This window comes from Streptomyces sp. NPDC031265 (genome assembly GCF_055570295.1).
Genome location: NZ_JBVIHM010000024.1, coordinates 1 through 55091, shown reverse-complemented (window position 1 = coordinate 55091; position 55091 = coordinate 1). Strand labels below are relative to the sequence as shown.

Here is a 55091-nt window from a genome sequence, read left to right as displayed (position 1 = left end):
AGTGGCTGGACCAGGGTGAGCGGGCCGTAGTGGAGCGCGGCGACGTGCATCAGCGCGCCTCCCGCGTTGAGCCCGACGGCCCACCACCACTGGGGCCGGGCGAGCAGGGCGGCGAGTCCGCCGCCCCCGTTCGCGGAGGCCAGCCGGGACTGTGCGACGGCGGCGAGGGCGTACCCGGCGGCCGAGGCGAGAGAGAGCAGGATGGCGAGAACCGCGGACTCGTTCATCGCAGCGCCTCCGCGAGCCGCGGAGCGTCGGCGCAGTCGTAGGCGCCCGTGCGCCCGGAGGTCAGGGCAGATTCCGGGGCACGGGCGGGTTCGGGGGCCACGGCGGGCTCGGCCGGCCGGGGCGTGGGGGTCCGGCGCACATGTACGGCGACGGTGCGACCGCCGCGTACCTGCTTCGGACGCGGCACGAGGTACAGGGCGGCGCCGAGCAGCGCGGTCGCGACGAGCGCGTCCAGCCAGTAGTGGTTGGCGGTGCCGATGATCACCAGCAGGGTGAGGGCCGGGTGCAGCAGCCACAGCCGGCGCCAGCGACCGCGGGTCGCCGCGATCAGGCCGATCGCCACCATCAGCGCCCACCCGAAGTGCAGCGAAGGCATCGCCGCGAACTGGTTGGCCATGGTGTCCGTGTCCGGCGTCGCCGCGTACACCGACGGCCCGTACACCTGCGCGGTGTCCACGAGCCCGGCCGACGCCAGCATCCGGGGCGGCGCCAGCGGCAGCAGGATGTGCAGGGCGAGCGCGGCCGTGGTCACCAGTGCCAGGACACGCCGGGACCAGAGGTAGTGGGCGGGCCTGCGGACGTACAGCCAGACCAGGAAGGCGATCGTGGCGGGGAAGTGCGCGGTCGCGTAGAAGGTGTTGGCGACGTGGATCACTGTCTCGTTGTGGAGCAGGAGCCGCTGCACCGCGCCCTCGCCGGGCAGCTGGAGCGCGCGCTCCCAGTCCCAGACGCGGTCGGCGTTGTGGAGGGCGCGCGTCTCGTGGCCGTTCGCCAGCTGCCTGCCGAACTTGTACACGACGAAGAGCGCGGTCACGAGCAGCAGCTCGCGCACCAGGGGCGGCCGGGAGGTACCGGTCGTCTCCGGTCCGGTGGGACGCCGGGTCCCTGGACGTATACCGGCAGCCATTCTCCGGCCCCTCTGAGCAAGAAATCGAGCAGAAATCGACAAGCGAACGAAGGAAGGCTAGATCGGATTTCATCGAGACGCAAACGTCTCGATACGTTTGCGTCTCGGTTGAGCGGCGCCTACTCTCGTATGTGCAGGAGCACTGCCCCACGCACCGGAGGAACGCGATGTCGACGCAGGCCGCGACGGCCGCCGCACGCCGCAGCAAGATCAGCCCCGAGCGGGAGCTGGAGCTGTACGAGGCGGTGCTCGACCTGCTGCGCGAGGGCGGCTATGACGCCGTGACCATGGAGGGCGTCGCCGCGCGCACCAAGTGCGGCAAGGCCACGCTCTACCGCCAGTGGAAGTCCAAGCCGGTCCTGGTCACGGCGGCGCTCGGCGCGAGCCGCTGCTCGTTCTTCACCGGGATCGACACGGGCACGCTCGCGGGCGACCTGCGCGAGGCGGCGCTGGCCGCGTCCCGCAACAAGGGGCGCGACACCGAGCTGATGGAGGCCGTCGGCCAGGCCTATGTGATGCACCCCGACCTGCGCGAGGCGCTGCGCGAGACCGTCCTGAACCCGGAGATCGCCGCGCTCGACGCGATGGTGCGGCGCGGGGTCGAGCGCGGTGAGGTGGATCCCGGCAACCGTGCGATCGACTTCGTCGCCCCGGCCTTCATGGGTGTCCTGCGCGTCGAGCGGCTCTTCGAGGACCGGTTCGCGGAGGCGGACGCCCTGCCGGAGTTCGTGGAAGCAATGATCCTTCCGGCGCTGGGCGTCGGCTGACGTTCAGTCAGTCGCCGCATCCCGTACGGGAGTTCATACCGCCAGCACCGTCACGCCCGCGTCGGTGAACCGGGCGACGGTCTCCTCGGGCACCGCCGTGTCCGTCACCAGCGTGCCGACCTGATCGGTCGCGCAGATCCGTGCGAACGTCCGCTTGCCCAGCTTGGTGGAGTCGGCGGCGACGATCACCCGCTCGGCCCGCTCGCACAGCAGCCGGTTGATCCCGGCCTCGTCCTCGTCGTGCGCCGAGGCGCCGTGCGTGACGTCGAAGGCGCCGACGCCGAGCACCGCGACGTCCATGGTGATCTGGTTGAGCACGCCCCCGGCCAGTGGCCCGGTGAGCTCGTACGACTGGGGCCGGGCGACCCCGCCGGTCACCACGATCTTGAACTGGGGCCGTACCGCCAGCTCGTTGGCAATGTTCAGCGCATTGGTCACGATCGTCAACGCCGGTGACCCGGAGGCGAGTTCGGGCCGTACGGCGAGGGACCGTGCCACTTCCGTGGTCGTGGTGCCGCCGGTGAGTCCCACCGCCTCGCCGGGCGCGATCAGATCCGCCACGGCCTTCGCGATGCGCTGCTTCTCCGAGGCCTGCCGGGCCGTCTTGTAGCGCAGCGGCAGCTCGTACGACACCCCGTGCACGACCGCGCCGCCCCGGGTGCGGACCAGCATCTGCTGCTCGGCGAGCTGGTCGAAGTCGCGGCGGATGGTCGCGGCGGACACGCCGAGCGCGGTCGCCGCCTCCTCGACGTCGAGGCGGCCCTGCTCCACGAGCAGTTCGAGAAGCGCCTGCCAGCGGGCGTCGCGCGACATCCGGATCCTCTTCTCTCCCGTGCTCTCTGGCGCATTTCGCCGCCGTCACCGTCGGTGATGACTTTAACCCACCCCGAGTTGCTTGATTGTGCTCGAAAGCTAGCTATATTTTGCAGAAACACGCATCCGGACACGGATCCGGGCCACGGATCCAGAGTGAGTGGGAGCCCGGCATGAGCCATGTCGAGAACGAACTCAGCAGCCAGCCCGAGTGCTGGAAGCGCGCCGCCGAGCTGGCGGTGCACCACAAGGACGCCCTTCCCGCGCCGGGCGAGCGGGTCGCCGTCGTCGGCTGCGGCACCTCGCTGTTCATGGCCCAGGCCGCCGCCGCCCTGCGCGAGAGCGCGGGCCAGGGCGAGACCGACGCCTTCGCCGCGTCCGAGTACCCGGCCGGCCGCTCCTACGACCGGGTGGTCGCCCTCACCCGCTCCGGCACCACCACCGAGGTCCTCGAACTCCTCGCCCAGGTGCGCGGCGGCGCCCGCACCACCGCGATCACCGCCGACCCGGAGACCCCGGTGATGCGGGCCGCCGACGACGTCGTGGTCCTGGAGTTCGCGGACGAGGAATCGGTGGTCCAGACCCGCTTCGCCACCACCGCGCTCACCCTGCTCCGCGCCCACCTCGGCCTGCACACCGAGCAGGCGGTCGCCGACGCGCGCACCGCGCTGGCCGAGCCGCTGCCCGAAGGGCTCGTCGGGCGCAGCCAGTTCACGTTCCTGGGCCGCGGCTGGACGGCGGGGCTCGCCCAGGAGGCCGCGTTGAAGATGCGCGAGGCATCGCTGTCCTGGACGGAGGCGTACCCGGCCATGGAGTACCGCCACGGCCCGATCAGCATCTCCACCGACACCACCGCGACCTGGATGTTCGGCGAGGCCCCGGACGGGCTCGCCGAGCAGGTGCGCGCCACCGGGGCCCAGTGGGTGGCCGGGGACCTCGACCCGCTGGCCGAGCTCGTACGGGCGCAGCGCCTCGCGGTCGCCGTCGCGGCCGCCCGGGGCCTCGACCCGGACCGCCCGCGCCACCTCACCCGCTCGGTGATCCTCGACGGCTCCTGAAGCACCCGACCCGCACAGAGGACAACCCGCACAGAGGACAGGGGAAGCACGATGCCACTCGCCCAGACCGGGGCCCTGGTCACCGAGGCCGCCGCCAAGCGCCGTGCCGTGGCCGCCTTCAACATCATCACGCTGGAACACGCCGAGGCCGTCATCGCCGGCGCCGAGGCCGCGCACTCGCCGGTCGTCCTGCAGATCAGCGAGAACGCGGTGAAGTTCCGCTACGGCCGGGTGCTGCCGCTCGCCCGGGCCGCCGTCGCCGCGGCCGAGGCCGCCGCCGTGCCGGTGGCGCTCCACCTCGACCACGTCAAGCGCGACGACCTGCTGCGGCAGGCCGCCGACGCCGGATTCAGCTCGGTGATGTACGACGGCGGCCATCTGCCGTACGACCAGAACCTCGCCGCGACGCGTGCCGCCGCTGATTGGGCGCACACCCAAGGCCTGTGGATCGAGGCCGAGCTGGGCGAGGTCGGCGGCAAGAACGGCGAGCCGCCGCTGGACGCGCACGCGCCCGGCGCCCGGACCGACCCCGAGGAGGCGCGCGCCTTCGTCGCCGAGTCGGGCGTCGACGCGCTCGCCGTCGCCATCGGCAACACCCACGCCATGACCACCCGCACGGCCGCGCTCGACCACGGTCTGCTCGCCCGCCTCGACGCCGCGCTGCACGTCCCGCTGGTGCTGCACGGCTCGTCCGGCGTCCCCGACGACGAGCTGGCGGCGGCCGTCGCCGGCGGCATGGCCAAGATCAATATCGGTACGGCGCTGAACATCGCCATGACCGACGCGATCCGCGCGTATCTCGCCGCCAACCCGGAGGCGGTGGACGCCCGCAGCTATCTGACGGTCGGGCGACAGGCGATGGTGCAGGCGGTCACCCGTCTCATCGGGGTGCTGGCCACCGAAGCCTGACGCGCGCGGCGCGGCCGCCGGGCCCCCTTCCCCGGGCCCGGCGACCGCCTCGCCCATGGTGAGTCCCGGACCAGGGCACTTCCGGCCCTACGGGTGCTCTTCCGCCATCGAGCCGCTTCGTACACGATGAGCCTGTGGACAGGCATGAGCACGCACGGCTCGACGCGCTCCAGCGCGACCCCTATCCGCACTACGCGCGCGCCCGCCGCGCCGAGGGCCTGACCTTCGTCCCCGAGCTGGACGCCTGGCTGGTCGCGCGCGACGCCGACGTACGGGAAGTGCTGCGCCGCCCCGAGGCGTTCTCATCGGCCAACGCACTGCGCCCGGACGTCATCCCCGGCCCCGCCGTCCTCGCCGAGCTCGGCTCGGGCTTCGGCGGCCGCCCGGTCGTGGTCACCTCCGACGGCCCCCGGCACCAACGGCTGCGCGCCCCCATCGTCCACGGCCTCTCGGCCGCCCGGGTCGCCGCCGTACTCCCGTACGCCACCGAGCGCGCGACCGCCCTGGTGGAGTCCTTCGCGGCGCGGGGGCGGGTGGAGCTGATGGGGGAGTACGCGATGCTGCTCCCCGGGGACGTCATCGGGCGGCTGATCGGCCTGGACCCGGTGGACGTGCCGGTGGCGGTACGCGGCGGCCACCGGGCGGAGGAACTGCTGTTCCGGCCGCTGGAGGAGCCGGAGCAGATCGCCGCGGCGCGGGACGTGGTGACGATGCAGCAGCTGCTCGACACGTATCTGCGGGTGAGACGGGCCCGGCCGCGCGACGACCTGTGCACGGGCCTGCTGACGGCGCTGGCGCCGGGCACCGGCGAGCTGACCCTGGAGGAGCGCCACGAGCTGGTGGCCCACCTCCAGAACTTCCTCCTTGCGGGCCATCTGACGACGACGGCGCAGATCGGCACGACTGTCCTTCACCTGCTGCGTCACCGCGCACAGTGGGAACTGCTCTGCGAGAAGCCGGAGTTGATTCCGGCGGCGATCGAGGAGGCGGCGCGTTACGACACGGCGCTGCAGGGTTTCCGCCGCATCACGACGCGCCCCGTGCTGCTGTCCGGGACCGAACTCCCCACGGGGGCTGCCGTCTTCGTGGCATTCGGCTCGGCCAACCGCGATGCCCGCCGCCACGAACGCCCCGACGTCTTCGACATCACTCGCCCCCCGTCCCGCCACCTGGCCTTCGGCCACGGCGCCCACAGCTGCCCCGGAGCCCAACTGGCAAGAGAACAACTCCGCCTGACGATCCACCTCCTGACCACGCGTTTCCCGACCCTGCGCCTGGCTGCGCCGGACGCGCCGGTGGCGATGCGGCCGACGTTGATCCATCGGTCGCCGGAGGTGGTGGAGGTGGTGTGGTGAGGGTGCGGGGCGGTGGGGGGTGCGGTGCGGTTCGTCTGCGGGTTCGGTGAGGGCTGGTCGCGCAGTTCCCCGCGCCCCTTCTCGGCCCGGTGTTCGTCTGCGGGTCGGCTGTGGTTGCTCGCGCAGTTCCCCGCGCCCCTCAAGGCACCTCCAGCCCCTCCGGCGTTCGAGGAGCGGGGTCCGGGGCGGAGCCCCGAAAGCGGGGGGCAGGGAGCGGAGCTCCCGCCCTTCGGGGGCGCGGGGAACTGCGCGACCGGCCACAGCGGACCCGCAGGCAGGGGGCCGGGGCGGAGCCCCGAAGCGGGGTGCAGGGGCCGCGCGGCCACGCCCGGGGGGCCGGGAGCGCAGCCCCCGGGAGACCACCTCGCCCCCACCCGCCCGGAGGCCACGCGGCCGAGCCGCACATGGCACAGCGGGAACGGGCGGGGCGGGGGAACTATCCTCGGCCACATGCCCGCCCCCCACGCCCTGATCCTCGGCGGCACCGCCGAAGCCCGCGCGCTGGCCACCGCCCTCACAGCCTCCGGCATGCGCGTCACCACCTCCCTCGCCGGCCGCGTGGCCGCACCCAGGGCGCTCCCGGGCGAGCTCAGGACCGGCGGGTTCGGCGGAGCCGAGGGGCTGGCGCGCTGGATGCGGGAGCACCACGTCACCGCACTCCTCGACGCCACCCACCCCTTCGCCCACCGCATCAGCGAGAACGCGGCAGAGGCGGCCCGCCGCACCGGCACCGAGCTCATCGCGCTGCGCCGCCCGGGCTGGACCCCCGCCCCCGGCGACCGCTGGCACAGCGTGCACACCCTCGACGAGGCCGCCGCCCTGCTGCCCGCCCTCGGCCGCCGGGTCTTCCTCACCACCGGCCGCCTCGGCCTCCACGCCTTCGTCCCGCAGGACGGCGCCGACCCCCTCCACGGCCTCTGGTTCCTCGTACGGTCGGTCGAAGCCCCGGACCCCCCGACCCCCCGCCACTCCCAAGTCCTCCTCGACCGAGGCCCCTTCACCCTCGACGGCGAGCGCGAGCTCCTCCGGGAGCACCGCATCGACGTGCTCGTCACCAAGGACAGCGGCGGCCCCGCCACCGCCGCCAAGCTCACCGCCGCCCGTGAACTCGGGCTGCCGGTCGTGGTGGTGCGGCGGCCCGACCCGCCGGCGGGGGTGCGTACCGCCCCGGACGTGCACACCGTGCTCGCGCTGCTCAGCCCCGCCGCAGCAGATACGTATCCATGATCCAACCCTTGCGCGCCCGCGCCCGCGCCCGCAGCTCCTCGATGCGGTCGGAGACGTCCGAGAGGCGCCCCTGGACCAGGATCTCGTCCGGCGTGCCGACGTACGCACCCCAGTAGATGTACAGGTCCTGGTCGAGGTGGCGGGTGAAGGCCTGGCGCGCGTCCAGCATCACCACCACGTCGTCGACGCCCTCCGGCCAGCCCTCCGCGAGCCGCCGCCCGGTGGTGATCTGCACGGGCCTGGCCACCCGGTTCAGACCCGTCCGGTGCTTGGCGAGGAGCGCCGAGACGCTGCTGATGCCCGGCACCACCTCGTAGGTGAACTCCACCGCGCCCCGCTCCAGGATCTCCTCCAGGATGCCGAGGGTGGAGTCGTACAGCGCGGGATCGCCCCACACCAGGAACGCCCCGCACTCGTCCTCGGCCAGATCGTCCACGATGAAGCGCTCGTAGAGGTCGGCACGTCGGCGCCGCCAGTCGTCGACGGCGGGGGAGTAGTCCGATGTCTTGCGGTCCCGCTCCGGATCCCGCGCCTCGACGAGCCGGTAAGGCCGACCGGTCACATGCGCGTCGAGAATGTCCCTGCGCAGCCGGGTCAGATCGGACTTCGCCTCGCCCTTCTCCATGATGAAGAAGGCATCAGCCTTGTTCAGCGCCTTGACGGCCTGGAGCGTCAGATGGTCGGGGTCGCCCGCCCCGATGCCGATCACATAGATCTCTCTCACGGCCCCGAGTCTGCCGCATCCGTACGAGAGCGCGAGCAGCGAGGCCTACCGGGGCCGGGGCCCACCGCCTATCCTCCGACCATGCGTGTCGCACTCTTCGTCACCTGCGTCAATGACGCGGTGTACCCGGCCACGGGCATCGCGACGGTGAGACTCCTCGAACGCCTCGGCGTCGAGGTCGACTTCCCGCCCGGCCAGACGTGCTGCGGACAGGCCCAGTTCAACACCGGCTACCGCCGTGAGACCGAGCCGCTGGTGCGCCGGATGGGTGCGGTCTTCGAGGGGTACGACCACGTGGTCACCCCGTCCGGCTCCTGCGCGGCGATGGTCCGCGACAACTACCCCCGCATCGCCCGCAAGGCGGCCGCCGAGGGCCGGGGCACGGAGCTCGGTGAGATCGCGGGATCGCTCGTTCCGCGCGTGTACGAGCTGTCCGAGTTCCTCGTCGACGTCCTCGGCGTCACGGACGTCGGCGCGTACTTCCCGCACACCGTCACCTATCACCCCTCCTGTCACGGTCTGCGCACGCTGGGTCTTGGGGAGCGGCCGCGCCGGCTCCTGGAAGCCGTCAAGGGACTGGAGCTGCGCGAACTGCCCGGCGCGGAGGAGTGCTGCGGTTTCGGCGGCACGTTCGCCCTCAAGAACCCGGACGTGTCGGCGGCGATGGGCACCGACAAGGTGAACAGCGCGCTCACCACCGGCGCCGAGGTGCTCTGCGGTGCCGACAGCTCCTGTCTGATGCACCTCGGCGGCCTCCTCCGGCGCCGGGGCGGTGACCTGCGGCCCCTGCACCTCGCCGAGATCCTGGCCAGCACGGAAGCGGAGCCGTACGTATGACAGATGCCGTATGCAGGACAGAAGCGGAGCCCCACCCATGAGTGGCACCTTCGTCGGTATGCCCGCCTTCCCCGAGGCGGCCAGGGGCGCGGTCGGCAACAGCACCCTGCGCGCCAACCTCCGGCACGCCACCCACACCATCCGCGACAAACGCGCCAAAGCGGTCGCCGAACTCGCCGACTGGCAGCAGCTGCGCGAAGCGGGCAAACAGATCAAGAACCATACCCTCCGCCATCTGGAGCGCCATCTGGTGCAGTTGGAGGAGTCCGTCGTACGGGCCGGGGGCACCGTCCACTGGGCCGCCGACGCCGACGAGGCCAACCGCATCGTCGCGGACCTGGTCAAGGCCACGGGGGAGCGCGAGGTCGTCAAGGTCAAGTCGATGGCCACACAGGAGATCGGCCTCAACGAGGCACTCGCCGCCGAGGGCATCTCCGCGTACGAGACGGACCTCGCCGAACTGATCGTGCAGCTCGGACACGACCGCCCGTCCCACATCCTGGTCCCCGCGATCCACCGCAACCGGGGCGAGATCCGGGACATCTTCCGCGAGGAGATGGGGAAGTGGGGCCGTTCGGCCCCGGACGGGCTGACCGACAGTCCCGCCGAACTGGCCGAGGCGGCCCGGCTGCATCTGCGCGAGAAGTTCCTGCGCGCCAAGGTCGGCGTCTCCGGCGCGAACTTCATGGTCGCCGAGACCGGCACCCTCGTCGTCTTCGAGTCCGAGGGCAACGGCCGGATGTGCCTGACCCTCCCCGAGACGCTGATCTCCGTGGTCGGCATCGAGAAGGTGATCCCCACCTGGCAGGATCTGGAGGTCTTCCTCCAGACACTGCCGCGCTCGTCCACGGCCGAGCGGATGAACCCGTACACCAGCATGTGGACGGGCACCACGGACGGCGACGGCCCCTCCGTCTTCCACCTGGTCCTGCTGGACAACGGCCGCACCGACACCCTCGCCGACGAGGTGGGCCGCCAGGCGCTGCGCTGCATCCGCTGCTCGGCCTGCCTCAACGTCTGCCCGGTGTACGAACGGGCCGGCGGCCATGCGTACGGCTCGGTCTACCCTGGCCCCATCGGCGCCATCCTCAGCCCCCAACTCCGGGGCACCGCAAGCGAGATCGACGCCTCGCTGCCGTACGCCTCGTCGCTCTGCGGGGCGTGTTACGAGGTGTGCCCGGTCGCGATCGACATCCCCGAGGTGCTGGTCCATCTGCGCGAGCGCGTGGCGGACCGGGGCGGCAAGGGACACCGGCTCGAGAAGGCGGCGATGAAGGCGGCGAGTTGGGCGATGGACCGGCCGGGAGTGATGGCGGCGGCCGAACGCGCGGCGACCCGGACCCGCCGACTGCACCCGAAGAAGCTGCCGGGCGCCGGGGCCTGGACGGACAGCCGCGCGCTGCCGGAGCTGCCGGAGAAGTCGTTCCGCGACTGGTGGAAGGGGGAGGGGCGATGAGGCGCGGGGACGGCGAGACGGGCGCCGCTTCGAGTACCGGCACGGGGCGCAGCTCCCGCGACCGCATCCTGGCCCGCGTCCGCACGGCCGTGGCCGACGCCCGCGAGGCCCCCGAGGTCACCCGCGACTACCTGACCGCCCACACCCCGGACGACCCCGCCGCCGTACTCGACCTGCTGCACGAGAACCTGGCGGAGTACCGGGCGCTCGTGCACCGCACGGACGCCGAGGGGCTGCCCGCGCTCCTGACGCGGCTGCTCGCCGAGCGCGGCTCATCGACGGTCCTGGTCCCGGCCGGGCTGCCCCCCGAGTGGCTCGGCGCGACCGACGCCGTACGCGTCCAGGACCGGCCCGAGTCCACCGCGGCCGAACTGGACGCCGTGGACAGCGTCGTCACGGGGTGCGCCCTCGCCATCGCCGAGACGGGCACGATCGTCCTGGACGGCGGCCCCGACCAGGGCCGACGCCGCATCACACTCGTCCCCGACCACCACATCTGCGTGGTACGGGCGCCCGAACAGGTCGTGGCGTCGGTACCCCAGGCGATGGCGCGGCTCGACCCCACCCGCCCACTGACCTGGATCTCGGGCCCGTCCGCGACGAGCGACATCGAGCTGGACCGGGTGGAGGGGGTGCACGGACCGCGCACGCTGGAAGTGGTGTTGGTCAGACGCTGAGCCGGGGCGGTCCGGAGCGGGGCCGCTCAGCCGGTGAGCCTCGGCGCCTCGGCCCGCGCGTCCACCGGCCCCGGCAGCCGCTCCGCCAGCTCCCGCGCCCACGCCATGAGCCCGGCCAGGTCGATCCCGTACAGCGGTGTCCCCACGTACCGCCCCAACGAGTCACCGCCCCGCGCGAGCAGTGCGGCGCCGCCCTTCGCGTTGCCGCGCGCGGCGTGGGTGAGCCCGACGGCGAGCTGCGCGAGCCCCCGCCACAGCTCGCGCTCGCTCTCCGGCCCCGCCTTCCAGGCGTCCTCGAACACCTCGTGCGCGTGGAACGGCATCCCCGCGTCCAGCAGCCGCTGCGCCTCCCGCACGGTCTCGTCCGGGGTACGCGCCAGACCCTCCGGCTGCCGCTCCACTCCGGACGCTCCGTACGGCAGCGGCCGCCCCAGCCCGTCCCTGGGCCGCGCGTTGCGCGCCCGCCCCTCGGCGTCCCGGTCCCGGCGAGAAGAAGTCTCCATGCGCCCATTGTCCCCCGCCGTCGCTCCCCGTACCGGAACACGGCCATGAGTGAGGTATGGTTCTCGTGCACGACCGGCCGGGGGAAACCCCAGGTCAGACGGGCACCGGGACGTGGCGCAGCTTGGTAGCGCACTTGACTGGGGGTCAAGGGGTCGCAGGTTCAAATCCTGTCGTCCCGACTCTGCTTCACGCAGGTCGGAGGCCGTTCTCTCGCTAATGAGAGGGCGGCCTTTTGTGTGTCCGGGGCCATGGTGGTCGCAGTGTGGTCGCACGTCCGGTCTGTGGCTGGTCGGCCGTGGTGCTGAAGCCGGTGGCGCGGGGGAGCGGAGTCGGCGGAGGGCTTCGCGGAGCCGGTGGATGTGGTCGCGTGGTGGTCGCAGCCACGCCCAATGGTCCGTTTCGTGGCCGGCACTTTGGGCTCCGGTGAGGGTGTGGTCGATGGTGTCGACGGTTTCGCGGGCTGGTGCGGCCGCGGCCGGCGGTCCGCGCCTACGAGAAGACCGTGCCGCCCCGCTCCACGGAAATGGCCCAGCTCCTCGGCGGTGCCGCCGAACATCTGTTGTCCACCGAGCTGCCCGACTTCGCCACCGGCGACAACCACTGACCGAGGTTACGCGTCTTCGCGTACCGGGCCCGCCCGGCGGACGGGCACGGGCCCCGGGCTGGCGGGGGAGCTCTTCGTCGGCGGGGGACCGGCGGTGGCCGCGGCGCGTCGTGCGGTGGCGGCTGCCAGGGCCACGACGGCCAGTCCGCATCCGGTGATGGCCCACCAGGCCGCCGACCGCGCCCCGGAGGCTGCGGCGGCTCCGATCAGCGCGATACCAAGAGCCGCGCCGACCTGCCGGCTGGTCGCGGCGATCGAGGCGGCCACCCCGGCCTGGGAGCTCGGCAAGCCGGCTACCGCCGTGTCGGTGACGGGCGCGTTGACGAAGCCGAAGCCCAGCCCGAACAGCGCGTACGTCAGGGACAGCAGGAGCGGAGAGGGGTGGGCCGAGCGGGTGACCAGCGTGGCCAGCACGCCGCTGGAGGCGATACCCGCCCCCGCGATCAGCAGCGGAACGCGCGGGCCGCGACTGCCGACGATCCGCCCGGACAGCGGCGGGCACAGCAGCGACAGCGCCGCCATCGGCAGCAGCCGCAGCCCGGCTTCCAGCGGACTCAGTCCGAGATCTCCTTGCAGGTAGACGGTGTTGGCGAACAGGAAGCCGCTGAGCGCGGCGAACGCGAAGACCGCGGTCGCCGTGGCTCCGCTGAAAGGCGCGCTGCGGAACAGCCTCGGGTCGATCAGGGGTTCGTCGCGCCGGCTCTCGTACGGTACGAGCCAGGCCAGCGCGCCCGCTGCGGCGATCAGACCAGCCATGACCGGGGGCGAGGTCCAGCCCGCGCCGGGCCCCTCGATGAGGGCGTACGTCAGCGTACCGAGCAGGACCGTCACCAGGATCTGTCCCACCGGGTCCGGCCGACGGGGGTGTGGCGCCCGGGACTCGGGGATGTGGAGCGTGGTGAGCAGGAGGGCGGCGAGACCGATCGGCACGTTCACCCAGAACACCGATCGCCACCCCGCCCACGGTACGAGGAGGCCGCCGAGGACCGGTCCGGCAGCCATGCTCAGTCCGACGACCGCGCCCCAGGCGCCGATCGCCCGCGCCCGCTCACGCGGATGCGGGTAGGCGTGCGTGAGGAGGGCCATGGCGACCGGGGTGAGCATGGAACCGCCCGCCGCCTGCACCGTGCGGAAGGCCACGAGCCAGGCTGTCGTCGGTGCAAGGCTGCACAGGGTCGACCCGGCGGTGAACAGCATCAGCCCCAGCCGGAAGACGCGCTTGCGACCGAGGCGGTCGGCGGCGGAACCGGTCGACGTCAGCAGTGCGGCCAGAACGATGGTGTAGGCGTCCAGGGTCCATTGGAGGCCGGTCACGGAGGAGTCCAGGTCCTGCCGGATCGCGGGAAGGGCGACGTTGAGGATGGTGGTGTCGAGGCTGACCAGCAGCACGCCCAGGCAGCAGACGGCCAGCACGAGCGGTGGCCGGCCGCGGCCTGGCGCGGGGGCGCGGGTGCTTCCCACTCAGCGCCGGGCCTCGGCGAAGTCCGCAACGACGGACAGGAGTTGGCCGGGGGTCTCGATCTGGGGCATGTGCCCCGTATCGGGAAGGAGGCGGAATTCGGAGTCGGGGAAGGCCGCGGCGTAGGCGCGGCCGTAGTCGACGTCGACGACCTGGTCGCTGGCGCCCCACACGACGAGGGCCGGCGCCGCGACAGCGGCCAGCCGTCCGCGCAGGCCCGGGTCGGCCATCACGTGCGGGCCCGAGTAGACCTCCAGGGCGGAGCGGTTGGCGGCCATGACGGCGCGGGCGGCCTCCGGGAGGGTGGCGGGGTCGACGGCGAACGCGGCGGGGTCGTGGAACGCGAGCTTGGACAGTTCGGCGGGCGTGAGGGAGAAGGTGTCGGCGATCGGGTGGCCGGGGACGTGGATGCCGGCCGCGTTGACGAGTACGACGGCACTGATCCGGTCGCTGCCGGCCAGGGCCAGTTCGGCGGCGATCCAGCCGCCGATGGAGTTGCCGACGACCGTGACCTCGGTGAGGCCGAGCTCGTCCAGCAGCAGGGCGTAGCTCTCGGCCAGGGTGGTGACGTCGGTCAGCCAGTCGGGGCGGTGGGTGCCGCCGAAGCCGGGGTGGAAGGGGGTGATGACCCTGGCGTGGCGCTGCTCGGCGAGGAGCCGCGCGAAGGGGGCGACGGTCTGGGGGCCGCCGCCCCCGTGCAGCAGCAGGTACGTGCGCCCCTGGCCCTGGTCGTCGACGGTGAGGTCGAGCGTGCCGGAGGGGTGGGCGAGGGTGTGGACGGTGCTGGTCATGGGGATTCCTCCTGGACGGTACGGGGGCGTCATGCGAAGTCGGTGGCGGGGACGGTGGCGTAGCGGCTCATGGCCTCGACGGTCGCCTGCGGGGTCAGCTCCCCGGCGCCGGCGATCATGTCCCGCAGATCGCGGAAGTACTGCACGTAGAGATCGGGCGTGAAGGTGTTGATCATCACCGCCGGCTCGTCGCCGAGGTTGGCGAAGGTGTGCGGGGCGCCGGGTGGGATCATCGCGAGTGTGCCGGGCGGGGCGACGTGGACCGTCTCCCCGATGGTGAAGTGCACGGTGCCGGAGACGACGTAGAAGCCCTCGTCGTGCTGGGCGTGCCGGTGTTGCGGGGGTCCTTCGGTGTGGGGGGCGAGAGTGATCTCGCCGATTCCGAGCCGGTGGCCGGTGGTGGTCCCGTCCTCGAGGATGCGCATCTGGGTCCGCCCCAGGCGGATCGTCTCGCCGCTGTTCGGGCCGACCACGGAAACCTCTGACATACCTGACCCCTTCGTGAGAGTTCGCTCTCACGAGATTAAGGGGGTTGGCTAGCGTCATGCAAGTGAACTCTCATAACGAGAGGGCGCTGATAGGGTTGGCAGGCATGGACGCGCGGGAATGGGGACGAAGTGATGACGACAGGGACCGGGGCGGGCCGCAGCAATCAGAAGCAGCGCACACGTACCGCGATTGTCGAGGCCGCTCGCGCGCTCATCGGTACGGGCGCGGAGGTGACCATGCCTGCGATCGCCCGCGCGGCGCTGGTCTCCGAGGCCACTGCCTACCGGTACTTCCCCGACCTCCCCTCGCTCATCGGCGAGTCCCTGGCCGGAGTCTGGCCCACACCCGCCGATGCGCTGCGGCCGGTCGCCCGCTCCGCCGATCCCGTCGAACGGGTGGCCTTCGCCTGTGAGTTCCTGCTCCGCGGCGTCCTCGTCCGCCAGGGTGCGGTGCGCGCCATGATCGCGGCCACCGTCACCCGGCCCGAGACGGCCACCGCCCGGCCCGGCATTCGCTTCGGCCTGATCGACCAGGCGCTGATTCCGCTGCGGGACACGCTGGGGGCGACGGAGCCGGAAGCGTTCGCGCAGCTCGAGCGGGACCTCGCCGTGACCGTCAGTGCGGAGGCCCTCTTCTGCCTCATGGACCTGTGCGGGCTCGCCCCCGACGAGGCCGTGGCCAGCGCCGTGCACACCGCGAGCACCCTCACCGAGGCAGCCGTACGCCGGGCCGCCCGCCGCTGACGACCGGCTGATGGGCGTCGGCGGCGAACCGGCCCGCGCTTTCGGCGGGCTGCGGCGACGGTCAGGCGGTCGAGGTGATCGCTCGGGTGACGACCACGAGCGCCGGGGTGGGGTGGCCAGGGAGGCGTGTCACGAGGACCCGGCGGATCTCGGGAGGTGCGCCCTCGACCCGCAGTGGGCTCACTCCGGGCGGCAGCACCCGCGGGAGCCGCGATGGCACTGTCGTCACGCCGAAGCCTCCGGCGACCGGCTGGAGCTTCGTCGGCCGGTCGCGCGCGCAGTGCAGGACGCGCGGCCGCCCGGGCAGGCCGGGCCAGACGCCGACTGGATGCCCGCAGGTGACGCCCCGTCAAGGGCGTTGGCGTGAGGTCGTCGGCGATCTGCGACGCCGAGCCGAGGAGATGCGGCGTCACAACGCCTCCTGAGCCGTTTCCCCCTATTGCCCGTGCGTGAGAAGGTGCGCAGGTCGAGACGGCAACGGCGGTGCTTCTGGGGACCAGTTGGGGACCAGCTCCCACGTCGGTGGGTGCACGGCGGGTACGTCCGTGCGCGCTATGCGCCCTCAAATTGTGGCTTATGTCGCGATTTTTCCTCCGCCCCATCGATCTGGGGGTCAAGGGGTCGCAGGTTCAAATCCTGTCGTCCCGACTTTACGAAGTCGCAGTTCGGGGGCCGTTTCAGAGGAGATCTGAAACGGCCCCTTGATCATTCTTGGGGACCGGTTCGCCCCGCGCAGACCGTCGGCACCGCGGGCCGCCGCGGCGGCCCTGAGCGGCGAGATCGCGTTCCTGGGCGCATCCAGCGTCGTGATCGACCGCACAGACTCAGGCCTGACCCGTCACGGTCCTGGCTTCGAGGTGAAGGCGGGCGCTTTCCTGCCGCCTTCTGGTGTACCTCTGCGGTGTCGCAGCGCCCACAACGCGACGGGAGCTCCCGCCCCGACCAGCGCTGACGCCAAACACAGACCGGCCTGGTAGCCGGAGAGAAAGGCATTCGAGTCATCGGCCCCGGCTGCGGCATGTCCCACGAACGACACGACGGCGCCCACCAGACCGATCCCGACGACTCCGGACGCCTCGCGGACGGCGCTGAACAATCCGGCCGCGATTCCGGAAAGGTGATGGGGTGAGGATTCCAGAGCGCGGGTGGTCAGCGGAATGGCCAGCGCAGAGCCGAAGCCGATGGCCGAAAGTCCGGGCAGAATATGGACAAGACTCCCTCCGGAGCTGCCCAGCGCGACCATCAGCAACCCCAGTCCGACCAGGAGCAGGCCCGCAGCGGAGAGCCGGCCGTCTCCCCAGCGGCGCGCCATACGCGCGATGAAAGGGGTGGTGACGATCAGGGAAAAGGCCACGGGAATGAATGCCAGCCCGGCTGACGTCGGGGCGAGGCCGAGGCCGTTCTGTAGAAACTGGGATGTGAAGAAGTAGACTCCGCTCACGCTCAGCCCCCACAGCAGTTGAGTAATGATTCCGCCGACGAAAGGACGTTGCCGGAAGAGGAGTCGCAGCACGGTGTTCCGGCGCGACGTCAGTTCGTAGGAAAGGGCGACGGCCGATGCGGCGACGATGCCCCCTGACGTGGCGAAGGGAATGCCGCCGTAACCCTGTTCAGGCCCTTCGATCAGGCAGTAGGCGAGGGCCGCCAGCGAGCAACAGGCCAACGCGACGACGCGGAGAGAGAGTGTGGCCGAGGGCGTGGGCGCGGCACGGGGCGAGGGTCCGGGCCGGGGGACGAGGAAGCCGACGAGGAGGCTCGCGCAGCCCAGTGGCGTGTTCATGGCGAACACGGACTCCCAGCCCAGGTGCTGTGTCATGACACCGGAGACCACCGGGCCGCAGGCCAGCGCGCAAGCCAACGCGGCGGTGGTGGCGCTGAATGCCGCATTGCGCGCGCGAGGCGGCAGATCGTGCGACAGGACCGCCAGCGAGGCCGGCAGGATCAGCGCCGCGCCCGCTCCCTGCAGCCCTCGGCAGGCGATCAGCGCCATCCCCGAGGGTGCCGCACTGCACCCGACCGATGCGACGGTGAAGAGGGCGACACCGAGCGACAGCGTCGCACGCCGCCCGACGGTGTCGGCCAGATGTCCGCCCAGCAGCAGAAGGCTGGCGAGGGTGAGAGGATAAATGGCCGCAACCCATTTGAGGTCGGCCTCGCTCAATGCGAGTTGGGCCTGGATCTGAGGCAGGGCCACATTGACGATGGTGTTGTCCAGGGCCGTCATGAAGGAAGGCAGTAGTACAGCCACGAGGATTGCGAGGACACGCAGTCGGCTCACGATACCTGCCTTGGCCGGCGCGGACGGTGGTAAGGGACCGCCACGTTCTGCGCACCCTTTCTGTGTACTCTGCCCCGTGGGCATGGCAGGCGCGACTTCCGGACACCCTGATTACGGTATCCGGTGTGCTGCCGGAAAACGCCGCTCGGTTTCCGTACGCCGACCGGGCGGGGCTCTCGGTGTGGCGCTGCGTTCTTGGTACGCCGCCGTGTTTGGCTGATCGCTCACCACTGCCACTATCCATTGGGAATCGATGAGGCGGCGACGGCTGTCATCAATTCACCTGACAGACTGACGGCTGAGGAGTTCCGTTGCCTGTCGAGAACGAAGGTTCGGTGACTTAGTGCTGAAAACCATGAAGGACACGATCAGTCATCATCTCGCCCGGGCCGCGGCGCAGACCCCCGATGAAAAAGCGTTCACTTTCGTGGACTTCAGCACCGATCGCGACGGAGTCTCCAGCTGTCTGACGTGGCGCCAACTGGAGCAGCGGGTACGTACCCTCGCGGCGGTCCTGCGTCACGGCGGCGCGGCCGGCGAGCGGGTGGCCGTCGTGGGTCCGCAGAACCTGGACTACGTCGTCGGCTTCCTCGCGGCCACGTGCGCCGGTGCGATCGCCGTTCCCCTTTTCCCCCCGGCTCTGCCGGGCCATGCTGAGAAACTGGCCACCGCACTCGCCGACGCCGACCCGGTGTTCGCCCTCACCAGCCCCGACTCGCTTCAGGCCGCGGAGAAGTTCTGCGCCAACCAGGACGGCCTCCGCGTGCGCGTGGTCACCGAGGAGGACCTGCTTTCGGGTTGGGCGGCAAGGGCCGAACCGACGGGCGGTGAGCCCTCTCATCCGCGCCCCGAGGACTGTGCCTACCTGCAGTACACCTCGGGCTCCACCCGCATGCCGTCCGGCGTGGAGATCACCCACGCCAACGTCTGCGCCAACGCACGTCAGGCGCTGAAGGCGTACGACATCCGAGCCGGGCGCAACTGCACCGTCGGCTGGCTTCCGCTGTACCACGACATGGGGCTCGTGCTGGCGATCGCGGTTCCTGTCGTCGGCAACGTCCACTCCGTGCTCATGGATCCGCTGGCCTTCGTGCAACAGCCCGTCCGATGGCTGCGGCTGCTCAGCGAACACCCGGGAGCGCTCACCGCCGCCCCCAACTTCGCGTACGACTACTGTGTGCGCCGCGTCACCGAAGAGGAGCGCGCGAAGCTGTCGCTGGGATCGGTCGCCGCCATGGTCAACGGCAGTGAACCCATCGCCGAGCAGACGCTCCAGCGGTTCCAGCAGGCCTTCGCCCCGGTCGGCGCGGTCCCCACGGCGATGCGCCCGTCCTACGGGCTGGCCGAGGCGACTGTGTTCGTTTCCGCCTCACCGGCCGGTGTGGAACCGACCGTCACCGCCTTCGACCGTGACGCGCTGGCGGCCGGCACCGCCCGGCCGGCCGAGGGCACCGAGGGACAGGCTGTGACCCGCCTGGTCGGCTGCGGACGGCCCACCGACCAGGAGGCCGCCATCGTCGACCCGGTCGGCCTCGTCCGGCTGGAGGACGGGCGCGTGGGCGAGATCTGGCTGCGTGGCCCCAACGTCGGACGCGGCTACTGGGGACGCCCGGAACAGAGCGAGGCCACCTTCCGCGCCACCCTCCACGGCGACAACCCGGGCGAGGGGACGCATCACTGGTTGCGCACAGGAGACCTTGGTCTGTGGCACGACAAGCACCTCTACATCACCGGTCGCATCAAGGATCTCGTGATCGTCGACGGGACGAATCACTATCCGCAGGACATCGAGCACACCGTCGAGAACGCCCACCCGGCGATCCGCCGCCATCACACCGCGGCGTTCTCCCTCCCCGGTGATGACGGAGAACGCCTGGTAGTCGTCGCCGAGCACGCCCGTGACCTCGCGGAACCCCACAGGGTCCGGGACGAGGCGACACGCGCCGTACACGTGGCGGTGTCCGCCGGTCACGCCATCGCGATGCACGACTTCGTCCTCGCCCAGCCCGGCACCGTGCCCCACACCACCAGCGGGAAGGTCGCCCGCGGTGCCTGCCGTGAGCACTACCTCCGGGGTGCCTGGACCTCCGGCACCCACGTGCAGAGGGAGACCGGCAACGTATGAACCAGCCAGGCGGACACCAGGAGCCGGTCGAGGACAACGCCCAGGCCACCACCTCCACCACGGAGGGCCGCTCCGGATCGGGCGTTGCCGAACTGCGGAACGCACTGGTGCAGTTGGTCTCGGACATCAGCGGCATCTCGCCGGAACAGCTCGACGACGGCCGGCCTCTGGCGGAGTACGGCCTCACCTCCCGCGACGCCGTCGGGCTGGCCGGCGAACTGGAGAAGATGCTCGACCGACCACTGTCCGCCACGCTGCTGTGGGAGCACCCCACCATCGGACAACTCGTCGCCGCCCTGACGAAGGCCGACCAGGCCGATGCCGCGCAGTCGGACCGGCAGCCCCGTGCGCCGGACGAGGCGGCCACCACCGCCCGCACTGACGACGGTGCCATCGCCGTCGTCGGCATCGGCTGCCGTCTGCCCGGCAACGTACACGGGCCGGACGCGTTCTGGGAACAGCTCACGGCGGGATCGGACGCGGTCGGCCAGGTGCCCGAAGAACGCTGGCCGAACTTCGCCGGCACAGCGCCCGATGTCACCGCCCTGATGGAATCCACCACACAGTGGGGCGGCTTTCTCGACGACATCGAGGGATTCGACGCCAAGTTCTTCGGCATCACGCCCCACGAGGCCGAAGTCATGGATCCCCAGCAACGGCTGCTGCTCGAAGTCGTCTGCGAGGCGCTGGACCATGCGGGCGTACCCGCCCACGCCCTGCAGTCCACCCCCACCGGCGTCTTCGTCGGCCTGAGCGCCCTCGAGTACGGGCATCTGACCACCTCGGATCCCGCGCGACTGACCCCGTGGACCAGCACCGGTGCCGCCGGCAGCATCGTCGCCAACCGCGTGTCCTATCTGCTCGATCTCCGCGGCCCCAGCATCACCATCGACACGGCCTGTTCGTCGTCCCTCGTGGCCGTGCACCTGGCCTGCCGCAGCCTGCGCAGCGGGGAGTGCGACACGGCACTGGCCGCGGGAGTCAACCTCCTCCTGTCCCCGGCGGTCACCGCCTCGCTCGGACAGGCCGGCGCACTGGCCGCGGACGGCAGATGCAAACCCTTCGACGCCGCGGCGGACGGCATCACCCGCGGTGAGGGCTGCGGCGTCGTCGTGCTCAAGCGGCTCGCCGACGCCCTGCGCGACGGCGACAGGGTGCTCGCCGTCATCAGGGGCACCGCCGTGAACCAGGACGGCCGGTCGGCGGGCCTCATGGCACCCAACCCGGCGGCGCAGGAAGCGCTGCTGCGCGACGCCCTGCGCGACGCACGCATCGACGCGGCCGACGTCGACTATGTCGAGGCGCACGGAACGGGCACCCTGCTGGGGGACCCCATCGAGGCGACCGCCCTCGGAGCGGTCGTCGGACGTGGCAGGCAGCCCGACCGGCCACTGCTGATCGGATCGGTCAAAAGCAATCTGGGCCACCTCGAAGGCGCGGCCGGCATCATCGGCCTGATCAAGACCGCGCTGGCCCTGCATCACGGCCGTATCCCGGTCAGCCTGCACTTCCACAGCCCCAACCCCCACATCGACTTCACCGGGCTGGGCCTGCGCGTGGTCACCGAACCGACCGCATGGCCCACCTCCGGGGACCGCCCGGGGCGCGCCGGTGTGTCCGCCTTCGGCTTCGGCGGTACGAACGCCCACGCCGTACTCGAGCAGGCGCCGCCGACCGCTGCGAATCCCGCGCAGCCTACGCGGGTCGAGGACGAAGAGGCCGACCACCCGCACATCCTGGTGGTGTCCGCCCGTTCCTCGGACCGGCTCGCCGACGCGGCCGCGAGTCTGTCGCGATGGGTGGCCGCCGACGACGCGCCCGCCCTCACCGACATCGCCCACACGCTCGCCTCGCACCGCCGTGGCCCGTCCTGCGCCGCCGTCGTCGCGCGGACCCGCTCCGAGGCGGCTGCCGGGCTGGCCGCGCTGGCCCGGGGGGAGACGGTTCCCGGCGTGGTCGCCGCGTGCACCGACGCACGAGCGGCGCAGTCGTTCACAGCGCGCCGACCGGTCTTCGTCTTCTCCGGTTACGGCTCACAGTGGGAGGGCATGGGGCGGCGCCTGCTGAGCGACGACGCTCTCTTCGCCGCCCAGGTGTCCGCGCTCGATACGAACTTCCTCGCGGAGACCGGCTCCTCACTGACCGACATGCTCATGTCCGATTCCGCCCGGACAGTGGACCGGATCCAGCCGCTGCTCTTCGGACTCCAGCTGGCCCTGGCGCGGACCATGCAGGCCTACGGCGTGGAACCCGCCGCCGTCATCGGCCACTCGATGGGCGAGGTCACAGCCGCCGTGGTCGCCGGCGCTCTCGACGACCGCGACGGACTGCGCGTCATCGCCCGCCGATCGGCCCACCTCGCCACCCTCGAAGCCGAACACGTCGGCGCGATGGCCGCGGTGGAGCTTCCCGTACAGTCCCGGACGGCCATCCTCAGCCGCTTTCCCGGTGTCGAGGTCGCCGTCCAGTCCTCGCCCCAACGCTGCACGGTGGCCGGGCCGGCCCAAGCGGTGCGCGACCTGGTGGACGAGCTGACCGAGCAGGGTCGGCTCGCCCGACTGCTCGAGACTGGCGGAGCCGCACACTCAGCCTTGGTCGATCCCATCCTGAGGCCACTGCGCGAAGATCTTGTCGGCCTGCGCCCGCACACACCCACCACACCCTGGTACAGCACAGTCCTCGATGATCCCCGCGCAGGCACGGCAGCCGATACGAGCTACTGGTGCGCCAACGTCCGCCGCCCGGTGCGCCTGCAACAGGCGGTCACAGCGGCAGCCGAGGACGGCCACACCCTGTTCCTGGAGATCTCGCCCCACCCCATCGTCGTCGTCCCGCTCGCGGAGAGCCTCGACGCCACCCCGGCGGGGGACCAGGCGCTGGTCGTCCCGACCCTGCACAAGAACACCGACGACACCGTTCAGGTACGGGCCGCGCTGGCCAGGCTGCACCTCGCCGGCGTCACGCTGAACCCCGGGCTGTGGCCCGCCGGTGCGCGCACCGCACTGCCCACACCCGCGTGGCGGCACGAACGGTTCTGGTTCCCCCGCTCCGCCCAATCGACCGAACCCGGCGGCCACCCCCTGCTGGGGGGGCGCACCGACGACCCGAGGACCGGCGCCGTGCTGTGGCGGGGAGACGTCGGCACGCGCCGGCACGGCACCCGCAGCACGGTCCACGGCAGAGCGGTGCTGACCCTCGTGGAGGTGGCGGAGCTGGTGATCGAAGCCGGCCTGGACCTGTGGGCCCGGGAGGGCGTCACCCACCTCGGCATCGAGGACCTGCAGATCCATCAGTGGCTCGCCATCTCCGGCAGCACCCCCCTGACCGCGGTGTGGGAACCGGCCTCCGGCACCCACGGAACCATCACCCTCCACGCCCGCGGCCCCGGCACCACTTGGCGCTGCTACGCCTCGGCCCGCGTCACCCGCGACCCGGAACCCCAGGGCGAGCACGACCCCGAGTCGGAACCGGCGCCGGCCCTCGTCCGGCACTTCGCCCCCGAGGACCCCCGGTCCCCCCACCGGTCGTCCTACGCACATGTCCTGACCGCAATGCTGGAGGCGCAGAGCGCTGCGGACACAGCACCGGGCAGCGACCGCGCCGTCGAGGCCGCCGCACACACCGTCCCGGTCGGCGTACGGTCCCTGCACATCAAGGGGCAGGGCGTCCTCGACACCGGCTATGACATCCGTTGCACGCCCGTCGACGGCGTCGGCCCGGCGGAGGCGGGCGTCGGCCAGTGGCACGTCTCCGCCCGGGGCGCCACGAGCGAGATCGTCGCCCGGTTCGTTCAGCTGCGGCCCGTCGAGCGGCGCGCAGTGCCCCGGTCCCTCGAGACGTTCACCTACGACATCCAGTGGGAGAAGTCCACCGTTCCCCTGCCGGCGCGCCGTCTGCAACGTGCCCTGCTCGTCAGCGACGAACCGGACGCCGCGGGCGGCGCCACGGCCTCGCTCGTGGCGGCCCTGGAAGCCGGCGGTGTCGACGTCACGCCGACCGATGCCCGGGACGACGCCTGCGACGCCGTACTCGACGCCTGGCTGGAGGCCCCGCAGGACGGCCCCAGCGCCGTAGTCCTGTTCTTCCAGCGGCACGAACGCGACGACGACATGCGGCCACTGCACAGGGCGGCCCGGTTCGCGCGCCGCCTGGCCGGCGCCACGCACCGGGAACCCCCGCGCCTGTGGATGGCCACCGTGCTGGCACAGGCGACGGGGTCCGGGGAACCGGGGACGCCGTATCTCGCTTGCCTGCGTGGACTCGTCCGGGTCCTCGCGCTCGAACACCCTCATCTGCGGGCGTCGCTGGTGGACATCGACAAACAGCCCGGCGCGGTCGACGACCTCGCCCGCGAACTCCTCGCGGGCGGCGACGCGGACGAGATCGCCTGGAGGGCCGGCACACGCCTCACCGCCCATCTCGCCCGGGCCGACCTCAGCGCACAGCGCAACGACAACGTGGCCTTCACCCGTCCCGACGGCGCGTACATCATCACCGGGGGCCTGACCGGACTGGGCCTGGCGACCGCGGGCCGGCTCGCTGAGCAGGGTGCCGGGCGCATCGTCCTCAACGGACGCCGTGCCCCGGGGCCCGAGGCCCAGGCCGTCCTGGCCGAGCTGCAGGACCGGGGAACCTCCGTCGCCGTGGTCCAAGGGGACATCGCGGACCCAGACGTGTCCACGAACCTGGTGCGTGCCGCCCTCGCCGAGGGCCACAGCCTGCGCGGCATCGCGCACTGTGCCGGCGTACTGCATGACCGCGTGATCACCGACCTCGAACCGGCGGACATCGACACGATGCTGCGACCGAAGGCCGTCGGAGCCCGGAACCTCGAGGCGGTCATCGCCGACCACGATCTGGACTGGTGGGTGATCTACAGCTCCGTCGCGGCACTTCTCGGCTCACCCGGACAGTCCGCCTACGCGGCCGCCAATGCCTGGCTCGACGCCGTTGCCCACCGCCGCAGAGCCAGCGGCCTGCCCGCGACCTCCATCGCCTGGGGCCCTTGGGAGAACGTCGGCATGGCGGCCGGAAACCCGGCGCCGGCCCTGGAGCCCATCCAGATGAGCGAGGGAATGGACGTCCTGCAGGCACTCGTCTCCCTCAATCGCGCGCACGTAGGCGTCGTCCACCTCGACACGGACCGCATGCTGGGGGCGTTCCCCGGCCTGTCCGCCATCCCCTTCTTCTCCGACGTCCTCGCGGACGGTTCACCCGGCGCCGAAGACTGGGTCGGCCCCCACGGCATCGCGGCTCTCGGCAGCTCCGCCGCAGACATGGTGCACGCACGCCTGGTCAGAAGAACGGCAGCCATCATGGGGTTCATGGCCGCCGAACTCAGCGAGACGGTCCCGCTGACCGAACTGGGCCTGGACTCCCTGGTGGCGGTGCGCATCCGCAACGCGTTCCGCCAGGACTTCGGCATCGACCTGCCCGCCCCCCGGCTGCTGCGTGGCGCCAGCCTGCGTGAACTCAGCCGCGAGGTGCTTGAACAACTCGGTCTCGACGCCACGGAGCCGACGGCCGGTTCCCAGCCGACGGCGCCCGACGACACACGGCAGGCCGAGCCGTCCACACCCACGATGCCGAGCTTCCTCGGCCCCAGGGACGCCGCGGAGCGGCTGGTTGCGAGCGCCTGGGCCGAAGTCCTGCAGCAAGGGCCCAAGGACATCCGGGAGGACTTCACCACCACCGCCGGCGGGGGCCAGGCCGCCGCCGCGGCCATGGCGGACGCCATTCGCCGACGCCTCGGCGACGACACCGAACCGAGCCTGACGGCGGACGCCATCCTCGCCCAGCGCACCGTCGCAGCCGTCGCCGAACTGATCCGGCCGGTCGTCAACCGAACCGGCCGGTCGGCACTCACCATCCTGCGCCCCCCGCTCGCCGGGTCGGAACGGCCCCCACTGTTCACCTTCCACCCCGCCGGCGGCCCGACCTCGGTCTACCTGCCCCTGATGGGGCTGCTGCCGGCCGAACAGCCTGTGTACGGCCTGGAACGCGTCGACGAGCTGAGCACCATGGAGGAGAAGGCGGCCCACTACCGCACACTCGTCCGTGACATCCAGCCGGAAGGGCCCTACCACCTGCTCGGCTGGTCCTTCGGAGGGTGTCTCGCCTACGAAGTGGCCCGTCAACTGAGGCAAGAAGGACAGGGCATCGGGTTCCTCGGACTGATCGACACCATCCTGCCCCCCGCCCTGCCGCAACCGGAATCACGGGAGTTCCTGCTCGAGCGTTTCGGTCGTTTCGCCGAATACCTCGAGAAGACGTACGGGCACCGCCTTGACCTGCCCTACGAAGAGCTGGCGGCCACCCCGGAGGATCAGCAGATCGACGTGATCATGCGTCTGGTCGCCGACGCAGGCCTCGACATGAGCCCAGGGATCATGGAGCACCAACGGACCTCGTACGTCGATGCCCGCGTCGGCGAACGGTATGTTCCCCGTCCCCAGGAGGGCCACGTAGTCCTCTACCGTGCCAAACAACCGCAGCAGCTCACCACCGCTCTGGACCCGCGCTACCTCCGGCAGGACGCCGACCTCGGATGGGCGCCCCTGTGCCAGACCCTCGAGATCGTCCCCGTCGAGGGCGACCACCTGTCCGTCATCGACCGCCCCCACGTCCAGACCATCGCGCAGCACGTCACCCGCGCCATGGGGTGGCCCACCCAGTGATCGGCGCACCGCGCCTGTTCCGTGGGGCTCACCTGCGGAACAGGCGCAACCGCTCCTCGCCCACCCGAGCACGGGCCTGCGAGTCGGTGACGCCGAGCCCGGTACGCGGAGCCAGACACAGCACACCGGCCTTGCCGATGTGCTGATGGCCTGGACAGTCCGTGCGGCCGCCCCGGCACGAGAGCCGCTCACCCGCTGCCCTGCCGACGCCGCTCGGCTGTACGGGCTACTGCCCTCCGTTGAACGGAGTGTCTGCCGGTGATGACCCATGCATTTCGTCATACTTTCGGCTGTGCGGGTCATTTTTCTGAAGTACGCGAGAACGAATCTGGTGTGCCTCTGGCTCGCCGCCGCTCTCCTCTCGACCGAGGCGCATGCGGCTGAGCGGAGACCGGACGGCACGTCCGGGCCTCACTACGCGGAGGCTCGTGTCACTGCCGTGAAAGCCATCGACGACCGGATGCGCGATCTCACGGTCAGTTCTCCGGCGATGGGAATGTCGATCCCGGTCCGCGTAATTCTTCCCACGAGCTGGAAAAAAAGGCCGAAAGCCACCTTTCCGGTTCTTTACATGCTCCACGGCGGCAACGACGACTACACGTCCTGGACACGTGAGACGGATGTGGAAGCGTTGGCGAAGTCCGACGTGATCATCGTCATGCCGGACGCCGGAAGGGCCGGCTACTACAGTGACTGGTTCGCCGGTGCTCCCCGCTGGGAAACCTTTCACACCGACGAACTCGTGCGGCTCATGGAGAAGAAGTACCGTGCGGGCCCCTCACGAGCCATCGTGGGACTGTCCATGGGAGGTCTCGGCGCACTCAACTACGCGGCGCACCACCCAGGGATGTTCCGTTACGTGGCCTCAATGAGTACTTACGTGGATCTGAACGACCCTGCCGTGCGCCTGGAACTCGCGCTCGGTACCGGGAGAGAGGGCATCGACATCAAAGATGTGTGGGGCGACCCGGTGGAGAACGCCAGAGTCTGGCGAGCCCACAACCCCGCTGCCATGCCGCGTTCCTTCCGGGGAACGCGCGTCTATCTGTCCGCGGGCAGCGGCGAGCCCGGACCGTTGGACACGGGACACTCCCCCGATGCGTTTCTAGTGAGCATGCTGGGCGAGGCACCGCTGTCGTCGCAGATCGAGAGATTCGCGCAGTCGCTCCGCTCGGCGTGTGTCGACGTCACGACGCATGTGTACAAGCCGGGGACGCATTCCTGGCCGTACTGGCGGAACGAGTTGCACGGCATCTGGCCGACGGTCATGAAGTCGCTCGGGTAGCGGCGTCATGCGGACAGTAGTGATCTTCGCCGCGGGATCCCGCGGCGATGTCCAGCCTTGCCTGGCACTGGGGCGAGCACTGCTCCGTCGGGGCGACACGGTAAGGATCCTGGCCAGCGTCCGCTATCGGCGTCTGATCGCCGAGGCGGGCCTGGACCTCCATCCCCTTCCGGTCGACCCCGCGGAGATCATCGAGTCCGCCGAGGGGCAGGAACTCCTCGCCGGACGACGGAACCCGGTGGCGTTCATCCGCCGTATGGACCGGGTCCTGCGGCCCTGCATCATGCCGATGCTGGAGGAGACGCAGGCCGGTGCGAAGGGAGCCGACCTGGTTCTGGCACCCACCTTCAGTTTCCTCGGCGTTCACCTGAGCCAGTACCTCCAAGTCCCGCACGCCGTCATTCACTTCCAGCCGAGCCAGCCCACGAAGGCCTTTCCGCACCCGTTCGCACCGGCTGCCCAGATGCTGGGGGGCGTGGGCAACCGGCTCAGTTACGGTGCGGTCGACCTCGGGTCCTGGATGGTGTTCCGGCGGTTCGTCAACGCATGGCGCCGGGAGAGCCTCGGCCTCCCGGCGCTCTCCCTGTCGGCCCCCTTCCGGCAGGTTCGCCAAGCCCCCGTGCTGTGTGCGTTCAGCCCCACGGTCGTACCGCGGCCGTCCGACTGGGGACCGAACGTCCACGTCACCGGCTTCTGGCACCACGACCAGCCGCTGTGGAAACCCTCACGGCGACTGCTTGCCTTCCTGGCCGACGGCCCCCCGCCCGTCTACGTCGGATTCGGCAGCATGAGGACCGGCGACCCCAAGGCGACCGACGCCCTCGTACGGACGGCCCTGCGTCGGGCGAACCTGCGCGGAGTGCTGCCAGGGGACCCCGCCACCAGCGAGGACGACATCCTTGTGGTCGGCGACACCCCCCACGACTGGCTGTTTCCCCGGATGGCCGCTGTCGTCCACCACGGCGGTGCAGGCACGACGGCCTCGGTACTGCGCGCCGGAAGACCATCCCTGATCTGCCCGTTCTTCGGGGACCAGCCCTACTGGGCCGCACGGGTGCACGAGCTCGGCGCGGGGCCCGCGCCCCTGCCGGTCCGTGAGCTCACCGTTGCCGCCCTCGCCCAGCGCCTGCAGGCCCTCACCCGGCACGCTTCCTACGCCGAGGCCGCGCGTCGGCTCGGCCGGGCCCTGGAAGCCGAGGACGGCACCGCCCGGGCCTGTGAGGTCCTGGACCAGTACGGGGTCGGCCCTGGGTGATCACTCGCCGCTTTGCAGTGGCGAGGGCTCCGGTAGGCCCACCCTCAACTGGTACAACTTCCCCGACGACTCCGGTGCGCTCCAGAAGGCGGCCGACCGGTGCAGCCAGGCGTCGGGCGGCCGCTACAGGATCAGTTACAACAAGCTCCCGCGTGCCGCGGACGGCCAGCGCCAGCAGCATGTCCGAAGGCTCGCCGCCGAGGACGACTCGCTCGACATCCTGGGCCTGGACGTCACCTGGGCGGTGGAGTTCGCCGAGGCATGCTGGATCCGGGAATGGACGGGGACAGCGAAGCGGCAGGCCGTCAAGGGCATCCTGCGCGCACCGCTGCAGACCTCGACCTGGAAAGGCGAGCTGTACGCCGTCCCGTACCACACCAACACCCGGCTTCTGTGGTATCGCAAGGACCTGGCGCCTACCCCGCCCAGGACCTGGGCCGAGATGCTTGACGTGGCCGGCGCCCTCGCCCGGCAGGGCAAAGCGCACTTCGTGGAGATCCAGGGCGCCCAGCACGAGGGGCTGACCGTCTGGTTCAACACGCTGATCAACAGTGCGGGCGGCTCCATCCTCAACGCGAGCGCGACCGGGCCTTCCCTCGGTCCTCGTGCCGTGCGGGCCGCGGGGATCATGCGTGATCTGGCGAAGTCCCCGGCCGCGGCCCCCTCCCCGCCCCACCAGATGGAGGACCAGAACCGCCTCGCCATAGAGGACGGTGCCCTGCGCTCGCCCCCGGGCGACCTGAGCCTCGACGACCGTACGAGGCAGGCGCTGGAAAGGCAGAACGCGCCCCGCGAGGTCATCGTCGGGCTACGAACCGGAGGCGTTCGAGGACGTCGCCCTGTCACACGACCGGGACCGGACGGGCCCGGTCTTCACCGCCACCGTGGAGGTACTGGAGTCGCTGGGCTCCGATGTGTTTGTCCACGTCACCGCGGAGGGTGGGCCCGCGACGACCGCCGAACTGGAGGAGATCGACGAGGAGTTGGGCCTGCGCGACACCGGCGCCGACACTCGTCACATCGTGGCCCGCCTCGACGCCGCCACGCGTGCCCGCGAGGGCGAACCGGTGGAGCTGCAGGTCGACATGGCCAAGGCTCACGTGTTCGACCCGGCGACCGGAGCGAACCTTACGCATCCAGTGAGGGCGGACTGACGATGCACCACACAGGGCGCGATCCGCATCCATGTACCCGGCGACTCAAGAGGCGGCTGGTCTTCGTCGACTGCGCAGACGTCCCGGAGAGGGGACGTTCCCTGGGGAGGTGGCGCGTGGTGTCAGGCGCCATGGGCGGCCGGTGCAGGGAGGGCAGTTCACCGAAGCGCGTGCGGTAGCTGTCGGCGAAGCGGCCCAGGTGGGTGAAGCCCCAGCGGTAGGCGGCCTCGCCCACGGTCAGTTGGGCGGGGTCGGTCTGGCGCAGCTCCGCGTGGACTCGGGTCATGCGGACGTCGCGCAGATACGTCATCGGGGACATGCCCACACGGCGGCGGAAGCCCTCCTGGAGCCAGCGGGTGCCGACTTGGCCCATGGCGGCGAGTCCGGTGGTGGTGAACGGGCGCTCGGGGTGGGCGTGTATCGCGTCCACGACCGCTTGACCGGGCCGGGCAGCCCGGCTTTCACGGGCTTGTCGAGCTCCTCGCGGTAGCGGTGCCCGGTGGCCAGGAGCAGCCCCGTGAGCAGGGCCTCCTGGAGCCGGGCCGCCATGAGCGGCTGGGAGAGCGCCCCGTGTTCGCTGTCCATCTCCTGGACGACCAGCGCGACCAGGCGCGCCCAGCTCAGGCCCGGGCCCCGGCAGATGTCGAGTTCGGGCGCGAGCCGCATCGCGGTGGGGACCGAGTGGTCCAGCAGGACCTCCAGATGGCGCGGCAGGTCCTGGGCGCAGATCTTGACGGCGAGGAGGCGGCAGTCCCCGTTCCACCGCTCCAGGGTCGACTCGCCCTCCGGGTGGAAGACGGCCGCGCGCCGGGCGTTCGCGGTGGTGGACGCCCGCGTTCCCTGCCGCCAGACGAGCTCTCCCGAGAGGTGCACGTCGACGTGATGGGCCCCCAAGTCGCCGAAGCGCATGTGCGCGTCGGTGCCGCAGCGCAGGTCGCCCAGGGTCAGCGGCCCCAGCCGCACCACTTCGAAGGCGGCGTCGAGCCGGTGCTCGCGGGCCAGTACGTCGATGGAGTTGGCGTAGTACCTCTCACCGGTCACCTGGCGTGCCTCGTCGAGGTCCCCGGTCCGGAACGGGAGCCGGGACGCGGTCGGCGCACGCCGCGTGCCGGTGTTCGAAGTTGCCCGCATGGCCCACATCTTCCCGGTGGGCGGCCCGGCCGGCTCCGCTCTTCATGAACCGTTTCCGGGGTGGGTGCGCATCCGGTCGCGGGAATTGAGCTCGTCCTGGAGAAATCCGGTGCGGCCCCTCTGTGTTTACCGTGAAAGACGTTGAACGCGTCGTACTCTGAGGCGGTTATCGGCTATCGGGTTAATTCAGAACTCCTCCGGTCCGCACATCAAGGTCCGCGGGACGACTGACAGGAGAGGCGATGCGCGAGATCACCCGAAGGGGACTGCTCGGGGCCGGACTTGGTGCCGTCGCGGCGGCCGGGGTCGCCGGCTGCGGTACGGAAGACCGAGGGGGAGCGGCGGGGCGAGCGCATTCGCCGGGGAACGGGCCGGGTCATCCGGCGGCACCCAATGCACCGGTAAAACACAAGCTCAAGCTGATCGGTGACGGCTCGACAGCCGATGCCGGCCGACAGCCGTACCAGCCCGACAAGCCCCGACGGCTCGAACCGGGCGAGACCCCGCCGCAGTTCGTGATCTTCTCCTGGGACGGCGCCGGAGAAGTCGGCAACGGGCTCTTCCCGCGCTTCCTGGAGCTCGCCCGCAACCACGGCGCCTCGATGACGTTCTTCCTCTCCGGGATCTATCTCCTGCCCGAATCGAGCAAGTCGCGCTACCGGCCGCCGAACAATCCGGTCGGCGCCTCAGACATCGGCTATCTGACCGACGCACATGTGCGCGAGACGCTCAAATGTGTGAGCGAAGCATGGTACGACGGCCATGAGATCGGGACGCATTTCAACGGGCACTTCTGCGGCGGTTCCGGCTCGGTGGCCAACTGGTCGCCCGGCCAGTGGCGCAGCGAGATCGAGCAGGCCGTCTCCTTCGTCACCGAATGGCGGACCAACACCGGCTGGCACGACCTCGACCCGCTGCCCTTCGACTACCGCAAGGAGCTGATCGGCGGCCGGACGCCGTGTCTGCTCGGGCAGGACAACCTGCTGCCCACCGCCCGGCAGCTCGGCTGGCGCTACGACGCCTCCTCGCCCGGCGGGCGCCAGGTGTGGCCCGAGAAGCGCCAGGGCGTCTGGGACCTGCCGCTCCAGGGCGTGCCCTTCCCGGGGCACTCCTTCGAGGTGCTGTCGATGGACTACAACATCCTCGCCAACCAGTCGAAGAACACCACCCGGGGCATGCCGTCGCGCTACCCGGGCTGGCGGGAGCAGGCGACCCGCGCCTATCTCGCCGGATTCCAGCGCGCGTACGAGACGAACCGCGCGCCGTTCTACATCGGCAACCACTTCGAGGAATGGAACGGCGGCATCTACATGGACGCCGTCGAGGAGGCCCTGAAGGGGATGGCCGGGAAGAAGGACGTACGGCTGGTTTCCTTCCGCCAGTTCGTGGACTGGCTCGACGCCCAGGACCCCCGCGTGCTGGACAGGCTGCGCGCGCTGGACGTCGGCCAGGCCCCGGCGGGCGGCTGGAACGCCTACTTCAAGACCGCTTGAACGAACCCGAGCGAACCTGAGGCAGCTGAACGCGGACGCACCTGAAACGCAAACGAAAGGGACGCTGTCGTGCACGAGATGAGAGCCGAGCGGGACCCCGGCGGGGCCGGGGCCGCGGGCCGGGCCGCCCTGCTCTGGCACGTCATGAGCACCGACGAGCCGAGGACGATGTGCGGCCGCACCCTCGGCCGCCCGGAGGCGGCGGTCCCGCCGGACCCGGACCTGTCCGACGCCGACCGCTACTGCGAGGCCTGCATGGCGGCCTGCTGAGCGGTTCGAGGGGAAATGGCGCCCCCCGGCGCCGCTCAGCGGCCCGGCACCGGCTCCTCGTGCCGTATCTCGGCAGGTACGTGCCGCGCCGTCACCAGTGTGCCCAGCGTCAGCCACACCGCCGCGAACAGCCAGCCCCCGAGCACATCGGTCAGCCAGTGCACCCCGAGGTAGACGCGGGAGAGGCCGACCGCCGCGCCCCACAGGAGGATCAGCCCGGCGGAGAGGCGCGCGGAGGCCGAGCGGGAGTGCGCGGTCACGCCCCACACCACGAGCCCGGCCGTCAGTGCGGCGGTGGTGGCGTGGCCGGAGGGGAAGGAGTGGCCGGAGGCGTGCGTGGCCCAGTCGGCCATCGCGGGGCGCGGGCGGGCGACGGCGTTCATCACCCCGTACCGCACGGCCTGGCCGAGGGCGAGGACCGCGAGTGCCCCGGCGGCCGCGCACAGGCGCTGGCGGGCGTCCCGGCCGGCCAGCAGCCCGGCGCCCACGGCCAGCAGATAGGGGAGCGCTCCGGTGCCGGTGGCGGTGACCGCGCGGGCCACCGCCAGGGCCACCGGGGGCCGGTGGTCCAACGCCCAGGCGTGCGAGGCCCGGTCGCCGGGCAGCGGTGCCCCGTCCCGTACGGCGACGACCACCGTGAGCAGGACGAACAAGAGCAGGCACACTGCGGCCCCGACGCGCCGGGCCCTTGTCATCGGGCGGCCACCAGCGGGCGCAGCCGGGTTTCGCCGAGGCGGTCCACGAACGGCGCTGCCCGGCCCGCGAGCAGGGTGAGGACCAGGGCGACCACGGCGCCGACGGCCAGGCCGACCAGGACGTCGTGCGGATAGTGCGCGCCGATCCAGACCCGGGAGGCGGCCATCAGCAGCGCGGCGGGCACGGCGATCGCGCCGAGGAGCCGGTCGCCCAGCAGTACGGCCACGGCGGCCGCGGCCGCGATCGCCGCGTGGTTGCTGGGGAAGGACCAGTCGCCCAGCGGCGGACAGGCCTCCACGGTCACCACGTGCAGGGTCTGGCAGGGCCGCTGTTCGTGGACGGCGGACTTGAACAGGTCGTTGACGGCGAAGGCCGCGACCACGACGAGCGGCGCGGCCAGCGCCATGGCGAGCCGGGCGCCGCCCGCCGACCGGGCCCGCCACCAGGCGAGGACCATCAGGACCGCGAAGAGCCCGAGGCCGTAGTCCGACCAGAGCCGGACGGCGGTGTCGAGCGGCCCAGGGGTGTCCTGCGCGAGCTCGGTGACCCAGGTGTACCACCCGTTGTCGAAGTGCATCAGGGGGTTTCCTCGGTGGTGCGGGCGCGGCGGGCGCGCAGGATTTCCAGGGCGATCGGGAGCAGCGAGACGGCGACGACCAGCGCCACGAGCGGCAGCAGATAGCGGTCGACGTTCGGGATGGACGAGCCCAGCGCGTACCCGCCGAGGACCAGCCCGCACGTCCACACCGCGCCGCCGACGACCTGCCAGAGCGCGAAGACCCCGGCCGGGACGCCGAGCACGCCCGCGAGGGGGTTGAGCACGGTCCGTACGATCGGGACGAAGCGGGCCAGGACGATCGCCTTCGCGTGGCCGTACTTGCCGAGCAGCTCCTCGGCGCGGGCCGCGCCCTCGTGGAGCTTGCGGGACCTGGCGCGGGCCAGCAGCGCGCGGCCGCCGCGGCGGCCGATCCAGTACCCCACCTGCGCTCCGACGAGCGCGCCCGTCACGGAGGCGAGCAGGACCTGCGGCAGGGAGAGCGACACCGGCCCGTCGCCGCCCGGCACGCACAGCAGCCCGGCGGTGAACAGCAGCGAGTCGCCGGGCAGGAAGAAGCCGACGAGCAGCCCGGTCTCGGCGAACAGCACGACGGCGATGCCGATCGCGCCGAACGCCGAGAGCAGCGAGCCCGCGTCCAGCACGTTCACGGCCTGGGGGGCGGCGGCGAACAGGGGTACGGCCATGGCGGTGGGCCCTCCCATAATGGTTTTCGGGCCGCGAGCAGCGCGGAGCCCGACTGACTACAGTGGTGTAGACGGTCTACAGAACTGTAGACGAAAGATCGAGGAGGATCGTTCCCATGGGGGTCGTTGACGGGTCCGGCCACTTCGGCGACCGTGCGGGCGGCGACGCCCGGCGGCCCGCCGGTGAGCTGGAAGCGGGCGTCCTCGCGGCGCTGTGGGCCGCCGAAGGTCCGCTCACGCCCGGCGAGGTCCAGGGCGCGCTCGGCGGCAGCCTGGCCCGCACCACGGTGACGACGATCCTCACCCGGCTCTACGAGAAGGGCGCCGTCACCCGAGGCCGCTCCGGCCGGGGCTTCGCCTACACCCCCACCGAGGACTCCCCGGGCCTCACCGCCCGCCGGATGCACACCGAACTCGCCAAGGAGGAGGACCGCTCCACGGTCCTCGCCCGCTTCGTCTCGCAGCTCAGCGACGAGGACGAGCGACTGCTGCGGACCCTGCTGGACGGGGAGGCGGGCGCGTCCGGCGAGGCGATATCCGACGACCGGGCCACGCCGGGCCACGATCGGGCCACCTCGCGCCACGACCGGGGCGCCGCGGGCCGCAACCTGGCCGGGGGTGACCGGGGATGATCTTCGCGGTGTGGATTCCGCTGCTCGTGCCGTTCCTCGCCGTCCCGGCGGCGCGCCGGCTCGCCGAGGCGCTGCCGCCCAGGCCCGCCGCCTGGCTGCTCGCCGCCGCCTCGACCGGCCTCGCCGTCTGCTCGGCGGCCGCCCTCGGACTGCTCGCTCTCGCGGGCGCCCTGCGGCTCCCGTTCGTCGCGGCCCTCGGCCATCTGGTGACCCCGCTCGACGAGGTGCCCGGCGCCGTAGCCCTGCCCGCCGCCTGCGCGTCCGCCGCGCTGCTCACCCTCTGCGGCGTCGCCCTGATCCGCACCGCCCGCCGCCAGCTCGGTGAAGTGCGCGCCGCCCGCCGCCGCCTCGCGCCCTCCACCGGTGAGCTCGCCGTGGTGCGCGACCCCTGCCCGTACGCCTACGCGCTGCCCGGCCGCCCCGGCCGCATCGTCGTCACCACCGGCATGCTCCGCGCCCTCGACCCCGCCGAGCGCGAAGCGCTGTTCGCCCATGAGCGCGCCCATCTGCGCGGCCGCCACCACCTCTTCCTCGCCGCCGCCGAACTCGCCGCGCATCTGCATCCCTCGCTCCGCTCGCTGCGCGCGCCGCTCGAGTACGCCCTGGAGCGCTGCGCCGACGAGGCCGCGGCCGGAGCCGTGGGCGACCGCGGGCTCGCCGCCCGCGCCATCGGCCGGGCGGCCCTCGCCAGCCGTAAGGGAGAGCCCGCGCCGCTGCCGCGCGCGGCCCTCGCGGCGGTCGCGGGGCCCGTGCCGCGCCGGGTCGCCGCGCTCCTGGACCGCGGCCCGGGCGCCGCCCCGCTCCGCTCGCGCGGCGCCCGGCTGATAGCGGCCGCGCTGGTCGCCTGCCTCTGTGCCTCCGCGGTCTCGGCGGTGGAGGCCGCCGCCGATCTGCACGGCGGCATCGAGACGGCCCAGGGCGAGGACTGACCCTCACAGCGCACGTGGGGCACCCCAACGGCTCAGCAACGCTGAGGCCCGGCGCCCGGCGCCCCGGAGAGTGGATCCCGTACGCCTGTGACGGCGTGCCACGCCACGAACGGCCACCCCGGGAGGCAGCCATGACATGCATCAATCGACGGGACCTCGGACTCCTGGTCCTGCGGGTGGGCACCGGCGCCGTCCTCGCGGCGCACGGGACCCAGAAGCTCTTCGGCTGGTTCGGCGGCGGCGGGATCGAGGCCACGGCCGCCGGGATGGAGCACATGGGCTTCCGCCCCGGCAAGCCGAGCGCGGTGGCCGCCGGGCTCGGCGAGGCGGGCGGGGGCGTGCTCCTGGCCCTCGGCCTCGCCACCCCGGCCGCCGGGGCCGCGGCGGCCGGAGCGATGGCGGGCGCGGTCGCCGTGCACGCCCCGGCCGGGTTCTTCGCCCAGGGCGGCGGCTTCGAATACCCGGCGTTCCTCGGCTTCACGGCCGCCGCGATCGGCGTCGCCGGGGCCGGGCGCTACTCCCTCGACCACGCCTCCGGCCACGTCGTGGACCGGCCGTGGACGGTCGCCCTGACGTTCCTCGGCAGCGCGGCGGCGGCCGCCCTGGTCGTGGGCCGGCGCGCGCAGGACCAGAACGACGGCGACCCCGAGGGCGAGCGGGTGGCGGAGGCCGACGCGTCACCGGAGGCCGGGACGACCGCGTAAACCGCCGGCCCACAAAACGGCCCCAGGGCATTCAACTCGCGCGGCTGTTGAGATCGAGGAGCAGGCCGCAGGCCCGCGCGGAGGACCGGGGCCGTACTCTGTCCGTCGACGGCGCGTACCCCGACCGGGGGCGCGACCCTTTGTACGGCAGGGAGTGACGCTGTGCTGCGCACCATGTTCAAGTCCAAGATCCACCGGGCCACCGTGACCCAGGCCGACCTCCACTACGTGGGGTCGGTGACGGTCGACGCCGAGCTGATGGAAGCCGCCGATCTGCTGCCCGGCGAGCTCGTCCACATCGTCGACATCGACAACGGCGCCCGCCTGGAGACGTACGTCATCGAGGGCGAGCGGGGCTCCGGCGTGATCGGCATCAACGGCGCCGCCGCCCACCTCGTCCACCCCGGCGACCTGGTGATCCTCATCAGCTACGCCCAGGTCGACGACGCCGAGGCGCGCACCCTGCGCCCGAGCGTCGTCCACGTCGACGCGGACAACCGCATCGTCGAACTCGGAGCCGACGCCTCCGCCCCGGTGCCCGGCACCGACCAGCGCCGCAGCCCGCACGCCGTCGCCCCCGTCCCCGCCCCTTCCAGCCCCGTCGCCGTTCCCCAGCACTGATCCGGGAGAAACGTCATGCTCGCGCTGCTGCACACCTCGATGGTGCACGTGCCGGTCTTCAACGCCCTGCGCGACGAGAACCACCCCGGCCTCGAACTGCGCCACCTGGTCTACGAGGAACTGCTCGGCCGCGCCCGCGGGCTCGGCCCGGCCGGTGCCGCCGAGGCCACCCGGACGGTCATCTCCGAGATCACCGCGGAGGGCGCGACGGCCGTGCTGTGCACCTGCTCGACGATCGGCGCCGTCGCCGAGGCGGCCGGGGCCGAACTCGGCGTGCCCGTCCTGCGGGTGGACCGCCCGATGGCCGCGGCGGCGGTCGCGTACGGCTCCCGGATCACGGTCCTCGCGGCCCTGGAAGCCAGCCTGCGCCCGACCTCGGACCTGCTCCATGAGGAGGCGGCCGCGGCGGGCCGCGAGGTCTCGCTGCGGACGGTCCTGGTGGCCGACGCCTGGCGCCGCTTCGAGAAGGGCGACCTGGAGGGCTACGCGTGGGCGGTGGCCGAGGCCATCGAGGAGGTCGAGGACGCGGACGTCATCGTCCTGGCCCAGGCCTCCATGACACCGGGGGCGCAGCTGGTCCCGTCGAAGACCCCGGTGCTGTCCAGCCCGCGCCTCGGCCTGGAGGCGGCGGCGAAGCTGGTGTGAACGAGCGCGGGGGGGGGGGGGCCCCCCCCCCCCCCCGCCCCCACCCCCCCCCCCCCCCCCCCCCCCCCCCCCCCCCCCCCCCCCCCCCGCCCCCCCTCCCCCCCCCCCCCCCCCCCCCCCCCCCCCCCCCCCCCTCGGCCGCTCTGTATGCGGCACCCGGAATTAATAATCGAATTCCCGCTGATTGGTGGCCGAAATGGCTCCCGGGTGCTGCGCTCCGGGTGTTAGCGCCCTTTTAATGGTTACGTAACGACTGCTCGACTACGATGTTTATCGGCAATCGCGTGCATCTTGGGCGCGATGGCCCGGGGTGAACGGGGAGATCCGAACTAGTTGAATGCCCGGCATGCATTCAAGGGGGTTGCGTCACGTGTCCCTGTCCTATGCACGATCGAGTCATCCGCTGCGCTACGAAGTACTGGGGCGGCTCCGGGTGACCTGCGGCGACGTCGATCTGACGCCGGCGCCACCGAAGATCGCCAAGCTGCTCGCTCTGCTGACGATCCGGGCAGGGGAGACGGTGCCGGGCGACAAGCTCATGGCCGAGCTCTGGGAACAGCATCCGCCGCGGTGTGCGGCGGCGAGCCTGCGGGTCTATGTGTCACAGCTGCGCAAGCTGCTCGGCACACCCGGCCGGGCTTCGCCGATCGTCACTGTTTCCCCGGGTTACATTCTCGACGTCAGCCAGAACCAACTCGATGTCCGGACGTTCGAGAGGCTGTATGAAAGCGGCCGGGCCCGTTACCTGGCGGCCGACTACCCGGCCGCGTCCGAATGTCTGAGAAATGCCCTCGCCATGTGGCGGGGGCCGGTTCTGGACGGCATGTCGGGGTCTTCGGAGATCAGCTCGTTCGCCGCAGTGGAGGACGAAAAGCGGCTGAATTGCATCGAGCTGAATATTGAATCCGCCCTGGCGCTCGGCCGCCATCACGCCGTGATAGAGGAGCTCAAGGGACTCGTCGTCCAGCACCCGCTGCGCGAGCCGTTCTACCGGCAGCTGATGGCCGCTCTGTACCGGGTGGGCCGCCAGGGCGACGCCCTGGGCGTCTACCGCAGCGCACGCCAGGTCATCCGCGAGGAGCTGGGCGTCGAGCCGGGCCCGCCGCTGCGGCTGACCCAGGAAGCCATTCTGCGGGCCGATCCGGCCAGGCTGGAAGCCGTCGGTGTGACGGCCTCGGCGCGCTGAACAGCCGAGGCTCACCGCGAGCCGGCTCGGACCGTTCCCTGAGCCGGTGCGCGGCCGCGCGAGCGGGGGCGGGTCAGAGGACGCGCCGTAGCGATTCGGGCGTGAGGTCGGCGAGTGCGGGATAGCCGTCCACCGCCATCAGCAGATCGGCCTCGGCGAGCAGCGAGCGCAGGACGTGGACGAGGCCGTCCGTACCGCCGACGGCGAGTCCGTACGCGTACGGTCGGCCGACGCCGACGGCCGTGGCGCCGAGCGCGATGGCCTTCACGATGTCCGTCCCGGTGCGGACGCCGGAATCGAACAGGACGGGCAGGCCGTCGGCCGCCTCGACCACGCCGGGCAGCGCGTCGAGGGCGGGCAGCCCGCCGTCGGCCTGGCGGCCGCCGTGGTTGGAGCAGTAGATGCCGTCCACGCCGCCGTCCCTGGCGCGCCGGGCGTCCTCGGGGTGGCAGATGCCCTTCACGATCAGCGGCAGCTCGGTGAGCGACCGCAGCCAGGGCAGATCGTCCCAGGTGAGCGGGTTGCCGAAGATCTGCGCCCAGCGCCCGGCGGCGGCCCGCGGGTCCTCCTCGGGGGTACGGTCCAGGGTGGCCAGGAAGACCGGGTCGGAGGTGTAGTTGGCCAGGCAGTGGCCGCGCAGTTGGGGGAAGTTGGCGGTGCTCAGATCGCGCGGGCGCCACCCCGTGACCCAGGTGTCGAGGGTGACGACGATGGCCTTGAACCCCGCCTTCTCGGCGCGCCGCACCAGGCTCTCGGCCAGCTCGCGGTCGGTGGGGGTGTACAGCTGGAAGAAGCCCGGTGTAGAGCCGAACTCGGCGGCGACCTTCTCCAGGGGGTCGACGGTCAGCGTCGAGGCGACCATCGGGACGCCGGTACGGGCGGCCGCGCGGGCCGTCGCCAGATCGCCGTGCCCGTCCTGGGCGCACAGCCCGATGACCCCGATCGGCGCCATGAAGAGCGGCGACGGCAGAGTCATCCCGAACAGCTCGACGGACAGGTCGCGCCGCGCGGCCCCGACGAACATCCTCGGGTACAGCCCCCATCCCCCGAAGGCCGACGCGTTGGCCCGCTGGGTGCGCTCGTCGCCCGCGCCGCCCGCCACGTACGACCACAGGGACGGCCCGAGCGCGGCCTCGGCGCGGGACTCCAGCTCCTCGTACGTGAACGGGAAGCGCGGCACCACGCCGCCGAGCCCCTCGAAGTAGATCTCGTTCTGGTAGAAACCGAATGCCTGGCTCATCAAGCGGCCCTCTCCCTCGATCCCCGACTGATCCCCGACGGCTGATCACCGACTCCCCGTACCCGGCGCCCGGGTGCCCCCACAGTGCCCTACCCCCTCATCTCCTCGCCGCAGCGCCCCTTTACGGCCGCCGTAAGTGGCATGGTGGAGAGTGAGTACCCAAGGACCCGGGCCCCGGGGAGAGATCATGATCGGCCGTTTCCAGCCCGACCGGCAGCTGACCGCCCGCATGCTGGTCACCCTCTTCCTGCTGGGCCTGCTCTACGTGGGGTTCGTGGCCGCGCTGCTCGTCCTGCTGAAGTCGACGGTGCTGGTCGTCGTCATCGCCGCGGCCCTGCTGCTCGGGCAGTACTGGTTCTCCGACCGCATCGCCCTCTACGCCATGCACGGCCGCCTCGTCACCCGCGAGGAGCAGCCCCAACTGCACGGCGTCATCGACCGGTTGTGCGCCACGGCGGACATGCCCGTGCCCCGGGTCGCCCTCGCCGACACCGATCTGCCCAACGCCTTCGCCACCGGGCGCAACGCCGACCACGCCGTCGTCTGTGTCACCACCGGACTGCTCAGACGCCTGGAGCCGGAGGAGCTGGAGGGCGTGCTGGCCCACGAGCTCTCGCACGTCGCCCACCGCGACGTCGCCGTGATCACCGTCGCCTCGTTCCTGGGCGTCATCGCCGGGCTGATCGTCCGCTTCGCCTTCTACTCCCAGATGTTCGGCGGCCGCCGCCGCGGCGACCAGAACACCTTCGCCATCCTGATGGTCGTCATGGCGGTCTCGGCCGCGGTGTACGCGCTGAGCTTCCTGCTGATCCGGGCCCTGTCCCGCTACCGGGAGCTGGCCGCCGACCGCGCGGCCGCCCTGCTCACCGGCCGCCCCTCCGCACTCGCCTCGGCGCTGACCAAGCTGGACGGAGACATCGCCCGCATCCCCAGCAGGGACCTGCGGACGGCCAGCGCCTTCAACGCCTTCTACTTCGTGCCCGCCCTCGGCGCCGGCGCCACGCTCTCCCGGCTCCTGTCCACCCACCCCAGCCTGGAGCAGCGCCTCGACGGGCTGGCCAGGATCTCGGCGGAGCTGGGCCGCCCGGCATGAGCGGCCCCGAGCGCCCCGGACCGTACGACGAGAGCCGGCACAGGACGGAGTGACTGATCCGCATGGGCTTCCTGGACATCCTGCTCGGGCGGACCAAGCCCGTCGCCCCCGACCTCGACCGGCTCTTCGCGGTGCCGTCGGCGGCCGTCACCCTGGAGGCGGCGGCCGGGTTCACCCCGACCGGACGGGGCTCGGTCTGCTTCACCACGGTCGAGGGCGGTGCCTTCACCCGGATCCGGAAGGACGTCGAGGAACTGCTCGACGCGGACGCCGAACGGGCCGGGAGCCCGGTGGAGTTCAGTCGCGACGAGTACGGCTACACCTGGCTCCTGTCGCGGCGCGGGCCCGCCGGGCTGACCGCGCTCGCCGGGGATCTGCACGCGGTGAACACCGCCCTGCAGGAAAGCGGCTTCGGCCCCCAACTGCTGTGCTCCCTGGTCGGTTTCCAGGACGACGGAGGGCAGGCGCTCGCGCTGGTGTACCTCTACAAGCGCGGCACGTTCTACCCCTTCGCCCCGCTGCCCGGCGAGAAGCGCGACAGTGCGCTGGAGCTGCGGATCAAGGCGGTGCTCGCGGACGACCTGCACATCGAGCAGGACCTCGCCCGCTGGTTCCCGGTGTGGGGCGCGCCCGGGCTGTGAGCGGCCGTTCTCAGGCGGGCGGGTAGTCGCGGTCGCGTACGAGCCGGCGGGTGAGGCGGGTGAAGGCGCGGGCGGCGGCGCTCTCGTACGCGCTCTCCCGTCGCAGGAGGGTCACTGTACGGGCGGGCAGGGCCGGTTCGAGCGGGACCGGGTGCAGCCGCGGGTGGTCGTGCGTGACCGCGTCGGGCAGGACGGTGGCCAGCGGAGTGCGCTGGACGATCTCCGTGAGGGCCTGGAGGGAGTTGGCCTCCACCGCGATGTGCGGCCGCACCCGGTGCGCGGCGAGGTAGGCGTCGATGTGGCCCCGGGTGGCGAAGTCGCCGCTCAGCAGGGCGAGTTGGCGGTGTTCCAGGTCGTGGACGGGGAGCGGTCCGGAGGGGGTGGCGCCCGTGGCCACGACGAGGGTCAGGGTCTCGGTGAACAGGGGCGTCGCGGCGATGCCGGGCAGATGGGGCCGGTGGAAGGCGATGCCGAGGTCGAGCTCGTCGGCCAGCAGACCGGCCTCGATGCGGTCCTGCGCCAGCTCCTTGACGTCCAGGGTGATTCCGGGGTGGCGGGCGTGGAGCTCCGCGACGAGGGGGCCGGTGAGATACGCGGTGAACGTCGGCGTCACGGCCAGGCGCAGGCTGCCGCGCGAAAGGTCGGCCACGTCGAGGACGGCACGCTCGGCGGCGGCCAGCTCCCGCAGCGCGCGGCGGGCGTAGTGGACGTACGTCTCGCCCGCGTCGGTCAGCCGTACGGTCCGGCCGGTGCGGTCCAGAAGCTGCGCCCCCACCGTGCGTTCGAGCTGCTTGACCTGCTGGGAGAGCGTGGGCTGCGAGATGCGCAGTTCCTCGGCGGCGCGGGTGAAGTTGCCGTGCTCGGCGACGGCGAGCAGATAGCGCAGATGACGCAGTTCCGGAGCCATGGTTCAACTATAGATGAAACCAATGACAGGCATGGATAGCACGTCTTGGACACTATAGAAGCAGGTCATGCATGGTGGATCTCGTCAGCCCCACGGGGCCGACAGCCACCGAAGGGAGTGACATGCAAGACCTCACCGAGGGCGTCGCGCGGTTCCGCCGGGACGTCTTCCCGGCCAAGGCGGAGCTCTTCGCCGCCCTGGCCGGCACCCACCGGCCCACCACGCTGTTCATCAGCTGCTCCGACGCCCGCGTCGTGCCCGAGCTGATCACCCAGAGCGAGCCGGGCGACCTGTTCGTCATCCGCACCGCGGGCAACCTCGTCCCCGCGTACGGCCCCGGCCCCGACGGGGTGGCGGCGAGCATCGAGTACGCGGTCGCCGTCCTCGGCGTCACCGACGTCGTGGTGTGCGGGCACTCCGCCTGCGGGGCGATGACCGCGCTCGCCGAGGACCACGACCTGGAGGGCCTGGCGGCCGTCGCCGACTGGCTGCGCCACGCCGACGCCTCCCGGGCGCGCACCACCGGCACCGGCGCGGAGAGGGTGACCGCCCTGGTGCGCGAGAACGTACGCGCCCAGCTCGCCAACCTCGCGACCCACCCCTCGGTGGCCCGCGCCCTCGCCCGGCACACGCTCACGCTGCACGGCTGGGTCTACGACATCCCGGCGGGCACCGTCGAGGAGCTCGACACGGTCGGCCGCGCGGCCTTCGCCGCGGCCTGAAGCGCCCCACCAACCCGCTCGAAAGGAACAACTCCCCATGCTGCACGCCCAGTTCGACTCCGCCGCCCGTCAGGCCCTCGCCGTCGCCGCTGTCGAGGCCAAGATGCGCAAGGACCTCTCCTGGCAGCAGACAGCCGACGTCACCGGTCTGTCGGTCGCCTTCGTCACCGCCGCCGTGCTCGGCCAGCACGCCCTCCCGGCCGACGCCGCCAAGGCGGTCACCGAGCTCCTGGGTCTGGACGACGACGCAGCGATGCTCCTCGCGACCATCCCGACGCGCGGCTCCGTCCCCGGCTCCATCCCGACCGACCCGACGATCTACCGCTTCTACGAGATGCTCCAGGTGTACGGCACCACGCTCAAGGCGCTGGTCCACGAGCAGTTCGGGGACGGCATCATCAGCGCGATCAACTTCAAGCTGGACGTGAAGAAGGTCGCGGACCCCGAGGGCGGCGAGCGCGCGGTGATCACGCTGGACGGCAAGTACCTGCCGACCAAGCCGTTCTGACCCGATGCGGCCACGGGCGGCCGGCCGTCCCTCACGACGACCCGCCGCCCACCCACCGCCTCCCTCCTGCGCCGCGTGCAGCGCCGGCGCGGGGGAGAGCCGTGCCGCCCGTACCGCCGGATACGGGCCCGCGACCGTGCCGATCACCAAGGTCGCGCCGAAGCCGCCGCCGACCGCCCACAGCGGGACCACCCACGGCAGCCCGCCCGAGGCGGCGTACACGCCGGTCGCCGTCGCGCCCAGCCCGCTGCCCGCGAGCCCGCCCAGACCGGAGGGCGCCAGCGACTCCGCGACGAACTGGACGCGGATCTGGCCCCGGGTGGCGCCGAGCGAGCGGCGCAGACCGATCTCATGGCGGCGCTCAAGCACCGAGATGATCATGGTGTGGGCGACCCCGACCCCGCCCACCAGCAGCGCGATCCCGCCAGGCCCAGCAGCAGCGTGGACAGCGCTCCCTCGGTCGCCGCCTTCGCCTGGAGCGCCGCCGAGGGGTCGCTGACGGCGGCGTTCTGCGGGTTGCGCGGGTCGACCGTCGGGGCGAGCAGCTTCTGCACCTGGCGCACGGAGGCGTCCTTGGACCTCTCGTACACGGCCGTGGGGTGTCCGTCGAAACCGAGCAGTTTCCGCGCCGCCGCCCAGTCGGCCAGGGCCGACCGCTCGACCTCGGGTGCCAGCGGCATCGGGCCGAGGACGCCGACGACCGTGAAGTACCGGTCGCCGATCCACGCCTGCCGCCCCGGCCCCGTGACGCCGAGCAGGCCGGCGGCGACATGGCCGAGCATCACGGACGGGCAGCGGCCGTTGGCGGCGTTCTGCGCGGCCCCGCCGAACCGGCGTGCAGGACGTCCCGGGGGCTCAGCCGCGCCGCCTTGAGCCGGGTGCGCGAAGTGCTGTCCGCACGGGGAGCGGTATGCGCAGGAGCCATCACGCCGCGACCTTTCCCCGTGCGGTGTCCGCGACCACGCGCCCGTCGCGGATGCGCACCTGGCGGGGAGCCCCGCCGCTGTCTCGGTGTCGTGGGTGATGACGGCGATGGTCGCCCCCTCCCGGTTCGGATCCCGGCCTCGGCCCCGCCGTCTTCCCGGGAGAGGAGCCGCTACGTCGCCAGTCGGCCCAGGGTGTCGATCACCGACCGGGAGGCCTCCGAGCCCGGCTCGATGAGGGTGTAGTGGCCGGTGCCGGGCAGGACGACCAGCTCGGCGTCCGGGTGGACGGCGGCGTAGTCGGCGAACTGGCCGAGCGGCACCTCCTCGTCCGCCGCCCCGTGCAGCACCACCGTGCGCACCCCCGTCGTGCCCTTGTCGCGCAGCAGCGTCAGCGGGTCGACCAGCGGGAGCCTCGCCTCGACCTGGTCGGCGCCGCCCAGCAGTTGCAGGGCCGCGCCGTCGCTGAGGTCGTCGCGGATGGTGGCCGCCAGGTCGGTGAGCGGGGCAAGGCCCAGGATCGCGGTGGGCAGCCGGGTGGTGTACCAGGGCGAGCTCTCGGGCAGCAGCCCGCGCGCCCCGGCCCACAGGGCGAGGTGGCCGCCGGAGCAGTGGCCCGCCAGGACGAAGGGGCGCCCCTGCGGGATCGTGTCGACGGCCAGGGCGATGTCGTCGAAGGTGGCGGGGTAGCCGCCCGCCCCGCCCGACCTGCGAAAGCCCGGCAGGATCGTGGTGAACCCGTGCTGTGCCAGATGGGCCGCGAACGGGGTCAGATGCATCCGGTCGTAGCGCCAGTAGCCGCCGTGCAGCAGCATCACCAGCGGCGCTTCGGGGTCCTCGGCCGGCCACAGGTCGTACACCTGGTGCGGGTGCGAGCCGTACTTGCGGTGTACGGGGGCCAGCACCGGGCGGATGCTGAGCACCCGGCGCTCCTCCTCGGCCGCGAACGCGGAAGGGGTCCTAGACATAGCTGCGCGCCGTCCAGAGCTCGGGGAACACGGACCTGTGGGCGCGCTTCTCCAGCCACGCCACACCCGGGGAGCCGCCGCTGCCCGCTTTGGAGCCCATCGCCCGGCGGGTCGCGAGCAGATGGTCGCTGCGCCAGCGCAGCACCAGCTCGGCGACCTCGGTGAGCTCCTCGCCGAGCCGCACCAGCGGGTCGTCCTGCGGCCCGGCGTAGATCTGCCGCCAGACCTCCTCGACCCAGGAGTCCGGCTGGTACGCCTCGGTCACGTCCCGCTCCACGACGTGCTCCGGCACGGGCAGGCCGCGGCGGTACAGGAAGCGCAGCACCTCGTCGTAGAGCGACGGCTCGGCCAGCGCCTCCTCCAGCTCGGCGTAGACGGCCGGGTGGCCCCGGTGCGCCTGCACCATGGAGCGGGACTTGTCGGCGAGCAGGAACTCCATGTGCCGGTACATCGCCGACTGGAACCCGGAGGCCTCGCCGAACGCCGCGCGGAACCCGTTGAACTGGGCCGGGGTCAGCGCCGCCAGCGGCGTCCAGGAGTCGTTGAGCGCCTGGTGCGAGCGGCGGCTGCGGCGCAGCGCGTCCAGGGCCTGTTCCAGGTCGTCCTTGAGTAACGCGTCCCGGGCCGTGCGCCACTCGTAGACGATGAGGGTGAACCACAGCTCCATCACCTGGGTGGTGACGATGAACGCCATCTCACCGGGGTCGTTGGAGAGCGGCCGCTGGAGGGTGGAAAGCAGCGAGGCGTGGACGTAGTCCTCGTACGGCGTCTTCCCCTCGAACTGCACCTGGGGTGCCTCGTCGGCGGCCGGGGGCGTGGCGAGGGCGCTGGTCTGCTCGGTCATGGGTCTCCGTAGGTCGTGGGGCGGGGCCGGGTGGTCAGACCGGCATTCCGATGTGCGCGCCCCCGGTCGCGTCCAGCCACTGGCCGGTGACCCAGCGCGCGTCGTCACTCGCCACGAACGCGACCACGTCGGCGATGTCCGACGGGCGGCCGATCCGGTTGAAGACCGAGGTGGCCGCGTACGCGTCGAGCACCTCCGGCACCTTCAGGGTCGGGTTGATCTCCGTGTACGTGAAGCCGGGCGCCACCGCGTTCACGGTGATCCCCCGCGTGCCCAGCTCCGGGGCGAGGGCGAGGGTGAGGGTGTCCAGGGCGCCCTTGGTCATCGAGTACGCGGAGATGTTCGGCATGGCGATCCGGGTGACGCCGGAGGAGATGTTGATGATCCGGCCGCCGTCGCGCAGCCGGCCGAGCCCCTGCTGGATGACGAAGAAGGGAGCCTTGACGTTGATCGCGAAGAGCCGGTCGTACTCCTCCTCGCTGACGTCACCGATCCGCTTCGGCAGGGTGATTCCGGCGTTGTTGACGAGGATGTCCAGGCCGGGCCGGGCGCCGTACTCGGACAGCCCCTTGTCGAAGGCGGTCCACAGCGCCTCGGCGTCGCCGGGCACGCCGAGCTCGGCGCGGAGCGCGAACGCCCGGCCGCCCGCCGCCTCGATCTCGGCGACGGCCTCCTCGGCGGCCTCGGTGCGGTGCCCGTAGTGGACGGCCACCAGGGCGCCCTCGGCGGCGAGCCGGAGCGAGATCGCCCGGCCGATTCCCCGGCTGCCGCCGGTCACCAGTGCCGTCCGGTCGCTCAGCCTGCCCGTACTGGTCATGCTGCACACTCCTGTGATCTCGGGGACCGCGCGGTGGTCGCTGCGGTCTGGGGGGCGGTCGGGGGGCGCAATCCATGCGCTGCGTACCGCTGTTCGGGCGGTGGGGCGGGTGCTCAGGCGTCGAAGTCGAGCGCGATCTCGTCCGACTCCGGGCGCGCCCGGCACGGCAGGGTGTAGCCCGCGGCCAGCTCCGCCGGGCCCAGGGCGTACTGACGGTCCATCACCGCGCTGCCCCGGACCACCTTGGCGCGGCAGCTGCCGCACAGGCCGTCGCGACAGGAGTACGGGGTCTCGGGCCGGGCACGCAGCACCGCGTCGAGCACCACGCGGTCCTCGGGCTTCATCACCGTCTCGGTGGTACGGCCGTCCAGGCGGGCGGAGATGAGACCGGTGCGGCCCAGCGGCTCCGGGGGCGGCGCGGGCGGGAGGCCGCCGCCGGTGGAGAAGAGCTCGAAGCGCACCCGCGCCTCGTCCGCGCCCCACCGCGTGAGCGCCTCCCGGACGGTCTCCACCAGTCCCCACGGCCCGCACAGGTAGAAGTGCGTGCGCTCGTCGGGCTCGGCGCCGAGCAGCGCCAGCAGCTTGGGCAGCCGGGCCGCGTCGATCCGGCCGGACAGCAGCTCGCTCTCGCGCTGCTCGCGGGAGAGCACGTGCAGGGTGAAGAACCGGCCGACGTGGGCGTCCTTGAGGTCGGTCAGCTCGTCCGCGAGGAGCACCGACTGGGCGCTGCGGTTGGCGTAGACGAGCGAGACCCGGCACCGGGGGTCCTCCCGCAAGGCGGCCGCCGCCATGCTCAGCAGGGGGGTGATGCCGCTGCCGCCCGCCACCAGGACGTGGTGCGCGCCGGGCACGTCCGCCAGGCGGAAGTCGCCGGTGGGCGGGCCGAGTTCGAGGGTGTCGCCGGGAGCGAGCTCCGTGGTGGCGTACTCGGCGAAGCCGTCCGCGCCCAGGCGCTTGACCACCAGACGCAGCCCCGCGGGGTCCCGGGGCGCCAGGCAGACCGAGTAACTGCGGCGCAGCTCGCGTCCCTCGGGCCGGTGCCGTACGACCACGTGCTGGCCGGCCCGGTGCGCGAAGGTGTCCACGAGCGGGCCGGGCACGGCGAGGCTGATCGCCACCGACTCGTCGCCGACCTGCTCCACGGCGGTCACCGGCAGCCGGTACCAGCCGGTCGCCCGTCGGGGCGCTGCCGGGGGAGCGGCGGCGCCGCCAGTCGTCGCTGTCGTCATGAGGGTGCGTCACATCGCCTTCAGATGCGCGAAGGTCTCCTGGCACGAGGTGCACACCAGGACGGCTTGGCAGCGGGTCGCCCCGAACGGGCTCTGCGGCCGGGTCGCCACCGAGCCGCAGTGCGGGCAGGGCACGCCCAGGCCGACCCTGACCGACAGGGGCGCCTTGGCGGGACCCGGCGGCACGATGCCGTGCTCGGAGAGCTTGCGGCGGCCCTCGTCGGTGATCCAGTCGGTGGTCCAGGCGGGCGAGAGCACCTGCCGCACCCGTGCGTCGGGGTGGCCGCTCTCGGTGAGCACGGCCCGGATCCCGGCCTCGATCGCGGGCATCGCCGGGCAGCCCAGGAACGTCGGCGTGATGACGACTTCCAGGGCGCCGTCGTCCGCGGCCTCCACCGCGCGGATGACTCCCAGGTCGGCCAGCGAGATCATCGGGAGTTCGGGGTCGGGCACGGTGTTCACCCGGGCCCGCACCTCGTCGGCGTCCAGCCGGGCGGCGCTCACCAGGAGCCTCCCGGGTACTGGAGGCGTACGGACTGGAACTCGGCGAGCAGCGGCGCGAAGGCCTCGGTGTGGATCCCGTCCCGGCCGCCCGTCGCCTGCCACGCAGGGCTGGGCACCGTCAGGCGCGCGTCGTCGAGGACGGCGGCGACCTCCCGCTCCCACTCCTCACGCAGCCGCGCAGGGGCGACCGCACTCCCCTCCGCGTCCAGCCGGTCCACCAGGGCGTCCGGCGCGAAGAGTTCGCCCGCGTACGGCCAGACCAGGTCGAGCCCGGCCTGCATCCGGCGGCGGCTCTCGGCGGTGCCCCGGCCCAGGCGGACGGTCCACTGGTCGGCGTGCATCTGGTGGTACTCGACCTCCCTGGCCGCCCGCGCGCCGAACGCCGCGAGGGTGTCGTCGGAGGACTTCTCAAGGGCGGTCCACAGCAGCCTGCCGTAGTGCGCGTACACCAGCTGGCGGGCGATCGTCACCGCGAAGTCGCCGGACGGCAGCTCCATCAGGAGCGCGTTGCGGAACTGGCGCTCGGTGCGGTGGTAGGCCAGCTCGTCCTCGCTGCGGCCGGTGCCGTCGAGCCGGCCGCTGTAGGCGAGCAGGGTGCGGGCGTGGCCGAGCAGGTCGAGCGCGATGTTGGAGAGCGCCAGGTCCTCCTCGATGGTGGGCGCCCGGGTCACCAGGGCGCACAGCCGCTGGCACAGCACCAGCGCGTCGTCGCCGAGCCGCAGCGCGTACACGGCGAGGCCGGGGTCCGGTGCTTCGGTCGTGCTAGCCGTCATGGCCGCTTTCCTCGTTCAACGGGATGTAGTGCTCGGGGTACCGGTACGGCTTGTGGGCGGCGTTGCTGAAGAACGGGTCCTTCTCGCTCGGCGAGGCGGCGTGCACCGCGTCGGAGCGCACCACCCACACCGAGACCGTCTCGCCCCGACGGGTGTACAGATCCCGGGCGTTGGCCAGTGCCATGTCGGCGTCGGCGCCGTGGACCGAGCCCACGTGCTGGTGGGCCAGGCCCCGGCGCGGCCGGATGAACACCTCCCACGGCGTCAGCACCCGTGCGGACCGCTCGCTCATGACACACGCCTTCCCTCGTCGTCCTGCTCCGCGAACTCGTGGTCGTCGTCGGTCAGTTGAGCCGCGTAGGCGTCGACCGCCTCGCGCACCCAGGCGCCGTCCTCGTGCGCCGCGACCCGGTGGGCGAGCCGCTGGCGGCTGCACTGCGAGCCGTCGCCGAGCGCGCCGCGGAACAACTGCCAGTCGATCGGGCTGAAGTCGTAGTGCCCCCGCTCCTCGTTCCAGCGGATCGCCGGGTCGGGCAGGGTCACCCCCATCCGCTCCGCCTGCGGCACGCAGTTGTCGACGAACCGCTGGCGCAGCTCGTCGTTGGTGTGCCGCTTGATGCCCCAGGCCATCGAGCGCCGGGAGACGGCGGCGCCCATGGCGGCGGTGCGGTCGTCCGCGCCGCCCGCCACGGTGTCCGGCGGGCCGAACATCAGCGCCACCGCGGGCAGCCACCAGCGGTCGACGGCGTCCTGCGCCATCTCCTTCTGCGCGGGCGTCCCCTGGCACAGCGACCAGAGCACGTCGTAGCCCTGGCGCACGTGGAACGCCTCCTCCTGGCACACCCGGCGCATCGCCCGGGCGTACGGGCCGTACGAGGTGTGGCACAGCGGCGCCTGGTTGACGACGGCCGCGCCGTCCGTGAGCCAGGCGATGGCCCCGGTGTCGGCCCAGGTCAGGGCCGGGTGGTTGAAGGTGGCCGCGTAGCGCTGATGGCCGCTGTGCAGCGCGTCGAGGAGGTCGGCGCGCGACACTCCGAGGGTCTCCGCCGCCGAGTAGAGGTAGAGCCCGTGGCCCGCCTCGTCCTGCACCTTGGCCAGCAGACTGGCCTTGCGGTGGAGCGAGGGGGCCCGGGTGAGCCAGGAGCCCTCCGGCTGCATCCCGATGATCTCGGAGTGCGCGTGCTGGGAGATCTGCCGGATCAGCATCCGCCGGTAGCCGTCGGGCATCCAGTCCCGGGGCTCGATCTGCTCCCCGGCCGCGAGCAGCGCCTCGAAGTGCGCGTTGAGCTGCTCCACGCCGTCGACCACCCCTTCGTCCAGGACCGCCGCGGTGGCGGTGCCTTCACAGATGAAGAGGTCTGACCTGGGGCGTTCAATCCCTGCGCACACACCGTGGACCCGTGACGAAGGTCACGCGGGGGCCGGGGAGTGTGTGGGGTGAAGTGCGCCTCTCTCTTCGGTAGTCAGTGCAACGAGAGGGGTACGCCATGAGCACCATCAGGACGATGCTGGTCGAGCTGACCGGGACACCGGAGTTCGCCGAGGCCATCGGTGACGACGAGGACCTCAGCGCCAGCGGGATCGACTCCGGGGACCTGGTCCGGCTCATCCTGCTCATCGAGCAGCGCACCGGCGTCGAGGTGACGGCCGAGGACATGGAGGGCCTGACCACCATCGCGGACTACGAGCGGTTCATCGCGGGCCGCGACGCCGCCACCCCGCAGCCGGGCGCCGCCTGATGTGGCTGACCCAGTTGGCGGAGCGCAACCGCCAGTGCTTCCCGGACCGGACGGCCCTGGTGGACGAGCACCGCTCCGTCACCTGGGCCCAGTTCCACGACCGCGGCGTCAGCCTCGCCCACGGGCTCGCCGGGCTCGGCATCCGGCGCGGTGACCGCGTCGCCGTGCTTTCCCTGGACCGTATCGAGGTCCTGGAGTCGTACTTCGCGCTCGCCCGCGTCGGGGCGCTCTTCGTCCCGCTCAACCACAGTCTGACCCCGGCCGAGGTGACCGGGATCGTCGAACGCACCGGCGCCGTCGCCGTGATCGGCGAGGCCGCGCTGCTGGCCCGCCACCCCGATCTGCCGGTGAGCACCCGCATCTGCCTGGACGACGAGGCGTTCGCCGCGCTCGGCGCCGAGGGCGGACCGGCGCTCGACGACATCCCGGACGACGCCCCCGCGGCGATCCTGCACACGTCGGCGACGACCGGCCAGGCCAAGGGCGTCACCGTCGACCACGCCTCGTTCCGGGCCATCGCGCTCGGCTGGCTCGCCGTGGCCCGGCCCGCCGACGACATGGTGCTGGTCAACTGCTGCCCGCTCTACCACGGCAGCATGGTCGTCTCGCTGACCTATATGGCCGCGGGCGCGACCGTGGTCCTGATGCCCGGCTTCAAGCCGCAGACCGCGCTGGCCGCCATCGAGACCCACCGCGCCACGCACGTCTGGCTCGTCCCGCAGATGCTGCGCTTCCTGCTGCGCGCCAAGTCCGCCGACACCGCGGACCTCTCGACCCTGCGCGAGATCCTGTACGGGGCCGCGCCCATGCCGCCTGACATCTACGCCGAGGCCGTCGAACGGCTCGGCTGCGGATTCCGGCAGGTGTACGGGATGACCGAGGTCGGCGGCCCGTTCGTCACGCTCGGCCCCGACGAGCACCCGGCGCCCGGCGCGGTGCCCGAGGTGATTCCGGCCGGCCGGGTCATCCCCGGGATGTCCGCGCGCGCCCTGGACACCCGGGGCGAGAAGGTCGAGCCCGGCGCCATCGGCGAGATCTGCGTACGCGGTCCTGGTCTGATGCGCGGCTACTGGGGTGACGAGGCCGCCACGGCCGAGATCACCGTCGACGGCTGGATCCGCACCGGCGACCTCGGGTTCATCGACCGGGACGGCCTCATCCGGCTGATCGACCGCAGCAAGGACCTGATCATCCGGGCCGGTCAGAACGTCTACCCCTCGGAGATCGAGCGCGCGCTCCAGGCCCACCCGGCGGTACGCGACGCGGCGGTCGTCGGGGTGCCGGACGAGGACTTCGGCGAGGTCCCGCTGGCGTACGTCGTCGCCGAAGAGGGCACCGGCACGGCCGAGTTGCAGGCACATCTGGCGCAGCGCCTGGCCTCGTACAAGCGCCCCCGGCGCATCGAGTTCATCGACCAGGTCCCCCGCAACCCGGCCGGGAAGATCATCAAGAAGCTGCTGCGTGCGTGACGCGCTGACGCGCGGCGAGGCGGCGGACCGGGCATCGGGCGCCCGCGCCACCCGGCCGGACCCCGTCTCCGGCCGGGCAGGCGCCGAACACGCGGTGCTCCTGCTGCGCCCCGTCCTGGGCGCCCAGGGACTTTCTCTCGGACTGGCCCGCGTCGACGACCCGCGGGCGCGCCCGGCCGGGCCCAGGGAGTGGGAGTCCGCCGTCGCGATGCCGCCCCCGCGCCGCCGCGACTTCCTGGCCGGACGCTGTGCGGCCCGGCGGGCGCTGGCCGAGGCGGGCGGCCCGGCCGGGGAGATCCCGCGTGCCGGCCGACGGCCGCTGTTTCCGTGCGGTTTCGCGGGCTCGATCAGCCACTCCGGCGGTCTGGCCGTCGCCCTGGTCGCGCCGGGTGCCCACGCACTGGGCTGCGACCTCGAACTGCGCGGCCTCCCGCTGGACAGCGCCCACATCGTGCTCGGCCCCGACGAGCGCACCGGCGTCGACACCGAGAGCCGTCTGCTGGCCGCCTTCTCGGCCAAGGAGACGGCGTTCAAGGCGTTCAGCGCGTCACTGGGCGCGGACGCGCCCGCGACCCTGCTGGGCATCGGAACCCGCCTGGTTCCGGGAGGCTTCCGTGCCTGGCCGAGGCAGCTGCCCGGGCACGTCATCGACGTAGGAGTGCGTATCGCCGGACCCGGTGTGTTCAGCTGGGCCGTGATCGACGGGTGAGAAGGGGGTGGTCGGCGCCGCCCACCCCCCCCCACCCCCCCCTCCCCCCCCCCCTTTGCCCAAAACCCAACCTTCCCCTCCAAGTTTTTGTTGTTTTTTGGCCGCCCCCGTGGCTCTTCCCCTCCCCCCCCACC

General features: G+C 72.1%; 54 protein-coding genes, 1 tRNA gene and 3 pseudogenes (1 of these 58 running past the window's edge). 32 read left to right on the top strand and 26 right to left on the bottom strand.

The genetic code is table 11. The annotated features are described in order from the left end of the window. Together ACZ499_RS29745 and ACZ499_RS29740 are read right to left on the bottom strand one after the other, a co-directional pair. Nucleotides 1–227 carry the 5' end (the start) of a DMT family transporter gene (locus ACZ499_RS29745; RefSeq protein ID WP_468679341.1) on the bottom strand. The gene continues 658 nt to the left of window position 1, outside the view, so only the first 227 of its 885 coding nucleotides appear in the window; its start codon is at nucleotides 225–227; its stop codon lies off the left edge, out of view. Beyond that, complete coding sequence (locus tag ACZ499_RS29740) at nucleotides 224–1135, bottom strand: phosphatase PAP2 family protein (RefSeq protein WP_468679340.1); 912 nt, start codon at nucleotides 1133–1135, stop codon at nucleotides 224–226. Before ACZ499_RS29740 ends, ACZ499_RS29745 begins: the two co-directional genes overlap by 4 nt. A 167-nt stretch (nucleotides 1136–1302) precedes the next feature. Between ACZ499_RS29740 and ACZ499_RS29735 the strand changes: the two genes are divergently transcribed. Beyond that, a complete protein-coding gene (locus ACZ499_RS29735; protein WP_468679339.1) occupies nucleotides 1303–1902 on the top strand; it encodes a TetR/AcrR family transcriptional regulator in 600 nt (199 codons plus the stop codon). 33 nt (nucleotides 1903–1935) lie between these two features. Here the strand turns inward: ACZ499_RS29735 and ACZ499_RS29730 are convergent, their stop codons facing one another. Then, on the bottom strand, nucleotides 1936–2715 hold the full coding sequence (locus ACZ499_RS29730) for a DeoR/GlpR family DNA-binding transcription regulator (protein ID WP_468679338.1): 780 nt from the start codon (nucleotides 2713–2715) through the stop codon (nucleotides 1936–1938). 173 nt (nucleotides 2716–2888) lie between these two features. On the opposite strand from ACZ499_RS29730, the gene ACZ499_RS29725 reads away from it, so the two are divergent. The 4 genes from ACZ499_RS29725 to ACZ499_RS29710 all read left to right on the top strand — a co-directional run bounded on the left by ACZ499_RS29725 (nucleotide 2889) and on the right by ACZ499_RS29710 (nucleotide 7264). Next, nucleotides 2889–3773, top strand: coding sequence for an SIS domain-containing protein (locus ACZ499_RS29725; protein WP_468679337.1), 885 nt, complete (start codon nucleotides 2889–2891; stop codon nucleotides 3771–3773). A gap of 51 nt (nucleotides 3774–3824) precedes the next feature. After that, nucleotides 3825–4682, top strand: coding sequence for a class II fructose-bisphosphate aldolase (locus ACZ499_RS29720; RefSeq protein ID WP_468679336.1), 858 nt, complete (start codon nucleotides 3825–3827; stop codon nucleotides 4680–4682). Nucleotides 4683–4816: 134 nt separating this feature from the next. Continuing rightward, the gene (locus tag ACZ499_RS29715; protein WP_468679335.1) at nucleotides 4817–6037 is read left to right on the top strand and encodes a cytochrome P450; all 1221 of its coding nucleotides are present in this window, start codon (nucleotides 4817–4819) and stop codon (nucleotides 6035–6037) included. 450 nt (nucleotides 6038–6487) lie between these two features. After that, complete coding sequence (locus ACZ499_RS29710) at nucleotides 6488–7264, top strand: cobalt-precorrin-6A reductase (protein WP_468679334.1); 777 nt, start codon at nucleotides 6488–6490, stop codon at nucleotides 7262–7264. Here ACZ499_RS29710 and cobF read toward each other — a convergent pair. Continuing rightward, nucleotides 7233–7988, bottom strand: coding sequence for a precorrin-6A synthase (deacetylating) (gene cobF / locus ACZ499_RS29705; RefSeq protein WP_468679333.1), 756 nt, complete (start codon nucleotides 7986–7988; stop codon nucleotides 7233–7235). The two genes, ACZ499_RS29710 and cobF, sit on opposite strands and share 32 nt — an antisense overlap. A gap of 81 nt (nucleotides 7989–8069) precedes the next feature. Between cobF and ACZ499_RS29700 the strand changes: the two genes are divergently transcribed. The 3 genes from ACZ499_RS29700 to ACZ499_RS29690 are packed head-to-tail and all read left to right on the top strand — an operon-like array spanning nucleotide 8070 to nucleotide 10958. Then, nucleotides 8070–8825 (top strand): (Fe-S)-binding protein, encoded by a 756-nt coding sequence (locus ACZ499_RS29700; protein WP_468679332.1) that lies wholly within the window; start codon nucleotides 8070–8072, stop codon nucleotides 8823–8825. Nucleotides 8826–8862: 37 nt separating this feature from the next. Next, a complete protein-coding gene (locus tag ACZ499_RS29695) occupies nucleotides 8863–10281 on the top strand; it encodes a LutB/LldF family L-lactate oxidation iron-sulfur protein (RefSeq protein WP_468679331.1) in 1419 nt (472 codons plus the stop codon). After that, nucleotides 10278–10958, top strand: coding sequence for a LutC/YkgG family protein (locus ACZ499_RS29690; protein WP_468679330.1), 681 nt, complete (start codon nucleotides 10278–10280; stop codon nucleotides 10956–10958). The genes ACZ499_RS29695 and ACZ499_RS29690 overlap by 4 nt, the downstream gene beginning before the upstream one ends. A 26-nt stretch (nucleotides 10959–10984) precedes the next feature. Here the strand turns inward: ACZ499_RS29690 and ACZ499_RS29685 are convergent, their stop codons facing one another. Continuing rightward, complete coding sequence (locus tag ACZ499_RS29685; protein WP_468679329.1) at nucleotides 10985–11461, bottom strand: DUF309 domain-containing protein; 477 nt, start codon at nucleotides 11459–11461, stop codon at nucleotides 10985–10987. A gap of 106 nt (nucleotides 11462–11567) precedes the next feature. Here ACZ499_RS29685 and ACZ499_RS29680 point away from each other — a divergent pair. Both ACZ499_RS29680 and ACZ499_RS29675 read left to right on the top strand, forming a co-directional pair. Further along, nucleotides 11568–11641: transfer RNA gene (locus ACZ499_RS29680), tRNA-Pro, on the top strand. A gap of 284 nt (nucleotides 11642–11925) precedes the next feature. Beyond that, a complete protein-coding gene (locus ACZ499_RS29675) occupies nucleotides 11926–12066 on the top strand; it encodes a hypothetical protein (protein ID WP_468679328.1) in 141 nt (46 codons plus the stop codon). A 6-nt stretch (nucleotides 12067–12072) separates the two neighbouring features. Here the strand turns inward: ACZ499_RS29675 and ACZ499_RS29670 are convergent, their stop codons facing one another. From ACZ499_RS29670 to ACZ499_RS29660, 3 genes are read right to left on the bottom strand one after another with little or no spacing between them, the layout of a single operon-like run. Further along, nucleotides 12073–13479, bottom strand: a complete 1407-nt coding sequence (locus tag ACZ499_RS29670; RefSeq protein ID WP_468679327.1) for an MFS transporter — start codon at nucleotides 13477–13479, stop codon at nucleotides 12073–12075. Nucleotides 13480–13527: 48 nt separating this feature from the next. Beyond that, nucleotides 13528–14316 (bottom strand): alpha/beta fold hydrolase, encoded by a 789-nt coding sequence (locus ACZ499_RS29665; RefSeq protein WP_468679326.1) that lies wholly within the window; start codon nucleotides 14314–14316, stop codon nucleotides 13528–13530. 29 nt (nucleotides 14317–14345) lie between these two features. Beyond that, the gene (locus ACZ499_RS29660) at nucleotides 14346–14804 is read right to left on the bottom strand and encodes a cupin domain-containing protein (protein WP_468679325.1); all 459 of its coding nucleotides are present in this window, start codon (nucleotides 14802–14804) and stop codon (nucleotides 14346–14348) included. Between the two features lie 132 nt (nucleotides 14805–14936). Between ACZ499_RS29660 and ACZ499_RS29655 the strand changes: the two genes are divergently transcribed. Beyond that, a complete protein-coding gene (locus ACZ499_RS29655) occupies nucleotides 14937–15548 on the top strand; it encodes a TetR/AcrR family transcriptional regulator (protein WP_468679324.1) in 612 nt (203 codons plus the stop codon). A gap of 61 nt (nucleotides 15549–15609) precedes the next feature. Here the strand turns inward: ACZ499_RS29655 and ACZ499_RS29650 are convergent, their stop codons facing one another. Further along, nucleotides 15610–15777, bottom strand: coding sequence for a hypothetical protein (locus tag ACZ499_RS29650; protein ID WP_468679323.1), 168 nt, complete (start codon nucleotides 15775–15777; stop codon nucleotides 15610–15612). Between the two features lie 609 nt (nucleotides 15778–16386). Beyond that, complete coding sequence (locus ACZ499_RS29645; RefSeq protein ID WP_468679322.1) at nucleotides 16387–17826, bottom strand: MFS transporter; 1440 nt, start codon at nucleotides 17824–17826, stop codon at nucleotides 16387–16389. A gap of 355 nt (nucleotides 17827–18181) precedes the next feature. On the opposite strand from ACZ499_RS29645, the gene ACZ499_RS29640 reads away from it, so the two are divergent. The 6 genes and pseudogenes from ACZ499_RS29640 to ACZ499_RS29615 all read left to right on the top strand — a co-directional run bounded on the left by ACZ499_RS29640 (nucleotide 18182) and on the right by ACZ499_RS29615 (nucleotide 30322). After that, complete coding sequence (locus ACZ499_RS29640) at nucleotides 18182–19951, top strand: fatty acyl-AMP ligase (protein ID WP_468679321.1); 1770 nt, start codon at nucleotides 18182–18184, stop codon at nucleotides 19949–19951. After that, nucleotides 19948–26628: an SDR family NAD(P)-dependent oxidoreductase gene (locus ACZ499_RS29635; protein ID WP_468679320.1), complete on the top strand. Its 6681-nt coding sequence runs from the start codon at nucleotides 19948–19950 to the stop codon at nucleotides 26626–26628. Before ACZ499_RS29640 ends, ACZ499_RS29635 begins: the two co-directional genes overlap by 4 nt. A gap of 268 nt (nucleotides 26629–26896) precedes the next feature. After that, entirely contained in the window at nucleotides 26897–27913 is a 1017-nt protein-coding gene (locus tag ACZ499_RS29630; protein WP_468679319.1) for an alpha/beta hydrolase, read from the top strand. Between the two features lie 7 nt (nucleotides 27914–27920). After that, nucleotides 27921–29168 (top strand): glycosyltransferase, encoded by a 1248-nt coding sequence (locus ACZ499_RS29625; RefSeq protein WP_468679318.1) that lies wholly within the window; start codon nucleotides 27921–27923, stop codon nucleotides 29166–29168. Beyond that, a pseudogene (locus tag ACZ499_RS29620) lies at nucleotides 29161–29883 on the top strand (extracellular solute-binding protein); the annotation flags it as partial. The gene ACZ499_RS29625 and the pseudogene ACZ499_RS29620, both read left to right, overlap by 8 nt. 169 nt (nucleotides 29884–30052) lie before the next feature. Beyond that, entirely contained in the window at nucleotides 30053–30322 is a 270-nt protein-coding gene (locus ACZ499_RS29615; RefSeq protein WP_468679317.1) for a hypothetical protein, read from the top strand. Here ACZ499_RS29615 and ACZ499_RS29610 read toward each other — a convergent pair. Both ACZ499_RS29610 and ACZ499_RS29605 read right to left on the bottom strand, forming a co-directional pair. Beyond that, the gene (locus ACZ499_RS29610) at nucleotides 30297–30695 is read right to left on the bottom strand and encodes a helix-turn-helix transcriptional regulator (RefSeq protein ID WP_468679316.1); all 399 of its coding nucleotides are present in this window, start codon (nucleotides 30693–30695) and stop codon (nucleotides 30297–30299) included. The two genes, ACZ499_RS29615 and ACZ499_RS29610, sit on opposite strands and share 26 nt — an antisense overlap. Further along, nucleotides 30629–31453 carry a cupin domain-containing protein gene (locus tag ACZ499_RS29605; RefSeq protein WP_468679315.1) on the bottom strand — a complete coding sequence of 275 codons (825 nt, stop codon included), beginning with the start codon at nucleotides 31451–31453 and terminating at the stop codon, nucleotides 30629–30631. The genes ACZ499_RS29610 and ACZ499_RS29605 overlap by 67 nt, the downstream gene beginning before the upstream one ends. A gap of 242 nt (nucleotides 31454–31695) precedes the next feature. Here ACZ499_RS29605 and ACZ499_RS29600 point away from each other — a divergent pair, with 242 nt between their 5' ends. Together ACZ499_RS29600 and ACZ499_RS29595 are read left to right on the top strand one after the other, a co-directional pair. Beyond that, nucleotides 31696–32946, top strand: a complete 1251-nt coding sequence (locus ACZ499_RS29600) for a polysaccharide deacetylase family protein (protein ID WP_468679314.1) — start codon at nucleotides 31696–31698, stop codon at nucleotides 32944–32946. A 69-nt stretch (nucleotides 32947–33015) separates the two neighbouring features. Next, nucleotides 33016–33216, top strand: a complete 201-nt coding sequence (locus ACZ499_RS29595; protein WP_385543391.1) for a hypothetical protein — start codon at nucleotides 33016–33018, stop codon at nucleotides 33214–33216. A 35-nt stretch (nucleotides 33217–33251) separates the two neighbouring features. On the opposite strand, the gene ACZ499_RS29590 is transcribed toward ACZ499_RS29595, so the two are convergent. The 3 genes from ACZ499_RS29590 to ACZ499_RS29580 are packed head-to-tail and all read right to left on the bottom strand — an operon-like array spanning nucleotide 33252 to nucleotide 35154. Further along, nucleotides 33252–33911 carry a phosphatase PAP2 family protein gene (locus ACZ499_RS29590; protein WP_468679313.1) on the bottom strand — a complete coding sequence of 220 codons (660 nt, stop codon included), beginning with the start codon at nucleotides 33909–33911 and terminating at the stop codon, nucleotides 33252–33254. After that, nucleotides 33908–34489 carry a phosphatase PAP2 family protein gene (locus ACZ499_RS29585; RefSeq protein ID WP_468679312.1) on the bottom strand — a complete coding sequence of 194 codons (582 nt, stop codon included), beginning with the start codon at nucleotides 34487–34489 and terminating at the stop codon, nucleotides 33908–33910. Before ACZ499_RS29585 ends, ACZ499_RS29590 begins: the two co-directional genes overlap by 4 nt. Further along, nucleotides 34489–35154 carry a DedA family protein gene (locus ACZ499_RS29580; RefSeq protein WP_468679311.1) on the bottom strand — a complete coding sequence of 222 codons (666 nt, stop codon included), beginning with the start codon at nucleotides 35152–35154 and terminating at the stop codon, nucleotides 34489–34491. Before ACZ499_RS29580 ends, ACZ499_RS29585 begins: the two co-directional genes overlap by 1 nt. Nucleotides 35155–35270: 116 nt before the next feature. On the opposite strand from ACZ499_RS29580, the pseudogene ACZ499_RS29575 reads away from it, so the two are divergent. The 6 genes and pseudogenes from ACZ499_RS29575 to ACZ499_RS29550 form a co-directional block, all read left to right on the top strand. Further along, nucleotides 35271–35666 (top strand): annotated as a pseudogene (locus ACZ499_RS29575) (BlaI/MecI/CopY family transcriptional regulator); the annotation flags it as partial. Between the two features lie 116 nt (nucleotides 35667–35782). Beyond that, the gene (locus ACZ499_RS29570; protein WP_468679310.1) at nucleotides 35783–36715 is read left to right on the top strand and encodes a M56 family metallopeptidase; all 933 of its coding nucleotides are present in this window, start codon (nucleotides 35783–35785) and stop codon (nucleotides 36713–36715) included. Between the two features lie 131 nt (nucleotides 36716–36846). Beyond that, the gene (locus tag ACZ499_RS29565; RefSeq protein ID WP_468679309.1) at nucleotides 36847–37419 is read left to right on the top strand and encodes a DoxX family membrane protein; all 573 of its coding nucleotides are present in this window, start codon (nucleotides 36847–36849) and stop codon (nucleotides 37417–37419) included. Nucleotides 37420–37581: 162 nt separating this feature from the next. Further along, nucleotides 37582–38040: an aspartate 1-decarboxylase gene (gene panD / locus ACZ499_RS29560; protein ID WP_468402853.1), complete on the top strand. Its 459-nt coding sequence runs from the start codon at nucleotides 37582–37584 to the stop codon at nucleotides 38038–38040. A gap of 15 nt (nucleotides 38041–38055) precedes the next feature. After that, nucleotides 38056–38685, top strand: a complete 630-nt coding sequence (locus ACZ499_RS29555; RefSeq protein ID WP_468679308.1) for an aspartate/glutamate racemase family protein — start codon at nucleotides 38056–38058, stop codon at nucleotides 38683–38685. Between the two features lie 370 nt (nucleotides 38686–39055). After that, entirely contained in the window at nucleotides 39056–39871 is an 816-nt protein-coding gene (locus ACZ499_RS29550; RefSeq protein WP_385539008.1) for an AfsR/SARP family transcriptional regulator, read from the top strand. A 73-nt stretch (nucleotides 39872–39944) separates the two neighbouring features. Here the strand turns inward: ACZ499_RS29550 and ACZ499_RS29545 are convergent, their stop codons facing one another. Then, entirely contained in the window at nucleotides 39945–41111 is a 1167-nt protein-coding gene (locus ACZ499_RS29545) for an alpha-hydroxy-acid oxidizing protein (RefSeq protein WP_468679307.1), read from the bottom strand. Between the two features lie 187 nt (nucleotides 41112–41298). Between ACZ499_RS29545 and htpX the strand changes: the two genes are divergently transcribed. After that, nucleotides 41299–42204, top strand: a complete 906-nt coding sequence (htpX, locus tag ACZ499_RS29540) for a zinc metalloprotease HtpX (RefSeq protein WP_468679306.1) — start codon at nucleotides 41299–41301, stop codon at nucleotides 42202–42204. Between the two features lie 62 nt (nucleotides 42205–42266). Next, a complete protein-coding gene (pspAB, locus tag ACZ499_RS29535; protein ID WP_468679305.1) occupies nucleotides 42267–42845 on the top strand; it encodes a PspA-associated protein PspAB in 579 nt (192 codons plus the stop codon). Between the two features lie 10 nt (nucleotides 42846–42855). Here pspAB and cynR read toward each other — a convergent pair whose 3' ends face one another. Next, entirely contained in the window at nucleotides 42856–43752 is an 897-nt protein-coding gene (gene cynR / locus ACZ499_RS29530; RefSeq protein ID WP_468679304.1) for a transcriptional regulator CynR, read from the bottom strand. Between the two features lie 122 nt (nucleotides 43753–43874). Here cynR and ACZ499_RS29525 point away from each other — a divergent pair, with 122 nt between their 5' ends. Both ACZ499_RS29525 and cynS read left to right on the top strand, forming a co-directional pair. Beyond that, on the top strand, nucleotides 43875–44474 hold the full coding sequence (locus ACZ499_RS29525; protein WP_468679303.1) for a carbonic anhydrase: 600 nt from the start codon (nucleotides 43875–43877) through the stop codon (nucleotides 44472–44474). Nucleotides 44475–44511: 37 nt separating this feature from the next. Further along, nucleotides 44512–44982 (top strand): cyanase, encoded by a 471-nt coding sequence (gene cynS / locus ACZ499_RS29520; protein ID WP_468679302.1) that lies wholly within the window; start codon nucleotides 44512–44514, stop codon nucleotides 44980–44982. Nucleotides 44983–45051: 69 nt separating this feature from the next. On the opposite strand, the pseudogene ACZ499_RS29515 reads toward cynS, so the two are convergent. From ACZ499_RS29515 to paaA, 9 genes and pseudogenes are all read right to left on the bottom strand, one after another. Further along, a pseudogene (locus ACZ499_RS29515) lies at nucleotides 45052–45806 on the bottom strand (ABC transporter permease); the annotation flags it as partial. 272 nt (nucleotides 45807–46078) lie between these two features. Next, nucleotides 46079–46873, bottom strand: a complete 795-nt coding sequence (locus ACZ499_RS29510; RefSeq protein ID WP_385539010.1) for an alpha/beta hydrolase — start codon at nucleotides 46871–46873, stop codon at nucleotides 46079–46081. After that, a complete protein-coding gene (locus ACZ499_RS29505) occupies nucleotides 46866–47717 on the bottom strand; it encodes a tryptophan 2,3-dioxygenase (RefSeq protein ID WP_468404351.1) in 852 nt (283 codons plus the stop codon). Before ACZ499_RS29505 ends, ACZ499_RS29510 begins: the two co-directional genes overlap by 8 nt. A gap of 34 nt (nucleotides 47718–47751) precedes the next feature. After that, nucleotides 47752–48534, bottom strand: a complete 783-nt coding sequence (locus ACZ499_RS29500) for an SDR family oxidoreductase (RefSeq protein ID WP_385539013.1) — start codon at nucleotides 48532–48534, stop codon at nucleotides 47752–47754. A gap of 113 nt (nucleotides 48535–48647) precedes the next feature. Beyond that, nucleotides 48648–49763, bottom strand: a complete 1116-nt coding sequence (locus ACZ499_RS29495) for a 2Fe-2S iron-sulfur cluster-binding protein (RefSeq protein WP_468679301.1) — start codon at nucleotides 49761–49763, stop codon at nucleotides 48648–48650. Nucleotides 49764–49772: 9 nt separating this feature from the next. Beyond that, nucleotides 49773–50270: a 1,2-phenylacetyl-CoA epoxidase subunit PaaD gene (paaD, locus tag ACZ499_RS29490; protein ID WP_385539042.1), complete on the bottom strand. Its 498-nt coding sequence runs from the start codon at nucleotides 50268–50270 to the stop codon at nucleotides 49773–49775. After that, a complete protein-coding gene (gene paaC, locus ACZ499_RS29485) occupies nucleotides 50264–51040 on the bottom strand; it encodes a 1,2-phenylacetyl-CoA epoxidase subunit PaaC (RefSeq protein ID WP_468679300.1) in 777 nt (258 codons plus the stop codon). Before paaC ends, paaD begins: the two co-directional genes overlap by 7 nt. Next, nucleotides 51030–51332, bottom strand: coding sequence for a 1,2-phenylacetyl-CoA epoxidase subunit PaaB (gene paaB, locus ACZ499_RS29480; protein WP_067162897.1), 303 nt, complete (start codon nucleotides 51330–51332; stop codon nucleotides 51030–51032). The genes paaC and paaB overlap by 11 nt, the downstream gene beginning before the upstream one ends. Further along, complete coding sequence (gene paaA, locus ACZ499_RS29475; protein WP_468679393.1) at nucleotides 51329–52360, bottom strand: 1,2-phenylacetyl-CoA epoxidase subunit PaaA; 1032 nt, start codon at nucleotides 52358–52360, stop codon at nucleotides 51329–51331. The genes paaB and paaA overlap by 4 nt, the downstream gene beginning before the upstream one ends. Before the next feature lie 167 nt (nucleotides 52361–52527). Between paaA and ACZ499_RS29470 the strand changes: the two genes are divergently transcribed. Genes ACZ499_RS29470 through ACZ499_RS29460 form a run of 3 tightly spaced genes read left to right on the top strand, consistent with a single transcriptional unit; the run spans nucleotide 52528 to nucleotide 54957 of the window. Continuing rightward, entirely contained in the window at nucleotides 52528–52779 is a 252-nt protein-coding gene (locus ACZ499_RS29470) for an acyl carrier protein (RefSeq protein ID WP_358834453.1), read from the top strand. Continuing rightward, nucleotides 52779–54248: a class I adenylate-forming enzyme family protein gene (locus ACZ499_RS29465; protein WP_468679299.1), complete on the top strand. Its 1470-nt coding sequence runs from the start codon at nucleotides 52779–52781 to the stop codon at nucleotides 54246–54248. The genes ACZ499_RS29470 and ACZ499_RS29465 overlap by 1 nt, the downstream gene beginning before the upstream one ends. Further along, complete coding sequence (locus ACZ499_RS29460) at nucleotides 54241–54957, top strand: 4'-phosphopantetheinyl transferase (protein WP_468679298.1); 717 nt, start codon at nucleotides 54241–54243, stop codon at nucleotides 54955–54957. Before ACZ499_RS29465 ends, ACZ499_RS29460 begins: the two co-directional genes overlap by 8 nt. Nucleotides 54958–55091 lie beyond the last annotated feature (134 nt).

Excerpts from the sequence above, each read along its gene's own strand:
- ACZ499_RS29740 (WP_468679340.1), bottom strand. The coding sequence starts at position 1,135 with ATGGCTGCCGGTATACGTCCAGGGACCCGGCGTCCCACCGGACCGGAG.
- ACZ499_RS29735 (WP_468679339.1), top strand. The coding sequence starts at position 1,303 with ATGTCGACGCAGGCCGCGACGGCCGCCGCACGCCGCAGCAAGATCAGC.
- ACZ499_RS29730 (WP_468679338.1), bottom strand. The coding sequence starts at position 2,715 with ATGTCGCGCGACGCCCGCTGGCAGGCGCTTCTCGAACTGCTCGTGGAG.
- ACZ499_RS29725 (WP_468679337.1), top strand. The coding sequence starts at position 2,889 with ATGAGCCATGTCGAGAACGAACTCAGCAGCCAGCCCGAGTGCTGGAAG.
- ACZ499_RS29720 (WP_468679336.1), top strand. The coding sequence starts at position 3,825 with ATGCCACTCGCCCAGACCGGGGCCCTGGTCACCGAGGCCGCCGCCAAG.
- ACZ499_RS29710 (WP_468679334.1), top strand. The coding sequence starts at position 6,488 with ATGCCCGCCCCCCACGCCCTGATCCTCGGCGGCACCGCCGAAGCCCGC.
- ACZ499_RS29700 (WP_468679332.1), top strand. The coding sequence starts at position 8,070 with ATGCGTGTCGCACTCTTCGTCACCTGCGTCAATGACGCGGTGTACCCG.
- ACZ499_RS29695 (WP_468679331.1), top strand. The coding sequence starts at position 8,863 with ATGAGTGGCACCTTCGTCGGTATGCCCGCCTTCCCCGAGGCGGCCAGG.
- ACZ499_RS29690 (WP_468679330.1), top strand. The coding sequence starts at position 10,278 with ATGAGGCGCGGGGACGGCGAGACGGGCGCCGCTTCGAGTACCGGCACG.
- ACZ499_RS29685 (WP_468679329.1), bottom strand. The coding sequence starts at position 11,461 with ATGGAGACTTCTTCTCGCCGGGACCGGGACGCCGAGGGGCGGGCGCGC.
- ACZ499_RS29665 (WP_468679326.1), bottom strand. The coding sequence starts at position 14,316 with ATGACCAGCACCGTCCACACCCTCGCCCACCCCTCCGGCACGCTCGAC.
- ACZ499_RS29660 (WP_468679325.1), bottom strand. The coding sequence starts at position 14,804 with ATGTCAGAGGTTTCCGTGGTCGGCCCGAACAGCGGCGAGACGATCCGC.
- ACZ499_RS29655 (WP_468679324.1), top strand. The coding sequence starts at position 14,937 with ATGACGACAGGGACCGGGGCGGGCCGCAGCAATCAGAAGCAGCGCACA.
- ACZ499_RS29640 (WP_468679321.1), top strand. The coding sequence starts at position 18,182 with ATGAAGGACACGATCAGTCATCATCTCGCCCGGGCCGCGGCGCAGACC.
- ACZ499_RS29635 (WP_468679320.1), top strand. The coding sequence starts at position 19,948 with ATGAACCAGCCAGGCGGACACCAGGAGCCGGTCGAGGACAACGCCCAG.
- ACZ499_RS29630 (WP_468679319.1), top strand. The coding sequence starts at position 26,897 with ATGCATTTCGTCATACTTTCGGCTGTGCGGGTCATTTTTCTGAAGTAC.
- ACZ499_RS29625 (WP_468679318.1), top strand. The coding sequence starts at position 27,921 with ATGCGGACAGTAGTGATCTTCGCCGCGGGATCCCGCGGCGATGTCCAG.
- ACZ499_RS29610 (WP_468679316.1), bottom strand. The coding sequence starts at position 30,695 with ATGGGCCAAGTCGGCACCCGCTGGCTCCAGGAGGGCTTCCGCCGCCGT.
- ACZ499_RS29605 (WP_468679315.1), bottom strand. The coding sequence starts at position 31,453 with ATGCGGGCAACTTCGAACACCGGCACGCGGCGTGCGCCGACCGCGTCC.
- ACZ499_RS29600 (WP_468679314.1), top strand. The coding sequence starts at position 31,696 with ATGCGCGAGATCACCCGAAGGGGACTGCTCGGGGCCGGACTTGGTGCC.
- ACZ499_RS29590 (WP_468679313.1), bottom strand. The coding sequence starts at position 33,911 with ATGACAAGGGCCCGGCGCGTCGGGGCCGCAGTGTGCCTGCTCTTGTTC.
- ACZ499_RS29585 (WP_468679312.1), bottom strand. The coding sequence starts at position 34,489 with ATGCACTTCGACAACGGGTGGTACACCTGGGTCACCGAGCTCGCGCAG.
- ACZ499_RS29580 (WP_468679311.1), bottom strand. The coding sequence starts at position 35,154 with ATGGCCGTACCCCTGTTCGCCGCCGCCCCCCAGGCCGTGAACGTGCTG.
- ACZ499_RS29570 (WP_468679310.1), top strand. The coding sequence starts at position 35,783 with ATGATCTTCGCGGTGTGGATTCCGCTGCTCGTGCCGTTCCTCGCCGTC.
- ACZ499_RS29565 (WP_468679309.1), top strand. The coding sequence starts at position 36,847 with ATGACATGCATCAATCGACGGGACCTCGGACTCCTGGTCCTGCGGGTG.
- ACZ499_RS29555 (WP_468679308.1), top strand. The coding sequence starts at position 38,056 with ATGCTCGCGCTGCTGCACACCTCGATGGTGCACGTGCCGGTCTTCAAC.
- ACZ499_RS29545 (WP_468679307.1), bottom strand. The coding sequence starts at position 41,111 with ATGAGCCAGGCATTCGGTTTCTACCAGAACGAGATCTACTTCGAGGGG.
- htpX (WP_468679306.1), top strand. The coding sequence starts at position 41,299 with ATGATCGGCCGTTTCCAGCCCGACCGGCAGCTGACCGCCCGCATGCTG.
- pspAB (WP_468679305.1), top strand. The coding sequence starts at position 42,267 with ATGGGCTTCCTGGACATCCTGCTCGGGCGGACCAAGCCCGTCGCCCCC.
- cynR (WP_468679304.1), bottom strand. The coding sequence starts at position 43,752 with ATGGCTCCGGAACTGCGTCATCTGCGCTATCTGCTCGCCGTCGCCGAG.
- ACZ499_RS29525 (WP_468679303.1), top strand. The coding sequence starts at position 43,875 with ATGCAAGACCTCACCGAGGGCGTCGCGCGGTTCCGCCGGGACGTCTTC.
- cynS (WP_468679302.1), top strand. The coding sequence starts at position 44,512 with ATGCTGCACGCCCAGTTCGACTCCGCCGCCCGTCAGGCCCTCGCCGTC.
- ACZ499_RS29510 (WP_385539010.1), bottom strand. The coding sequence starts at position 46,873 with ATGTCTAGGACCCCTTCCGCGTTCGCGGCCGAGGAGGAGCGCCGGGTG.
- ACZ499_RS29505 (WP_468404351.1), bottom strand. The coding sequence starts at position 47,717 with ATGACCGAGCAGACCAGCGCCCTCGCCACGCCCCCGGCCGCCGACGAG.
- ACZ499_RS29500 (WP_385539013.1), bottom strand. The coding sequence starts at position 48,534 with ATGACCAGTACGGGCAGGCTGAGCGACCGGACGGCACTGGTGACCGGC.
- ACZ499_RS29495 (WP_468679301.1), bottom strand. The coding sequence starts at position 49,763 with ATGACGACAGCGACGACTGGCGGCGCCGCCGCTCCCCCGGCAGCGCCC.
- paaC (WP_468679300.1), bottom strand. The coding sequence starts at position 51,040 with ATGACGGCTAGCACGACCGAAGCACCGGACCCCGGCCTCGCCGTGTAC.
- paaB (WP_067162897.1), bottom strand. The coding sequence starts at position 51,332 with ATGAGCGAGCGGTCCGCACGGGTGCTGACGCCGTGGGAGGTGTTCATC.
- ACZ499_RS29470 (WP_358834453.1), top strand. The coding sequence starts at position 52,528 with ATGAGCACCATCAGGACGATGCTGGTCGAGCTGACCGGGACACCGGAG.
- ACZ499_RS29465 (WP_468679299.1), top strand. The coding sequence starts at position 52,779 with ATGTGGCTGACCCAGTTGGCGGAGCGCAACCGCCAGTGCTTCCCGGAC.